The 57671-nt window shown below is 47.7% G+C and carries 45 protein-coding genes (1 of these 45 cut by a window edge); 10 read left to right on the top strand and 35 right to left on the bottom strand.

Annotated features, from left to right (window positions below):
• The 3 genes from ABD014_RS05860 to ABD014_RS05850 form a co-directional block, all read right to left on the bottom strand.
• Positions 1–1252, bottom strand: partial view of an extracellular solute-binding protein gene (locus ABD014_RS05860; RefSeq protein ID WP_343858661.1) — the 5' portion only. Its footprint begins 422 nt before the window's first position; only the first 1252 of its 1674 coding nucleotides appear in the window; its start codon is at positions 1250–1252; its stop codon lies beyond the left edge, outside the window.
• 115 nt (positions 1253–1367) lie between these two features.
• Positions 1368–2261, bottom strand: a complete 894-nt coding sequence (locus tag ABD014_RS05855; RefSeq protein ID WP_343858658.1) for a carbohydrate ABC transporter permease — start codon at positions 2259–2261, stop codon at positions 1368–1370.
• A 30-nt stretch (positions 2262–2291) separates the two neighbouring features.
• Positions 2292–3254, bottom strand: coding sequence for an ABC transporter permease (locus tag ABD014_RS05850; RefSeq protein ID WP_343858655.1), 963 nt, complete (start codon positions 3252–3254; stop codon positions 2292–2294).
• 370 nt (positions 3255–3624) lie between these two features.
• On the opposite strand from ABD014_RS05850, the gene ABD014_RS05845 reads away from it, so the two are divergent.
• Positions 3625–4992: an amino acid permease gene (locus tag ABD014_RS05845; protein ID WP_343858653.1), complete on the top strand. Its 1368-nt coding sequence runs from the start codon at positions 3625–3627 to the stop codon at positions 4990–4992.
• A 111-nt stretch (positions 4993–5103) separates the two neighbouring features.
• Positions 5104–7362 (top strand): alpha/beta hydrolase family protein, encoded by a 2259-nt coding sequence (locus ABD014_RS05840; protein ID WP_343858651.1) that lies wholly within the window; start codon positions 5104–5106, stop codon positions 7360–7362.
• A 135-nt stretch (positions 7363–7497) separates the two neighbouring features.
• Here ABD014_RS05840 and ABD014_RS05835 read toward each other — a convergent pair whose 3' ends face one another.
• Positions 7498–8049 carry a GbsR/MarR family transcriptional regulator gene (locus ABD014_RS05835; protein WP_343858648.1) on the bottom strand — a complete coding sequence of 184 codons (552 nt, stop codon included), beginning with the start codon at positions 8047–8049 and terminating at the stop codon, positions 7498–7500.
• 384 nt (positions 8050–8433) lie between these two features.
• Between ABD014_RS05835 and ABD014_RS05830 the strand changes: the two genes are divergently transcribed.
• The 4 genes from ABD014_RS05830 (at position 8434) to ABD014_RS05815 (ending at position 11957) form a co-directional block, all read left to right on the top strand.
• Positions 8434–9654: a quaternary amine ABC transporter ATP-binding protein gene (locus ABD014_RS05830; protein WP_343858645.1), complete on the top strand. Its 1221-nt coding sequence runs from the start codon at positions 8434–8436 to the stop codon at positions 9652–9654.
• Entirely contained in the window at positions 9647–10489 is an 843-nt protein-coding gene (locus ABD014_RS05825; protein ID WP_343858642.1) for an ABC transporter permease, read from the top strand. The genes ABD014_RS05830 and ABD014_RS05825 overlap by 8 nt, the downstream gene beginning before the upstream one ends.
• 2 nt (positions 10490–10491) lie before the next feature.
• Positions 10492–11409 (top strand): glycine betaine ABC transporter substrate-binding protein, encoded by a 918-nt coding sequence (locus ABD014_RS05820; protein WP_343858639.1) that lies wholly within the window; start codon positions 10492–10494, stop codon positions 11407–11409.
• Positions 11410–11729: 320 nt separating this feature from the next.
• Entirely contained in the window at positions 11730–11957 is a 228-nt protein-coding gene (locus ABD014_RS05815) for a hypothetical protein (protein ID WP_343859698.1), read from the top strand.
• Between the two features lie 194 nt (positions 11958–12151).
• Here ABD014_RS05815 and ABD014_RS05810 read toward each other — a convergent pair whose 3' ends face one another.
• Positions 12152–15460: an FtsX-like permease family protein gene (locus tag ABD014_RS05810; RefSeq protein WP_343858637.1), complete on the bottom strand. Its 3309-nt coding sequence runs from the start codon at positions 15458–15460 to the stop codon at positions 12152–12154.
• Positions 15461–15473: 13 nt separating this feature from the next.
• Positions 15474–16175, bottom strand: coding sequence for an ABC transporter ATP-binding protein (locus ABD014_RS05805; RefSeq protein WP_343858635.1), 702 nt, complete (start codon positions 16173–16175; stop codon positions 15474–15476).
• Between the two features lie 204 nt (positions 16176–16379).
• Here ABD014_RS05805 and ybaK point away from each other — a divergent pair, with 204 nt between their 5' ends.
• Positions 16380–16853 (top strand): Cys-tRNA(Pro) deacylase, encoded by a 474-nt coding sequence (ybaK, locus tag ABD014_RS05800; protein ID WP_343858632.1) that lies wholly within the window; start codon positions 16380–16382, stop codon positions 16851–16853.
• Between the two features lie 12 nt (positions 16854–16865).
• Here ybaK and ABD014_RS05795 read toward each other — a convergent pair whose 3' ends face one another.
• The 26 genes from ABD014_RS05795 to ABD014_RS05670 all read right to left on the bottom strand — a co-directional run bounded on the left by ABD014_RS05795 (position 16866) and on the right by ABD014_RS05670 (position 50740).
• Entirely contained in the window at positions 16866–17606 is a 741-nt protein-coding gene (locus ABD014_RS05795) for a F390 synthetase-related protein (protein WP_343859695.1), read from the bottom strand.
• A 12-nt stretch (positions 17607–17618) separates the two neighbouring features.
• Entirely contained in the window at positions 17619–18188 is a 570-nt protein-coding gene (locus tag ABD014_RS05790; protein WP_343858630.1) for a hypothetical protein, read from the bottom strand.
• Positions 18185–18679: an SDR family NAD(P)-dependent oxidoreductase gene (locus ABD014_RS05785; protein ID WP_343858628.1), complete on the bottom strand. Its 495-nt coding sequence runs from the start codon at positions 18677–18679 to the stop codon at positions 18185–18187. Before ABD014_RS05785 ends, ABD014_RS05790 begins: the two co-directional genes overlap by 4 nt.
• Positions 18680–19057 carry a hypothetical protein gene (locus ABD014_RS05780; protein ID WP_343858625.1) on the bottom strand — a complete coding sequence of 126 codons (378 nt, stop codon included), beginning with the start codon at positions 19055–19057 and terminating at the stop codon, positions 18680–18682. It lies immediately after the preceding gene.
• A gap of 197 nt (positions 19058–19254) precedes the next feature.
• Positions 19255–21282 carry a glycosyl hydrolase family 18 protein gene (locus ABD014_RS05775; protein ID WP_425542051.1) on the bottom strand — a complete coding sequence of 676 codons (2028 nt, stop codon included), beginning with the start codon at positions 21280–21282 and terminating at the stop codon, positions 19255–19257.
• Positions 21283–21896: 614 nt separating this feature from the next.
• Complete coding sequence (groL, locus tag ABD014_RS05770; RefSeq protein WP_343858620.1) at positions 21897–23525, bottom strand: chaperonin GroEL; 1629 nt, start codon at positions 23523–23525, stop codon at positions 21897–21899.
• Between the two features lie 58 nt (positions 23526–23583).
• Positions 23584–23865: a co-chaperone GroES gene (groES, locus tag ABD014_RS05765; protein WP_343858617.1), complete on the bottom strand. Its 282-nt coding sequence runs from the start codon at positions 23863–23865 to the stop codon at positions 23584–23586.
• A gap of 309 nt (positions 23866–24174) precedes the next feature.
• Positions 24175–25314, bottom strand: a complete 1140-nt coding sequence (locus ABD014_RS05760; protein ID WP_343858615.1) for a stalk domain-containing protein — start codon at positions 25312–25314, stop codon at positions 24175–24177.
• A gap of 153 nt (positions 25315–25467) precedes the next feature.
• Positions 25468–26868, bottom strand: coding sequence for a sensor histidine kinase (locus tag ABD014_RS05755; RefSeq protein ID WP_343858613.1), 1401 nt, complete (start codon positions 26866–26868; stop codon positions 25468–25470).
• Complete coding sequence (locus tag ABD014_RS05750; protein WP_343858611.1) at positions 26855–27553, bottom strand: response regulator transcription factor; 699 nt, start codon at positions 27551–27553, stop codon at positions 26855–26857. The genes ABD014_RS05755 and ABD014_RS05750 overlap by 14 nt, the downstream gene beginning before the upstream one ends.
• A 22-nt stretch (positions 27554–27575) precedes the next feature.
• A complete protein-coding gene (locus ABD014_RS05745; protein ID WP_343858609.1) occupies positions 27576–28907 on the bottom strand; it encodes a hypothetical protein in 1332 nt (443 codons plus the stop codon).
• A gap of 195 nt (positions 28908–29102) precedes the next feature.
• Positions 29103–29981 (bottom strand): L-serine ammonia-lyase, iron-sulfur-dependent, subunit alpha, encoded by an 879-nt coding sequence (sdaAA, locus tag ABD014_RS05740; RefSeq protein WP_343858607.1) that lies wholly within the window; start codon positions 29979–29981, stop codon positions 29103–29105.
• Positions 29982–30034: 53 nt separating this feature from the next.
• A complete protein-coding gene (gene sdaAB, locus ABD014_RS05735) occupies positions 30035–30697 on the bottom strand; it encodes an L-serine ammonia-lyase, iron-sulfur-dependent subunit beta (protein WP_343858604.1) in 663 nt (220 codons plus the stop codon).
• 176 nt (positions 30698–30873) lie between these two features.
• Entirely contained in the window at positions 30874–31830 is a 957-nt protein-coding gene (locus ABD014_RS05730; RefSeq protein WP_343858602.1) for a 3'-5' exoribonuclease YhaM family protein, read from the bottom strand.
• Positions 31831–32036: 206 nt separating this feature from the next.
• Positions 32037–36857 carry a WIAG-tail domain gene (locus ABD014_RS05725; protein ID WP_343858599.1) on the bottom strand — a complete coding sequence of 1607 codons (4821 nt, stop codon included), beginning with the start codon at positions 36855–36857 and terminating at the stop codon, positions 32037–32039.
• Positions 36858–37010: 153 nt separating this feature from the next.
• Positions 37011–39566, bottom strand: coding sequence for a DUF2339 domain-containing protein (locus ABD014_RS05720; protein WP_343858596.1), 2556 nt, complete (start codon positions 39564–39566; stop codon positions 37011–37013).
• 210 nt (positions 39567–39776) lie between these two features.
• Positions 39777–40238: a disulfide oxidoreductase gene (locus ABD014_RS05715; RefSeq protein WP_343858594.1), complete on the bottom strand. Its 462-nt coding sequence runs from the start codon at positions 40236–40238 to the stop codon at positions 39777–39779.
• Between the two features lie 44 nt (positions 40239–40282).
• Positions 40283–40993 carry a DsbA family protein gene (locus tag ABD014_RS05710; RefSeq protein WP_343858592.1) on the bottom strand — a complete coding sequence of 237 codons (711 nt, stop codon included), beginning with the start codon at positions 40991–40993 and terminating at the stop codon, positions 40283–40285.
• A 195-nt stretch (positions 40994–41188) separates the two neighbouring features.
• Positions 41189–42901, bottom strand: coding sequence for a phosphoenolpyruvate--protein phosphotransferase (gene ptsP, locus ABD014_RS05705; RefSeq protein ID WP_343858590.1), 1713 nt, complete (start codon positions 42899–42901; stop codon positions 41189–41191).
• Complete coding sequence (locus ABD014_RS05700; protein ID WP_343858588.1) at positions 42894–43169, bottom strand: HPr family phosphocarrier protein; 276 nt, start codon at positions 43167–43169, stop codon at positions 42894–42896. Before ABD014_RS05700 ends, ptsP begins: the two co-directional genes overlap by 8 nt.
• A 469-nt stretch (positions 43170–43638) precedes the next feature.
• Positions 43639–44487 carry a glucose PTS transporter transcription antiterminator GlcT gene (gene glcT / locus ABD014_RS05695; protein ID WP_343858586.1) on the bottom strand — a complete coding sequence of 283 codons (849 nt, stop codon included), beginning with the start codon at positions 44485–44487 and terminating at the stop codon, positions 43639–43641.
• Positions 44488–44707: 220 nt separating this feature from the next.
• The gene (floT, locus tag ABD014_RS05690) at positions 44708–46243 is read right to left on the bottom strand and encodes a flotillin lipid rafts scaffold protein FloT (RefSeq protein WP_343858584.1); all 1536 of its coding nucleotides are present in this window, start codon (positions 46241–46243) and stop codon (positions 44708–44710) included.
• On the bottom strand, positions 46244–46786 hold the full coding sequence (locus ABD014_RS05685; RefSeq protein WP_343858582.1) for an NfeD family membrane protein: 543 nt from the start codon (positions 46784–46786) through the stop codon (positions 46244–46246). It abuts the gene before it with no gap.
• A 190-nt stretch (positions 46787–46976) separates the two neighbouring features.
• A complete protein-coding gene (locus ABD014_RS05680) occupies positions 46977–48560 on the bottom strand; it encodes a UDP-glucose--hexose-1-phosphate uridylyltransferase (RefSeq protein ID WP_343858580.1) in 1584 nt (527 codons plus the stop codon).
• 13 nt (positions 48561–48573) lie between these two features.
• Entirely contained in the window at positions 48574–49560 is a 987-nt protein-coding gene (gene galE, locus ABD014_RS05675) for a UDP-glucose 4-epimerase GalE (RefSeq protein ID WP_343858577.1), read from the bottom strand.
• 1 nt (position 49561) lies between these two features.
• The gene (locus tag ABD014_RS05670) at positions 49562–50740 is read right to left on the bottom strand and encodes a galactokinase (protein WP_343858574.1); all 1179 of its coding nucleotides are present in this window, start codon (positions 50738–50740) and stop codon (positions 49562–49564) included.
• A gap of 161 nt (positions 50741–50901) precedes the next feature.
• Between ABD014_RS05670 and ABD014_RS05665 the strand changes: the two genes are divergently transcribed.
• Positions 50902–51756 carry an AraC family transcriptional regulator gene (locus ABD014_RS05665; protein WP_343858571.1) on the top strand — a complete coding sequence of 285 codons (855 nt, stop codon included), beginning with the start codon at positions 50902–50904 and terminating at the stop codon, positions 51754–51756.
• 156 nt (positions 51757–51912) lie between these two features.
• Here the strand turns inward: ABD014_RS05665 and ABD014_RS05660 are convergent, their stop codons facing one another.
• From ABD014_RS05660 to ABD014_RS05650, 3 genes are all read right to left on the bottom strand, one after another.
• The gene (locus ABD014_RS05660; protein WP_343858569.1) at positions 51913–52686 is read right to left on the bottom strand and encodes a protein-glutamine gamma-glutamyltransferase; all 774 of its coding nucleotides are present in this window, start codon (positions 52684–52686) and stop codon (positions 51913–51915) included.
• Positions 52687–52783: 97 nt separating this feature from the next.
• Positions 52784–53524 carry an NAD-dependent protein deacylase gene (locus ABD014_RS05655; protein ID WP_343859692.1) on the bottom strand — a complete coding sequence of 247 codons (741 nt, stop codon included), beginning with the start codon at positions 53522–53524 and terminating at the stop codon, positions 52784–52786.
• Between the two features lie 85 nt (positions 53525–53609).
• Complete coding sequence (locus ABD014_RS05650; RefSeq protein WP_343858567.1) at positions 53610–54371, bottom strand: HAD family hydrolase; 762 nt, start codon at positions 54369–54371, stop codon at positions 53610–53612.
• Positions 54372–54645: 274 nt separating this feature from the next.
• Between ABD014_RS05650 and ABD014_RS05645 the strand changes: the two genes are divergently transcribed.
• Together ABD014_RS05645 and ilvD are read left to right on the top strand one after the other, a co-directional pair.
• Complete coding sequence (locus ABD014_RS05645) at positions 54646–55704, top strand: acyltransferase family protein (RefSeq protein WP_343858565.1); 1059 nt, start codon at positions 54646–54648, stop codon at positions 55702–55704.
• Between the two features lie 256 nt (positions 55705–55960).
• Positions 55961–57646: a dihydroxy-acid dehydratase gene (gene ilvD / locus ABD014_RS05640; protein WP_343858563.1), complete on the top strand. Its 1686-nt coding sequence runs from the start codon at positions 55961–55963 to the stop codon at positions 57644–57646.
• The last annotated feature ends 25 nt before the right edge of the window (positions 57647–57671 follow it).

The raw sequence follows: 57671 nt of genomic DNA, 5'->3' as shown, positions 1-57671 counted from the left end.
TCTCAGTAAATTTAGGCGTAATTCCATCTTCCTCATATCCTTGCCAGTACTCACCCTCAAGACCCCAGAATTGAAGTGTTGTACCTTCAGGACCGGTCCACCAATCCAGGAATGCAAATACAGCTTCCGGATTTTTGGCGCTAGTCGTAATTACAGCAGCGTTCCAGCCTAATTTATTATAAGTCCCCGGATAAATCTTGTTCTTATCAAGCCCTTCTTTATAAATCGGCCATATCATGAAATAACCATCTTCTGGATCTTTCTTTCTCAGTTCTGCGTCAGCCGTCATTGCATATACAGTAGGGTTAGCTGCTGCATATACAGCTACACGGCCGTTAATCAATTTCTCATCCACCTGGTCACGTGTTTGAGTCATCGCGTCCTGTGTCATCAAGCCTTCGCGGAACAATTTTGCGGCAAACACTACAGATTCGCGGAACGGTTCATCCTTATAGATGGACTTCATCTTATCTCCGTCCGGTACAGCGAAGAATCTAGTAAAGGTAAAGTTGTCTTCCTTGAATGCAGAGTAAAGTTGATCCAGACCATGTCCTTCAGCAGCCAAGTCGGTTTCGAACGGAATTACTTTAGGGAACTTCTCCTTTACCTGCTTCAAGTAAGCGTACAAATCATCGGTAGTCTCCAGCTTAGGCTCGCCAAGCTCTTTATAGATCTTCTTATTCACTACCCAGCCTGCATTCCCGTTCGGGCGGTTTGTATACCAGTTCGGGAATTGATACAGCTTGCCGTCAGGGGAGCGGAGCATATTAAGAGCTACAGGGTCAAGCCATTTTTTCAGGTTAGGGTATTTATCGATATAATCATCCAGCGGTACGAGTAAGCCAGCTTCGCGCATACGCTCTACATCCGCACCACGTTCACCCCAGACAATGTCGGGAAGATCACCAGAAGCAATCATGGTGTTCAGCTTTTGTGGAGAGTTGCCTCCGTTAGGAATCTCGGTAACTGTTACTTTCTTGTTCTCTTGCACCCACTTGGTTGTAGGATCTTCGCCCCACTTCGGCATTGTGTACCAGTCATAATGACCGTAAAAGCTAATGTTCAGTGGTTCCTTGCCCAGTTCATAAAGAGCTGGTCCTTCGCTCTGAGCATTATTCTGCTCCTGTGTATTTCCCGCGTTAGAACTGTTAGGTTCTTGCGCGGTGTTGCCTTTGCCGGAACAACCTGCGAGCAACGCCACAATCATCAGCACCGACAAGACATTGACGATCAGCTTACTCCTTTTCTTCATACGCTGTTTCTTCCCCTTTCAAACACTAATTTTATTTATGTTTAAAGCATGCGCTCTAAACCCTGTCCAAGGCGATGCTAATTATAACATCTAAATTACTGTTGAAATCTTAAGACTACTCTTTCAGCGAACCTACCAGAACACCCTTCACGAAATACCTCTGGACGAACGGATATACACTGATGATTGGAAGAGTCGCAACTATCATTGTAGCCATTGACAACGATTTGCTAGTTACAGTCTTGGCCTTTTGCATATGGGCAAGTGAGGCGGCATCTAAACCCGCTGCTTGCTCACTGACGATATTAGATAGCAGAATTTGCCTTAGAATCGTCTGAATCGGATACAGCTTCTGATCCGAGATATAGATCCCGGCCAAGAACCATTCATTCCAGTGTGCGACAGCTGTGAACAGTGCCAGCGTCGCGATAACTGGGCCTGACAAAGGAAGTACAATGCGGAATAAGGTACCCCAGTTGCCGCAGCCGTCAATTTTGGCCGACTCCTCAAGACCGTTAGGCAGGCCGAGGAAGAAGGTTCGGAAGATGATCATATTCCAGACCCCGATCAAACCAGGAATGATAAATACCCAGAAAGAGTTCATTAAGCCAAGATTGCGAATCAGCATGAAAGAAGGAATCAATCCGCCCGAGAAGTACATCGTAATAATACACATAACCATATAGTATTTACGGCCCATCAGCTCGCGCTTCGACATACCGTAAGCGAATATTGCGGTGCATAGAATCGATAAGACAGTACCGACAATCGTACGTAGCACTGAGATTACAAACCCGCTCATCAACCGATCGTCTTTGAACACGACTTTATAGTTCTCAAGTGTGAATACTCTAGGCCAGATTGTAAGCCCGCCTTTGGAGGTATCCAGCCCCTGGTTGAACGAAATGGCCAGGGCATTCAAGAATGGATATAACGTAGTTATTGCTAACAAGATCAAAAATGTATAGATGCATATGACCATAATGCGGTCCCCAAGGCTATCGCGCATGTCCCAATTCCTCCTCTGATCGTGTGCCTATTACCATAAGCTGTTGCCGCTTCTTCTGGCCACGAAGTTCGCCATAGTGAGCAAGCCGACGCTGACCACTGCCTTAAATACGCCAACAGCAGTCGCATAAGAATAACGGTAATTGTCAATACCGACCCGTACGACATAAGTATCAAGCACATCAGATACATCGCGAAGTGCCGGATCAGCAGCCAGGATCAAAATATCTTCAAAACCTGCGCTAAGCAAACTGCCGATAGCCAGAATCATAAAGATCGAGATGACTGGCATTATCGAAGGAAGTGTGATCTTATAGATCTGCTTGAAACGGCTCGCACCATCGATGGATGCTGCTTCATAAGTGTGGGGATCTACCCCTGCAATCGCAGCCAGATATACAATGGAACCGAAGCCAATCTCTTTCCACACATTTGTCGTTACGAGAATTCCCCAGAAATATTCTGGCAAAGACAAGAAGGTAATCGGCTTGTCGATTAGATTCAGCTTCTCCAGCAGCATATTGATGCTGCCCCCATCCACCGCAAGCATGGAGCCAACCAAGCCGCCAAGAATTACCCAGGACATAAAGTGCGGTAAATAGGTGATCGTCTGCACGACTCGCTTGAATGCCATCTTTCTAACTTCGTTCAGTATCAGCGCCAGGAAGATCGGTGCCGGGAATCCTATTAAGAACTTCAGCAAGCTGATCACGATCGTATTGCGCATGACATTTCCAAATTCAGGTGAATTAAAGAAATAACTAAAATGCTTCATCCCTACCCAGGGGCTGCTTGAAAAGCTATGTCCGATCTTGTAATCCTGAAAAGCAATCATAATCCCATACATCGGAATATAACTAAAAATAAAAATTAAGATTAAAGCGGGTATGACCATAAGCTGCAAATCAAGCTGCTTGTAAAACCGGACAAGCCCCGCCTTAAACTTTCCTTTCGGTTCAGACTTGATCGTCTGATTCACGGAAAGCTGTGCCATGACTAGTTCCTCCCCAATATCTATTTCTCCGTCTACATTTCATTTTAGAGAATGGTGTAACCGTTTACTACCTGACCAATCAACGAAATGTGATACTTATCAACAAGAAAATAATAATTATCAATGGGCGAATTACAGATCCCCCTAGCATCTCGATCTGTGAGAAACATACGATAAAAAAATAGCCTGATCATCACACAGGTGATGAAAGGCTACCCATCTATAAATTTAATATAAGAGCGTGTAAATAGATGGAAAATGCCAAAAATATATGCTTTTACCGCGTGTTATATCACTTTCTACGGATCGCAATTTATTGTATGATGGGACTCGATATATTTTTTCATCACATCACCTGGGAGGACTCTCATTGAACAACACAAATAACGAAGAACCATCATCCTTGCAGAAGAAGCTGCTTCCGCGCCATATTAGCTTCATGGCCATGGGCGGTGTAATCGGCACGGGTATATTTAAAGGAAGCGCCGAGACGGTTGGCATCGCGGGTCCGGGGGTCATCTTCTCTTATATCTTCGCGGGGCTTCTGCTCCTCGTCGTGATGAGCGCGATCGCTGAAATGGCAACGATCTATAAAGGAAAAAATATGAAGGAATTTATCCGCGAAGCATTCGGAGAACGCTTCTCCTTTGTTATCGGCTGGTTATATTGCTTCATGTGGCTGTCGGTCTGCGTAATTGAGATCATCGCAGCCGGAAGCTTCCTGCAATACTGGATGCCGGAGGTTCCTCTCTGGCTGTTGAGCCTGGCCTGCGCAGCGTTCATTATCATCATTAATACGATGAGTGTTGGCGGCTATGGAGAATTCGAATTCTGGCTGGCTGGAATCAAGATTGCCATGATTATTGTCTTTATCGTGCTTGGAGCAGGCATTCTGTTCGGCATCCTCCCTGGCGCGAACTCGCCGATGCTGCATAATTTCACTGGTAATGGCGGCTTCTTCCCTAATGGCTGGACAGCCATCTTCTCTGCACTCCTGGTTGTCATGTTCTCTTACGGCGGTTCAGAACTGATCGGGTTAACGCTGTCGGAGACGCAGGATGCTGAGAAGGTATTGCCTCGTGTCGTAAAAAGCTTCATCTTAAGAGTGATTTTGTTCTACACACTGCCAATTCTTATTATTTGCGGATTAGTTCCGTGGAATAGTCTGAATGAGCATACCAGTCCATTCGTACAGGTACTGACTTCTGTTGGATTACAAGGTGCGGCCCACCTTATTAATTTCATTCTCATTACCGCAGTATTGTCCGCAGCAAATTCCGGAATTTACGGAGCAACGCGGATGCTACATTCGATGGCCAAGGATGGAGAAGCTCCTGCTGCACTTGGCCGCCTGTCCAAGAAAGGCGTTCCAATCAACAGTCTCAAGCTAAGCGCTATCGTATTAATTGCTGGTTCCATGATCGCCTATCTTACGCAGGAAGGGCTGTTTAGACTGTTGATGGCGGTACCAGGCTTTGTCGTGATTCTGGTATGGATCAGTATCTGTATGGCTCAGTTCAAGCTTAGAAGAACCTATCCGCATGAACCTGGCTTCAAGGTATGGGGATATCCTTATATCACTCTGATCACCATTTTCTGTCTGTCCTTGATCGCGCTCATGTTCATATTCGATGCCCAAAATCGTATCAGCATCGGGGTCTGCCTGGGAGTACTATTTATTCTGATTATCTATTCCCTCCTGAAGTTTAGGACGGGGAACAAGCGGACAAGCACCTAAGAAAGCGACAGTATCAGCCTCTTAAATAATGGAAGCATATTATATCTTTTCTCCTTTGGAACTCCCGGACTAAAAATGTTACAATAATGTCATCTAAGGACGGGAGAAAATATGGATTTACAAATACAAACTGAATTTTCTTTACGGAAACCGACGCTTCGTTCAAGAATGATGCGCCGCATCCGGCGGACGTATCAATATGACACTCGCTTCTGGAGAATAAGCATTGCCGGTCCTTGGGGAGCCGGCATGTTCGCTTTTGCTCTTGCTGCGCTCGGCCTGCCGACCGGACTCGGTCTGGGGCTGGATCTGCTATTGTTCCTCTTCACAGCAACAATAGGGATGTTCCTCGTCGCTCATACGATCGCTGTTCTGCTGGCCCTAATCGGATTGCCGGTGCCGCGTCTTTTTATCGGTACTGTGCTATTCGATTTTGGAACCGCCTACTTTATTTTCGATAATGAAGAGTCCTTCAAAATCTCTATCATTGTGGCCGTAATTCTCACGTTAGTCGGCGTCATCGCAGGGCTAACAACCGGACTACTCTTCAAGCTTTATAACAGTAGTTGGACAGGAAGACGTCTCAGAACAGGGATGAAAATAATCGGGGCACTCAGTATATGCATCGTAATTGGGTTGGTTGTTAGCGGAAGCACTAAATCGATCCAAAGCGTTGCCGATTCGGATCAGACCATAGACAATCCAGCGGAGCTTGGAACCTATGCGGTTACTACCTTTAATTATGGCAGTGGGAAGGATATTTGGCAGCCAGAGTTCGGCGCAAAGGCAGACTTGATCTCTCAATCCGTCGATGCCAGTGCCTACATTACGAATTGGTCCAAATATCGCACGATGTATCTCAGATATGACCAGAAGGCTCTGCCCTTGAATGGCCGCGTTTGGATGCCTGAAGGCAGTGGCGATGAGGCCTATCCGCTCATTCTAATCGTTCATGGCAACCATTTGATGGAGGATTATTCTGATGCCGGCTACGCCTATCTGGGTGAGCTACTTGCCAGTCGAGGTTTTATTGCGGTATCTGTCGATGAGAATTTTCTGAATTACTCAGCTTGGACGGGAATCCCTAACAATGATATGAAGGTAAGAGCCTGGGTGCTGCTGAAGCATCTGCAGCAGATCCATACCTTCGCTCAGTCTCCAGGCACGCCCTTCTTCGGCAAGGTTGATATGAACCGGATCGGCCTGATCGGCCATTCACGCGGTGGGCAAGCGATCGCGATGGCTGCGGATTATGCAAGTTGGTTCAAATCCGATGCTACTCTTGATAGCGTGAAGGAATTTAATATCAAGGCGTTGGCCGCTATTGCCCCAACCGATAAGAAGGTTGACGGTATTAATGCCAAATTGAAAGATATCAACTACTTGACCATTCAAGGGGCTAATGACGGCGATGTCAGTGATTTCGATGGAGATCGCCAATACAATCGTTCCTCCTTCACCAAGGGGACAGATTTCTTCAAAGCTTCTTTATATGTACAGGGAGCGAACCACAGCCAATTCAATACGGACTGGGGATTGCGGGATATCAGCTTCCCAACGGGAATCTTATTGAATAGGAATCAATTCCTAAGTGGTGTAAATCAGAGAATGATCGCTAAACTGTATATATCCGCCTTTATGGAGACATCGCTGCATGAGCAGACACGGTATGTGCCACTATTCCGCGATTATCGCGAAGCCCTTTCCTTGATGCCGGAGACGACCTATATCAATCAGTATGAAGATGGTCATTTCACGGTGTGGACACGGTTTGAGGAGGATTCGAACCGGCAGACCCTGCCGAAGAACGGAATTGCCGAAGGCAAGAATATCATATGGCGTGAAGCAGAGACGAAGAACCGCGGTAAATCTAATAAAGGCGATCACGCTCTAATCTTGGAGAGAACTCAGCCTAGCCAAGAGGAGTCTGTCTATAGTATGAGTTGGCCATATCGAGCACCGCAGCCGACCAGCGGATCGCCCGAGATGCTCTCCTTCGCACTGGCGGATCAGAGTAAGGAGTTAGATGAGATACAAGAGGAAGAGAATACCAAGATGGACCGTTTTGCTATTGAGATCGAGCTTACGGACAGGAACGGCATTAAATCGCGCTTGCCTCTATCTCAATTCCGGGAATTACCCGCATTATCAGAAGTGCAATTTACGCTCCATCCTTGGCTTGAGCTCCATATGTCTGACGGCAAATATAACAATCCGACCGAAGCGATATTTCAGACATATCAACTGCCGATGGCTGAGTTTGTAAGTGCCAATCCCGAGTTTGCTCCCGACCAAGGCATTAAGTCGCTCTCATTCATACTCATAGGTGACCGGGGCAAAATTATGCTCGACGATATCGGCATGTATTGATCATATGTAGTAACTCTATGTGGTTATAAATTTAGCCTCTGCCTGTGTGAAGAACGCTTATTCATCAAGCTTTCCACACAGGCGAGGCTATTTTAATGCGTCCTTCAGTCCCTATAAAATCGATAAGATCAAATTTTACTCCTCTTTAGGTACTAGATCGTAAATATCACCGTTCTCCATCGCATCAATCAGACGATCAAGCCAGCTATAGTATTTAGCTGCCTCATTCATCTTGTGAATATCCTCCTCAAGGACACTCCGTAATGCTGGATCTATATCCTCAGTTAAATACTTGTTCATTTCCTTGATGGAACGCTTAAGCACCAGAATGTTTCCCTCAACCGCCTTCCGCCATTTGATCGCGAAGAAGTCAGTAAACGTCTGATACCAGTCATACTCCACTTCATATAAATCTTTGCGAGATCCCTTCTCCCACACTTTATTAACCATCTTCATATCGAGCAAGGTTCTTACTCCTGTACTCATGCTCGTCTTGCTCATTTTCATTCCCATTCCCATCTCATCAAGGGTCATCGGTTTATCAGCAAAAAAGAGCAACCCATACAGATGTCCCGTTGATAACGGAATTCCATACAGATTCATATTCCTTCCTATCGCTTCAATAACCCGTTTACGTACGTTAAGTACCGCCGTTTGTTGTTCCGGGCTGAGCTGGTCCAAGCTCATGCTTGCAACCTCCTATCGTTCCGATCAAGCTATCTTGGTGTAATACAACTTACTGATTTTAAACATTTACTTAAATGATATTTTTATCTTAAGAAAAGGATGCCCAAAAGTAAAGAAGCGAATCATACCGCAATTTTGAGCATATGGGAGGATTCATAAGATTCTATTCGTTCAGTTTTTTCTGTACGTTCTATACGTACGGATATTATCTTTGATTAATTTCCTATCCTTTTGTTACACTATAGAACAGCTAAGCACGCCACATCGCAATGTTTTAACTTTATGTGCAAATAATATGTGCAAATAAATAGTTACGAATTACAGAAAGCTGCGAAGAACTCGTGAACCCAGCGAACTGTTATCGGAACTTGAAGAGGTGAGTATATGGAACAAAGTATTCTAGAAATTAGAAAGCTGAGCAAATTGTTCGGTCCTAATGCCGAACAAGGCGTTCGGCTGCTTGAGCAAGGTTATAACAAAGAGAAACTGGCCAAAGAAAAAGGAATCACTGTTGGGGTTAACCAAATGAGTCTTAGCGTCCATAAGGGAGAAATCTTCGTCATTATGGGCCTGTCCGGCAGCGGCAAGTCAACGCTCGTCCGGATGCTGAACCGACTCATAGAGCCTACATCAGGAGAAATCCTGCTGCATGGTCAAGATTTGCTGAAGATGAACAAGGCACAGCTGAGAGAAGTGCGGCGCAAGAAGATTACGATGGTCTTCCAGAAATTCGCGTTATTCCCACACCGCACAGTATTGCACAACGTGGAGTATGGCCTTGAGATCCAGAAGGTCAATAAGGAAGAGCGCAAGCAGAAAGCTCTGCAAGCTTTAGAGCTTGTGGGACTCAAAGGCTGGGAGGATAAATTGCCTGATCAGCTGAGCGGTGGTATGCAGCAGCGGGTCGGTCTGGCTAGAGCACTGGCCAATGATCCGGAAATCCTGCTTATGGATGAAGCGTTCAGCGCGCTCGACCCATTAATCCGCCGCGATATGCAGGATGAGTTGCTTGAGCTGCAGGAGAAGATGAAGAAGACGATCATCTTCATTACCCATGACCTGGACGAAGCGCTGCGGCTTGGCGATCGCATTGCCCTCATGAAGGATGGAGCGCTCGTACAGCTTGGGACGCCGGAAGAAATGCTGACACAGCCGGCCGACCGTTATGTTGAACGCTTTATTGAAGATGTGGATCTATCGAAGGTCATTACGGCTTCACGGGTTATGCGCCGTCCTGAGACAGTTACCCTTGATCGCGGTCCTCGGGTTGCGCTTCAGTTAATGCGTGAACGAGGAATTTCCAACCTGTTCGTCATCGATCGCGGCAAGCGACTGCTCGGCGTGATTACCGCCGAAGATGCCTCCAGGGCATTGAAGGCGGGACAAGGATTGCAGGACATTCTAATTACCGATGGTCCGCGGGTTTCGCCAGATACATTGCTTGGTGATCTGTTCGAGGTGACAAGCTCGGCCAAAGTGCCGCTTGCGGTCGTAGCGGACGACAATCGATTGCTTGGCGTTATCGTGCGCGGGGCCGTACTGGGAGCGCTGGCTGGTGAGCTTAGCGATGAAATTAGCGTCTTGGAGGTGAAGGACAATGGATAATATTCCAAAAATACCAATTGCGGATTGGATTGAAAGTATCGTCGATTGGATGGAGACGACGTTAGGTGGATTCTTCGACGGTCTAGCAACGGTCATCGAATGGTTCGTTAATCTCTTCTCTGGTCTGTTCCTTCTTCCGCATCCTCTGTTATTTATCGCTATTCTAAGCGTGCTTGCCTATCTCGTCGGTCGATGGCCGCTTACACTCTTTACAGCGATCGGATTCCTGTTCATTGATAATCTCGGCTATTGGACAGAGACGATGAATACGCTGGGCCTTGTTATTACTTCAGGATTGATCTCGATTCTAATCGGGATTCCGATCGGCATCTGGAGCGCCTACAGCAAGACGACACACCGGATCGTATTCCCGCTGCTGGACTTCATGCAGACGATGCCAGCATTCGTCTATTTGCTTCCGGCTGTTACCTTCTTCAGTCTAGGAGTCGTTCCTGGTGTAATTGCCTCGGTGATCTTCGCCATTCCGCCAACGATTCGCCTGACTACACTGGGAATCCAGCAAGTATCCGGAGAGCTCTCTGAGGCGGCAGATGCCTTCGGCTCGACTTCTTGGCAGAAGCTATTCAAGGTTGAGTTACCGCTTGCCATGCCGACAATGATGACCGGCGTCAATCAGACCATTATGCTCTCGCTCTCCATGGTCGTCATCGCTTCCATGATCGGCGCTCAAGGGATCGGCGCAACAGTCTACCGCGCTGTCACTCAATTGAAGATAGGTCAGGGCTTTGAGGCCGGGCTTGCTGTCGTCATCCTGGCGATCGTACTGGATCGGTTCACACAAGGCCTATTCAAAACTAGAAAAAGGGGAGAATAATTATGAAATTATCTAGAAAATTTTTGCTTATCGGTGGTCTTGCCGCTGTGCTCGCGCTGTCCGCTTGCGGTCAAGCTGCTAATAAGAACGGGAATAACAATACGTCTGGGAATGGTGAAGCAGCTTCCGTCGGGAAGAAAGTCAATTATCAAATTATCGGCATTGATCCCGGTGCAGGGATTATGAAAGCCACGGATGAAGCGATCAAGCAATATGATCTGAAGGATTGGAAGCTGGTCGAAGGATCAAGCGCGGCCATGACTGCGATGCTGGATAAGTCGATTAAGAAGAAGGAACCAATCATTATTACGGGTTGGACACCACACTGGATGTTCTCTAAGTATGATCTGAAATTCCTCGATGATCCGAAAAAAGTATACGGGGATGCGGAAGAAATTCATACCATCGCTCGCAAAGGCTTGAAGGAAAAGCAGCCGGTAGCCTATGAATTTCTTAACCGCTTTGAATGGACCTCAGATGAAATGGGCGAGATCATGTCTGCGATCCAGGATGGCAAAGACCCTGAAGCCGCAGCCAAGGAATGGGCAGACAGCCATGGCGACCGTGTTGATTCCTGGACAAAAGATCTGACTCCGGTAAATGGAGAACAGCTTAAGCTTAGCTATGTGGCCTGGGATTCTGAAATCGCCAGCACGAACCTGTTGAAATACGTACTTGAGAGCAAGCTTGGCTATAAAGTTACAGCACTTCAGGTTGAAGCTGGACCGATGTGGACTGGTGTGGCCAGTGGTGATGTAGATGCCATGGCAGCGGCATGGCTCCCATTAACTCACGCCGATTATTGGGCCAAGTATAAAGACCAGGTTGAAGATCTCGGCGCTAACATGACAGGAGTTCGTACCGGACTGGTCGTTCCCGCCTATGTGGATATCAAATCGATTGAAGATTTGAACAAATAATAAGGCAATCCCAAGTCTCCGATATATCTGAAGACAATCCCTAAAACAAGAGGAAACCATCCCAAACACGGGATGGTTTCTTTGTGTATTTATATATAATGAAGAAGAGGGAGTATCATTACTGTAACATGGCATCCTTAATAGAACCTTACTGCAACCTGAAAATTAAATTAAAATATTCAAATCATGGAAAATAACCTATGCATGAGGGTACTAGCCGTTACTGATAGCCATTCTTCTCATACTTTATTAAGAGGTGATTTAAAAGGCCTGATTAAGATTTTTGAACAGCCTTTTACAGAAGGAGGAGAAACTGATTGATGGAAGCCTATTACAACTGTATGCGCTGTAAGAACAAGCGTGTCCGTATCTTGACGGTAGACAGAAAGCATTATGTAGGAACGATTGTAGATGTAGATTACAATAACGTTTATCTACGTGTTGATAAGGGTTGCGAAGTGAGAACCTCCGCATTCTATCCTGGCGGTTATGGAGCCGATATTTTAACCTTGAGCCTGTTCACACTGCTTGCTATCGCTTTAATATAATCATCCGTATTCGCACTGAAGGCCCTGCTATTAGCAGGGCCTTCACACATATATCATTTATGGGGTACCTTTATGCTACCTCCCCAACCTTAGAATTGGCTTAAAAGAAAATGAGAATACGATAAAAGTTAAACAAGCTCCTCCCCTCTTCTGCCAAATCCGGCTAATACGAGGAAGGGAAGGAGCTTGATCAATTACTCGACGGATTTCAAAGCCTCAATCATATCGATATGCTTCAGCTTGTAATGCATCGTAACCATCACGATTCCTGAGAACAGCAGAGTCAGCGCTGCGGCATAGCCGTAGCTGAACCAATGTACCGCAGGGCTGAACATCATCACATCGACTTCTGCAGTCTTCAGTACGAAACGGTGCAGAACGATGCCAAGGAAATCCCCGGCTACAATTCCAAGTACCGTCAGGATCATATTCTCACGATAAATATACATCGTGACCTCTTGATCATAGAACCCCAGCACCTTAATCGTCGACAGCTCGCGAATCCGCTCGGACACGTTGATATTGGTCAGATTATAGAGCACAACGAAGGCCAATGCAGCGGCTGAGATAATTAATACAATGACGACCACATTCATACTGTCCATCGTATCCTTGAACGATCCACTTACTCCACTTGTGAAGCTGACCATAGCTACCCTCTCATTTGCCGTCAATTGTTCACCGAACTGATCCTCGAACGAGGGCTCATGGTTGCTGTAATTAATCAACTCGATATTCGACTCTGGCTGCTTGCCGAAGATGCTCTCATAATAACGCGGGGTCATGTAGGCATAATGCATAGTGTAGTTCTCGGTAATGCCCGCTACTTTCAATTCAAAGGTATCATTACTGTTGTTCTGAATAACCAACTTACTACCGATATGCAGATTGAATAACTTAGCCAGCTTCTCAGTAACAATCGCTCCGTCATCCGGTAAATCCAGGATCTGCTTCTGTCCTCGCTCCCTTAACACCACAAAATCAGAGAAATGCTCTGTAGATTCAGGAACGAATAGATGAATATCCTGACTATTGACTCCTTTGCGAACGGTCTGCATCACTTCCTGGGACACATTAAGCATGCCTGTGATTCCCGGGGTATCCTCGATAAGCTTATGATAGGATGCTTCCCCAGCAGGACTAGACTCATCTTTAAAAACGACTGCCGCATTATACTTCATGATCTTGCCATACTGCAGCGGAGCGATATCCCGGATAGAGTCTTTGAGTCCGAATCCGGTCAGGATAAGCGCTGTACAACCCGCCACGCCGCATACCGTCATGAACATCCGCTGTTTATAGCGGAAAAGATTCCGTGCCGTCACTTTGCCAGTGAAATTAAGCTGCCGCCATATTATCGGAATCCGCTCCAGGAAGATGCGCGATCCGCTCTTAGGAGCTTTCGGTCGCATCAGCACTGCAGCGCCGCTGCGCAGCTCCACGCGTGCCGCCGTGAAGGCCGTCACCGTCGTACATAACACAGCAACGATCAAGGACACCAGACTATAGCTGAGGTAGAAATTAAGCCGAACCTCCGGCAAATTGTACAACGAGCCGTATGCATTATAGATGATCGTTGGAAATAGTGTAAATCCCACTGCAAGACCGGCGCCTGTCGCCAATACACTTGCTAGCGTACCGTAGACGAGGAACTTCCTCATAATATCGCCATTGCTATAGCCTAACGCTTTTAACGTCCCGATCTGCAATCTCTGCTCCTCGACCATCCGCGTCATCGTCGTCAAACTGACCAAGGCGGCGATGAGGAAGAAAAATACCGGAAATGCCTTGGCAATCGAGGCCAGCCTCTCGGCATTATCCTCAAACTCGGTATAACCGGGATTTGAATCACGATCCCACACGTAGACCTTAGGTTGCTTCAGCTCATCCAGCTTCTGCTGTCCTTTGGTCAGATCGCGCTCACCATCTGCAATCTTTGCATCAGCGTCCTGCTTCTCCTCGCGGTAGGTGCGAAGGCCCTCCTCATAATCGCGGCGCCCTTGATCCAAATCCGCCTTCGCTTTAGCCAATTTGGCCTCTCCTTCTTGCTTGGCCTTGGCCAGTTCTTCCTTCCCTTGCTTCCAGTCCAGCTCTCCTTGAGCCAGCTTCTTCTCTGCAGCCTTCAGCTGTGCAGCCCCGGACTCGAGCTCCTTCGCCTTGGAATTCAGCTCCTTCTCAGCCGCTTCCAGCTGCCGTTCCGCCTGATTCAGGCCCTGCTCGAATGCGCCTACTGCTTGTTTCAATGCAGCGGCGTCCACCTCACCCGCCATATATCCAGCGACGGCCTGTCCTAGAGCGGGATCGGCCGCTTTGGTGCCAGCAACGAGTTGATCTCGCTGTGACTGCGGAATGCTGTCCGGAGGAATCGCAGCAATCGGCTGCAGTGATCCGGCAAGCTCTCGTCCTCCCGCCAGCTTCGGCTGGATCTCTTTCTTCTGGACATCCAATTGTTCCCGAGCTTCCTGTAGCTTCGCCTGTCCGGAACTTATTTTCTGCTTATTCTGGGCCAGCTGAGCCCGGCCTTGATCAAGCTCCCTAGCCGCTTTATCCAGTTTATCCTGGCCTTTGGCCAGCTCGGATTGCAGCTTGTCCATGCCTTCCTGATAGCTGACCTCGCCTTCATCCAGCTTAAGCTTGGCATCGCTAAGCTTCTTCTCGGCATCAGCAAGCTGCTGCTTGGCATCAGTGATTTTCTGCTTCGCCTCATCTAGCTTGGCCTGTCCTTCCTCACGCACCTCGCTAAGACGCTCCTCCGGCATCCCCGTCAACGCCTGCTCAACTGCCTTCGTATGCGCTTCGATCCGATCCGCATACTCATCAGAATAGGAGCGTAATCCTGCGCTATCCTTGAAGGTCATATAGGCTTCTGTATAAACAGACATATTGAAATCCTGTTCAGGAATCACACCGAATACATCGGTCGTTCCTTTGCCAATTTGGCTCGTCCCTCGTCCGATCGTATTAATGTACTGCGGACTTTGTACAAAGCCAACCACCTTGTAGCTCAGTGTATGAAATGTATCATTCAAATCAACTTCAGTATCAGGATTCGTAAAGGTAATTGTATCACCTAACTTGTAGTGCTTCGTCTTCCCGCTCTTATCGAGCGCAATTTCTCCCGAGGTCTCAGGCAATCTTCCTTGGGTGATCAGATAACGATTGATGGTATTATCTGGTTGATAAGAGCGAATATTTGCGATTAGGCCGCTATCGTCCAGGAATACATCCGAACTATAGCCAGGCTGTACTGTTTCCACGTCAGGTACTTTCTTTAGTGTATCGATATCGACTGACTTCAACCCATACGTCGTCTGGACTTTTACATCCATCAAATTTAATTGCTCATAATAATTCTCAGCGGTATCCAGCATATCTGGTCCAGTCGCCTTGATCCCTACAAAGAAGCCGACACCGAGCATGATGATCGCAAAGATCGACAGAAACCTTGCCTTTGTTCGCCATATTTCCCGGAAAATATCTTTCCATAGCGCTTTTTTCTGCATGCTGTACAGCTCCTTACCACTCAATATCGTCTACAGAGACCGGACTCGGGTTCGTGACCATTTTGCGTACTTTGGCATTGTTAATTTCAATGACCCGATTCGCCATTGGTGTGATCGCCGAATTATGCGTTATGACAATAACTGTTGTTCCCGTATTGCGGCAAGTATCCTGCAGCAGCTTCAGCACCTGCTTGCCTGTATTGTAATCGAGCGCACCCGTAGGCTCATCGCATAGAAGCAGTTTGGGCTGTTTCGCCAATGCCCGGGCAATCGCCACCCGCTGCTGCTCCCCACCGGAGAGCTGGGCCGGAAAGTTGTTCAGTCGTTCGCCAAGCCCGACATCACGCAGCACCTGCTCGGCATCAAGAGCCCGAGGGGAGATTTGCGCTGCTAGCTCTACATTCTCCTTTGTCGTTAAGTTCGGCACCAGATTATAAAATTGAAACACGAAGCCGACATCATTACGGCGATAGCCAGTAAGTTCTTTACGGTTAAACTTGGCAATATCTGTCCCGTCAACAAGCACCTGGCCTTCATCTGCCGTATCCATCCCGCCGAGAATATTCAGTACTGTTGATTTCCCGGCACCGCTGGGGCCAACAATAACCGCAAATTCACCCTTTTCGATCTCAAAATTGATGCCGTCATTGGCAACAATCGTTGTCTCGCCCATTTGGTAACGCTTGTACTCATCCTTGATCACTACGAATGCCATATGCCCACTCCCTTTATCATCCTAACGAAGCGATCGATAACGCCGATTCTCGTATATCTATCTCTAGATCCAGTGTATCATAATCGACTATGTGAATAAAAACTCATGAGGGAAGGACTACTTTTCACCCTTAGAGCTAGATTTGGTATGATAGTAGGACAGTATGCTCACAAATTAACGAAGACAAAATATATAGGGTGGTAAATGATGGAATTCAAGACGAATGTCATGAGAATCTTGGACAAGCTAAAGGTGGAATATCGAAGTTACAGCTACGCGGGTACGGATGCGGTCAGTGGTACCGAGGTGGCCGAGACTTTGGGGCAGAATCCGGATCATGTATTCAAGACCTTGGTCACCATCGGAAAGTCGAAGAAATACTACGTATTTATGATCCCGGTTGCCAAGGAGCTTGAATTGAAAAAAGCTGCGCATGCGGTTAAGGAGAAATCGATTGAGATGATCAAATCGAAGGATTTGCTGCCGATTACCGGATATATTCACGGAGGCTGTTCTCCGATCGGGATGAAGAAGAGCCTCACCACGACGATCGATGCATCAGCCGCCGCTTATCCGACGATTATTTTCAGTGCAGGCAAAATTGGCTATCAGGTCGAACTAAGCCTGGGTGATCTGCAAAAGGCCATTTCCTTCCAATTAGCACACATTTCACAATAAGTGCTTACAACCTTATAGGCGCTCGATTCTCTTAAGCTTCGTCACCCCCTGATGCGGTTCATATGGCTTAAAATAAATATTCGGAATGACGCCGCCATGCGAACGAATTGTTCTTGCCAATGATGCAGTAATAGCATCCTCTTGAATTGGAGCGTTCCCGTCTACCTGTATCTGCACCTCTAAATCATGGGACGGGTGCTGAAGCACCTTGTATTCGTCGATCCTGTCCGAGCTCGAGTAAATGCTCTGCCGAATAAAGCCCGGGAAAATAGATACCTTCTCCTCTCCACTAGATGATAGAAACTTAAATATATCATCACTACGCCCTTCAATTTGGGAGATGGCCGTTAGTGGTGATCCGCAAGGACATGGATCTTCCCGGAGCGTCAAAATATCATTAAGCCGATAATTAATATTCGGTTGAGAAGAACGGAACAGATCCGTTACAATCGGCATAAACTTCTTCCTGTCTGCTGTCACGTACTCCCTCTTGATATAGAGCAAATCCTCGTTCAAATGCAATGTCCCATGCTCGCATGTCGTTCCCAGAAGCCCTTCGGTGCATTGATAGACCTGATGGACAGTCTGTCTAAACTGTCGACCGATAAACTCCTCATCCAGCGGATCAAGCACTTCAGCAACACTAATGACTTTACGAGGAGCGATCGTCAGCTTCGACTCCGCCTGCTGCACAGCCAACATTCTTAACATCGAAGGCGGTGCAACGAGGATGGTCGGCTGCAACTGCTGCAGGTTATCTACATGCTACTGCAAGGAATGGAGCAAGTCATAAAAGTGAAACCTAATTTTTCCGGATTGAACGGAATTATATAAATTGCTATTAGCCCGTAAAAAGAAAGCGATTCGCTCTTTTGCCAACAACCCGTGCGGTAGTAACTTGGCTAGAATAATTCCCGCCCATTGGCTCTGTTCGTCATCGGACACGAGGAAGAGCCCGCGATTCCCTGAAGTTCCGGAGGACATCCCTATCGTCATAGTCCCCATTCGCGGCGAGAAGTCCCGCGTCTCTTCACTCGATAGCGCCAACTTGAACGCTTCCTCCTTCTGAATCCCGACGGTATTCAATGTATCAAAGTGATCCATCATCACTCTTTTATCAATCGGCGTCAGAGATGCAAGCAATTCTTTAGCGGAATAGCCATTTGTAGAAGGCAGTTGCAAATAGTATGAGTAAAAAAGAGAATAGTCGCTGATAAAGCGCAAATGCCTTTTCAACTGACGCTCTTGCCATTCCATTAATGCCCGCTCGTCGCGAAAGCGACGAAAATACTTTGTTCTCATATACCATTGCAGTACACGCAGTTTGTTGGTCATTTGGCTATCCTCCCTTTTAAGAAGCGATAGACATATCCTTCAATCCAGCTCCAGGCCATCCACCGTTTTCCGATAGCTAGAGCCTTGGCCCCCTTGCCGACGGGATAGCGAAATTTCGGTCTCGCCTTTTGGGCAATTTGCGCGACTAATCTGGCAACTTCCCGGGGATCAGCCCCGTTATCTCTAGATTTCATCGCTTCTTTTACTAAATTTTCCTGAAAAGCATTCTCGATCTGCTGCTCTGCAACTTTCTCCAGTCCTCGCTCCCAAATCTTTGTCTGATAGGCAGCTGGCTGAACGAGTGACACCCATATCCCCTCATTTAGCAGCTCCAGCCGCAGACTTTCACCCCAGCCCTCCAGTGCAAATTTCGAAGACGCATATGCAGACATCCCTGGAAAACCAAAAAATCCGCTCACACTGCTGATTGCAATCATTTTGCCGCTTCCATCTCTCGGTATGAATGGCAGCAAAGTCTTCGTCGCCCGCAATCATTTGCACACAATATCAAAAGCCGTAACAAAGCTTAGGCAGGTTGAATTAATATCAAATGCCGGGATCGGCCTAGAAGGTGCTAGTTTTTGATGGATCAGGGACGCTGTACATGGAATCGGCTGTTCCATCGTACCGCTTGCGCAAACAATCGCATCGATCTCATCCAGCTCCAATGAAGCATCGCTTAGAGCTTGCAGGGCTGCCTTCGCTCCCATAGATGAAGCATGTTCTCCCTTCGCGTAATAGCGTGTTTTGACACCCGACTTTTTCTCCGCCCATCCCCTCGGCAACTGCAGCACCTGATCCAGCTCAGCCGAATCTACTTTATGCTCAGGGATATATTTACCTGTACCCATGATTTTTACTTTGTGCATTAGATGTCCTCTCTAGAAATAAATCAAAGTTATGTATAATTACGTATGTTACCAAACTTTCCAAGTTGAATCATGGTTAAGAAGTCCCTGATGTATCGACAAAAGCCCCAAATATTCGACCGAAGACAGAATAACACAAATAGAGCTTTCCCTAGAAAGCAGAGATTCTACTTCTGGAGAAAGCCCTATCTTATCTATTAATGAGGTAAGTCATTGGATACGACGGACTGCAAAGTGCGGTTTCTATCCGCATTTAATTCCCAGAACATCGCGCCGCGTAATCCTTTGGTTTTGATAAACTCATTTTTCAAATGGATGGATTGCTCGTCATCATACGTAATGAAGATTTTCGTAGAAGGATTGTAGAGGAATGGAGTCTGCGTCACACTGTTCCAATGGCGGGTATAACCTTGGCCAGCCACGGTATATTTACCCGTAGAATCAGCGGATAACAGGCCCGTGTTTTGCATGAAGGCGAAGTCATATGTCGAGCCGTCGGAACCGCCTGTCGCTTCACCGTTACAGCTTTGATACAATCCGTTGTTATTGGGACCCGCGTTACATCCCTTCCAGCCGTATCCATAGAACGGTTCACCTATGGTTAGTTTATTGGCAGAGATGCCCTTGTTCAAATAGTTAGTTACCGTGGAATTAATGTTGAATTGACTGTTGCCATTCGTGTTGGCCGGGTCATTGTACAATGGCGATACGATACCGCTTGTAGCGTCCCATGGACCATAGTAGTCATAGGTCATGATGTTGATCCAGTCCAAATACTGTGCGGCGTTAGACAGCCAGTTGTTGGTGCCGCCTGCATCGGCAAGGAAGCTGGAGTTTGCGCTGGAAGCGATCGTAATATAATAGTGCTTACCATCTTGCTGCCCGGCTGTATCCAGGGCCTGACGTAGCGTCTGCAGCAGCAGAACATAGTTCGCTTTGTCAGCTGTACGTTGGCATGTTTGACCTGATGCGCAAGGTACGCCAATGCTGTTCGGATATTCCCAATCGATGTCGATTCCATCGAATTGATACTGACGCAGGAAGTTCACGGCAGAAGTAGCGAAGTTGCCTCTGGTTACCGGGTCATTCGCCGTGTTGGAGAATTGATTGGACCAGGTCCAACCGCCGACAGAGGCGAACAATTTAAGATTGGGATTGGTGTTTTTAAGCTGTCTTATGGTAACTAATTGGTTGTATCCGCCATCGGCCGTACCGTCGGTAAATGGATCTCCAAGCACGATAGAACCGTTCGGTGCATTATTGGCAGTGCCATTGCTGTTTTGACAGGTCCATGTGTTGGGATTAGGGTTATCAGGGCTTTGGGAAGGATTTCCATGCTTTCCGTTCCAGCAAATATCCAGGAAAGCATAGTTGATAACAGTTACTTTTGTGGGGTCAATATTGGAAGGGGTAAAGGAAGGTGTATCGTAAGCAGCCCAGCTTGGGAAGTAACCAATGATCTCATATTGGGTTGAGTTTTGAGAAAGGGTGGTAACGGTGAGCGCATTACTAGCAGGGGAAACATTACCTGCTGCATCCTTTGCTTTCACTGTAAAAGTGTAAGAAGTGTTCGCAGTTAAGCCTGTTACCGTGTAGGAAGTTGTATTCGAGGAGCCTGCCAGCGTCGTGCCATTATAAATATCGTAGCCTGTGACGCCGATGTTGTCTGTCGAGGCGGTCCAGCTTAGGGATACCGAGCTTGTAGTTACTGTAGGTGCTGTTAGGTTATTAGGTGCTGTTGGCGGCTCCGTGTCTACAACAGGCGCTCCTGTCGTGACGTTGACTGGTGCGCTGGCTGCAGATAAATTGCCGGCAGCATCTTTCGCTGTGACAGTGAACGTGTAGGCAGTACTAGCGCTTAGTCCCGTGACTGTGTAGGAAGTCGTTGCTGAAGAACCGGCAAGCGCAGAACCGTTGTACACATTGTAACCCGAAACACCCACATTATCTGTTGAAGCCGTCCATGTTAATGTAACCGAGCTGCTGGTCACGTTACTGGCTGATACATTGGTAGGTGCTGTCGGCGGCTCCGTATCAGCAGGGGCTGATTGTTTGCTCCAAAGTGCAGGAACGTTTGGTGGTTCCCATCCAACGAGAGAGGTATGTCCTTGTACACATTGGTAAATATCTGTTCCATAGGTGACGATATCACCTGTTTTATAAGTAGTATTAGGTTCCCAGGGTGCAGCACCTAGGGCGGTTAATGGTACGGCTGTGAATACCATGATGATGACAAGAAGCAAGATCGCACTAACTTTTTTGACTTTTCTCAATTCTGATCACACTCCGCTTATATTAGTTGAAGGTTCGTCAAACCTGAGGAGTACGTGACATCTCTCCTTTCATTTACAAATCTATGTAATCGCATTCCAAATTACCAGAATGATAGAAGAACGCCCGATGGTGTAGAATGCGAATTTACAAGCTACTTGGGGATTTTGGAGTGTATCAATACCTATGAATCCATGTATGTAAGAAGCGAGGTAGAAACTCATTTACACGCTTCTCACTGGCACAGTTGATATCTGATCAACGCGAACGAATTGGATAAAACTCGAATGGAGTTTGGGATTGCTTAGCGGAAGGAATTCAAAACTGAGTCAAATCGGGGAAATCAAAATTAAGGATAATTCAGATTAAACGTTGTATCACGAAACTAAATATATGCACATGGGGAAGAGAGTATGAACCTCATGGATAAAACAGTATGCAAAGAAGCCCCCCACAAGTCCCGTGAACTTTATGAGGAGCCTCTTATTCAACCAATGCAAGTAAATCGTGAAGCATCAAGGGTTTCCTATTCAGGAAACCCTTGATGCTTCAGGCTTCGTCGGCCTTATTACATCATGCCGCCCATTCCACCCATGCCGCCCATGTCTGGAGCAGCTGGTGCAGCTGGTTCCGGCTTATCAGCGACTACCGCTTCAGTAGTCAGGAACAGGCCTGCTACGGATGCCGCATATTGCAGAGCGGAACGTGTTACCTTCGCAGGGTCAACGATACCTGCATCGAACATGTTCACCCATTCGCCAGTAGCTGCGTTGTAGCCTACGCCGACTTCTTCCTTCTTCAGGCGTTCTACGATAACGGAGCCTTCTTCACCCGCATTCGCCGCGATCGTGCGAACTGGCTCTTCCAGTGCGCGAAGCACGATGCTTGCGCCTGTCTTCTCGTCGCCGCTCAGGTCAAGTGCTGCGACTGCGTTATATACGTTCACGAGCGCTACGCCACCACCCGATACGATCCCTTCTTCAACCGCTGCGCGTGTTGCGTTCAGGGCATCTTCGATGCGAAGCTTGCGTTCTTTCAATTCCGTTTCTGTTGCTGCGCCAACTTTGATCACCGCTACGCCGCCAGCCAGTTTAGCCAGACGCTCTTGCAGTTTCTCCTTGTCGAACTCGGAAGTCGTCTCTTCCAGTTGCGCACGGATTTGGTTCACGCGAGCATCGATATCGGCTTTGTCGCCGCTGCCGTCCACGATCGTTGTGTTCTCTTTCGTAACGATAACTTGGCGTGCATTACCAAGCTGATCGATGGTTGTACTCTTCAGATCCAGGCCGAGCTTCTCCGTGATCACTTGGCCACCAGTCAGAGCGGCGATATCCTGCAGCATTGCTTCACGACGGTCGCCGAAGCCAGGGGCCTTAACAGCTACCGCGTTGAACGTGCCACGCAGTTTGTTCACGATCAGCATCGCTTGTGCTTCGCCTTCGAGATCTTCAGCGATAACAAGCAGTGGTCTGGATTGTTGTACGATCTTCTCAAGCAACGGCAAGATTTCTTGCGTGCTGCTGATCTTCTTGTCGGTGATCAAGATGTATGGATTATCGAGAACTGCTTCCATTTTATCAGTATCTGTGATCATGTATGGAGATACATAGCCACGGTCGAATTGCATACCTTCGACCACTTCAAGCTCCGTCAAGAAGCCGCGGGATTCTTCAACCGTGATAACACCGTCTTTGCCCACTTTCTCCATCGCTTCTGCGATTTGTTCGCCGATTTCTTCGTCTGCTGCAGAGATCGCAGCTACTTGAGCGATCGATTGCTTGCCTTCGATCGACTTGGAGATCTTTTGCAGCTCTTCAACCGCTACTTTCACGGCTTTGTCGATCCCTTTGCGAAGACCGATTGGGCTAGCGCCTGCCGTTACGTTCTTCAAGCCTTCACGAATCAACGCTTGTGCAAGTACAGTTGCTGTCGTCGTACCGTCACCAGCGACATCATTTGTCTTCGTCGCTACTTCTTTTACGAGCTGAGCACCCATGTTCTCAAATGCATCTTCCAGCTCGATCTCCTTCGCGATTGTTACACCGTCATTGGTGATCAACGGGCTGCCGAATTTCTTCTCCAATACAACGTTGCGGCCCTTTGGTCCAAGTGTTACTTTTACTGCATCAGCCAAAGTATCTACACCACGAAGCATTGCGCGACGTGCTTCTTCACTAAATTTAATTACTTTTGCCATCGTTACGATTCCTCCTTAAGTATATTAGAGCGTGACCGAATTGACCGAGAAAGGCCTATTAACCGACAATCGCGTGGATGTCGCTTTCCTTCATGATCAAATACTCTTTGCCTTCATATTTCACTTCAGTACCCGCATATTTGGAGTACAACACGCGGTCGCCTTCCTTCACTTCCAGAGGAACACGAACGCCATCCTTCAATGCGCCGCTACCTACGGCTACAACTTTGCCTTCTTGCGGCTTTTCCTTGGCTGTATCTGGAAGCACGATGCCGAAAGCCGTCGTTTCTTCTTGTTCGATTGGTTCTACCAATACACGTTCACCTAATGGTCTAATCATGAGAAATAGCCTCCTTATTAATATGTTGTAATGAAATCATAGACATATTCTTCTATGTATTAGCACTCGACATATTCAAGTGCTAATAACCAATATTATGATACTCAAATTAGGGACAAATTTCAAGTTCCTGATTGTATTTTTTATCAGACCAACCGCTCATTCAGAAGATATCTCATTTGATGCAAAGACTACTAGAAATAAATCCAACAAATAAGAAAAGAGCAATCTCAATATATATTTTTATTTGAGACTGCTCTATATTTTCATTTCTAACCTTGCCTGGATATGTTTATCAATCTGATTTAATTATTTATGCGTTACGTTAATCGCTCCATTCTCTGCCACTTCGATAGTACCTTGAAGTACTTTGCTTATGAATTCCACAGGAACATACATATTCTTGTTATGCAGCTCTGGAGCCGCACCAAGGGAGAACGGGGCTACCTTGTTGAAGAAATATTGATCTTTACCGAGCTCAAATGATGTAAATACGGCATTTTTGGTCAGGTCTGCTCTTTTCTCTTTTGCATTCCAGGTTAGCTTGAAGCCAAGGCCCTCAGCTGTGGAACGCAATGGAATCATAACCTGCCCTTTTTTGTTAGTATAATAATCGCTCTTGTTGATGACAACACTTGCCTTTGCAGCTTCATTATCTCCACCTTTGGCGGTAAGGGCGATACTGAATTCCGGTGTTCCTGCAGCACCTGGTGCGATCGAGTATTTAGGGAATACGATCACTGCTTTGCCGTCTTTCACATAGAAATCTTCCTCTTGCCCGGCATCGATTCCTTTGAACTCATCGGAGAAGTAATTCTCTGGCTGCTTCGCCATTTGCTCACGGATTTGCTTGTCCAATACATTCTTATAATTCGCTCCGAACAATTCTTCCAAGGTAACGCGTTCAGCCTCGGCTTTATTCCATACATTATAGAAATATTGAACTGGTGCCGAAGTTCCGCCGCTGAAGCCCTCTTGAGTAACTACGAATGAGAGCAATTGCTGCGGATTAGCAGCAGCAGAGCCGTCTGACTTCACTTCATAGTCGATATACAATTCATACGGACGGAATTCATATTTATTCTCTTTCGCTTCCTTGGCTCCTTCCGCAGCCAGCTTCTCCCACTCTTGAATCGCTTTATCCGCATTGCGTTCAATAATATCATTCATTTCCAGGCCATATTGTGTATCCTTCAAGCCCTCAACGACTGGAATTTTCACCTGAGCCTTCAAGTAAGGGCTATTCGAAGTGAGAGTCTTCGTCTTAATAGTAAACTTCTGTTCCTGCCCGTTCGAGATTGCCGCCTCAACCACGCTCTTGGCGGAAGGTGCAACTCCTTGAGCCGCTTGCACCGGATGTGCCAGCTGGGTAACACCCGCACCGCTGATCAGCAAGCCACCAGCCACTCCCAAAGCAATCATCGATTTTTTAGTCATCCATGTTTTCATTTCCATCGCCCTTTCAGTCATGAGTAAGTTAACTCTAGATTTTGAAGTTAGCCTGAATTTGCTAGTAACACCCTACCACTAAACTGGGCTAATCTTCCTGTGAATCTATCGTAACAGGGCTGACAGAAGAGTTCGTTACAAATTAACAACAGCTTACATCAGAACCGACGAATCCAAAGGCAAAATGATGGTAACCGTAGTACCCTTATGTAATTCGCTGTCCATACTCATGCTCCCCCCGTGCAGTTCAACGATCTCCTTAGACAGAGCGAGTCCAATTCCGCTGCCGGACTGCTTGCTCTTACCTTTGAAAAATTTTGTCATCATCTTCTCCAAATCAGCTGGAGCAATTCCCTCGCCCTCATCGACCACTTCAAGCTGCAGCTCCTGCTCAAGCCGCTCCGCTCTAAGCAATACCTCTCCACCTTCATGTGAAAATTTGATCGCATTGTCGAGCAGATTAATAAGCACCTGCTTCATCCGATTGCGATCTGCGGTAATGTATCCGGCATTAGTGTCATACTCCGTCCGCAGTGTAACCCCCTTCAGATCAAGATGGGCCGAGAATTGCACCTTCAATTCACTAAGCAATTCCCCTACATTCCACCGCGTCGGGTGCATCTCCAGATGCTTCGCCTGGAGCTTGGAGAAGTCCAATAAATCATTGACCATGCCATTCAATCGCTTCGCTTCATCTCGAATCGTCTGCAACCCATCGAGCAGTTCTTCCTTATCCTCCATATCTCCCGTCAGCAGCGTCTCCGACCAGCCTTGAATAGAAGTCAATGGTGTCCGTAATTCATGAGACACCGTGGAAATGAACTCATGCTTCAGCTTGTCCGTCTTTAAAATCTCTTCGGCCATCACATTCATCGTTTGTCCAAGCACAGCAATCTCATCGTGCTGCCGATTCTCGGATCGGACATGGAAATCCCCTTTGATATACGCGTTGGCTACGCGGCGAAGCTCGAACAGAGGCCCAACCATTCTACTGGACAGAAATAGACTGACAATGAAGGAGGCTGCAATAATACCTAGACTAAGTGCCAGTGTGGCAAGAACGATCTCTTTATACAGCTTGTCAATCGCCGACAGGGATGTGACGAACCTGACGACGCCGACAACACTATCCTCACGGTATAGCGCGTAGCTATAAGCCATCAGATGCTCTCCGCCTTGCTCCAATCTACCAGTCCATGACCCTTCTCCGGCCTGGATAGCCCCGGCAATATCAGGAGAGGACAATCTCCCCTCCTGTTCAAAGCCATTGGCGTTCATCAATACTTTTCCAGACAGATCAAGCACCTGAATATTCATATAGTCAGCTGTAGGAAGCTGTTGAAAGATTTCCGTTGCCTTCTCACGAAGCGTCTCATTATTAATGAATTTATTGTAATACGCAGACAGAATGTCAACCCGTTCCGCGAACGCCTCCTTCGCCCCCTGGTAATAATACCGATGAACACCATACAGGAAGAGCGTTGAGAACAAGGTTGTAACGAGCATGATAATAAAGAAATGGCTTAATAATAACTTGCTCTTAATGCTCTTCATGCTGCGAACTCCACTTGTAACCATGTCCCCAAACCGTATGAATCCAGCCTGGATGGGAAGGATCATCTTCGATCTTGTTGCGAAGACGCCGCATATGTACGTCTACCGTCTTCACTTCTCCTGTATAATCCTGTCCCCATACCGCGTTGAGGATATCATCCCTGCTGAGGCTGGCATCCGTATTCTCCAGGAACATTTTCATTAACGCATATTCGGTTGGTGTCAGATCCACCTCTACCTCATTCTTCCATACCTTTCGTTCTTTGGACGATAACGTAAAGATGCCCGACTGAAGCTGTCCCCCCATTTCATACGCTACAGGATGCAATCTTCGATAGAGCGCATTAATCCGGGCCATCAGTTCCGTTGGACTGAAAGGCTTGCATATATAATCATCGGCCCCCATCTCAAGTGCCGCCACCAAGTCTTCCTCCTGTGTTAGAGCAGTGAGCATAATAATGCCCATTTTAGGAAAAGAGCGTCTAAGCATTCTACATACATCAAGCCCGCTAATCGCGGGCAATTGAATGTCAAGCAGAGCTATGTCAATGTCCTTTTCTCTCTCTACAGCTTCCATCGCCTCCTCGCCGGTTTCCGCCTCAACGACGACGATTTCCCTCCGTTTCAAGTTGATGCGCACAAAATTACGGATCGGGCGCTCGTCCTCCACAATCATTACTTTCATCTGTACAACCTCCAACAGTGCCTCAAAATTTCGTATCCTTAAAACCGCTGACCAGTTCCTTCACCGAAATAGCCAACGATTGAATCGCACTCGGATATTCATTCAAACTCTCCGGGAATATCCCAACAATCCACTTGTCTTTGCCTTCGCGCAAGGAGACAAATTGATAACCTGCTTTCTTCCATTTTTCAATTTCTTGACTCTTGCCGGACATGGGCACCATTTTGATCTCCAGGAGCGATATCTCAGGGTTTCGCAGGGGTCTGAACGAGATGCCCTCCTTATTGTCGCCGATGTACTGCAGTGTTACCTGATCGGTCCAACGCACTGGCAGATCGAAGCGATAATTGTTCTCAAAGCTATAGAAGCTGTCCATCACGGGCTTCAGCTTGCCTTGTGGCGTCCACTGTATCCACTCATGAATGAACGGCATATCCGAGTAAGGGATATCCTCTGTTCCCGGAGGCTCCTTCATCCGGTCAATCTCCAGAATTCCGTCTCCGTTGACATCTTCGCTCAAGGTCGTCTGTGCATTGGAAAATTCCGGGTTGAGCGGATCGACATTAAGTACATCCTTTAACTTACCTTGCTCCTTAATCAGCATCGAAGTATAAGAAGAGTGAGCGCCGATATCGGCCACGATGACGATTCCCTGCCGTTCTTCATTTACTTTGCCGGTAACAACCTGGGCATAGCCGTTAATGGCGCCGTCTAGATCAACCGCCGTTTGCTTGACCATCTGGCCATCATGAAAATCATATAACGCCGCTTCTGCCACCATTTTCTCAGAGTCCCAGGACAGGTTGAATAGCTCCGGTTTATTGTTGCTATCAAGATCTGTAACAAGGATCTTCGTATACAGCATATCTCCGTCCAGTTCGAGCTTGTCCTCATGATTCACCGAATGGATTTGCAGCTCATTGCGTCCGCGTACTCCACCTTTCCATCCGGTGATAATCTCCTTGCGCCCGTCCCCATCCAGATCTGCGATCTGAAAGAAATCGATACCGCGGCTCGGGACCGTCACTTGATCCAACCGTTCCCATTTGCCGTTATCCTCCCTTAATACGATATACCCATACTCAAATTCATCGGATTCATTCGTAAAGAAGGCAATAACCTGCCGATTGCCGTCTCCTATAATATCCTTAATAAATATGGCGGTCGCCCCGTATGGCCCGTTATCCGGGATCACCAGCTTGGAATGGGGCGGTAGTTGCTGCAATACTTCCTGCCTAATATTAGACTGCTGCTGAGACTCGATAGGAGGCTGAAGTAGTTGAAAAGGCGTACTGCTAAGGCTGCAGCCACTAAGGAATAAGACTATTCCGCTTAATATCAACACACTGATCATTCGATGTATTCTCATGTCATCACCATTCAATTCTAAATTCATAAAGCTGACTATCTCTAATCATAAAGAATGACAAGATGAAGAGGTTACAGAACCATTACGCCAACAATGATCAAAGGCTATCACACAAGGTCAGATGACCTTAGGATAGCCTACGGCAACGGTTCTCATCATAGAATCACCCTTGACGGGTTTTTAATTCCGCTCACCCTTTAATATCTCTGTCTTCAGCCGTCGTCCTGTAGGGGTGTCGGCAAGTCCGCCTTGTGCGGTCTCTCGCAGTGCAACCGGCATCACTTGACCAATCCGATACATCGCTTCTATCACTTCATCGCAAGGAATCGCACTCGCAATACCAGCCAGCGACATATCCGCAGCTACCATGGCAATCGCTGCTCCCATCGCATTCCGCTTCACACACGGAACTTCAACCAGACCAGCAACCGGATCACATACTAGACCCAGCAAGTTTTTGAGTGCTATGGCCATCGCTGTAGCAGATTGCTGAGGTGTCCCTCCGGCCAGGGCCACGATCGAAGCTGCCGCCATCCCCGTTGCAGAGCCCACTTCGGCCTGACAGCCTCCAGCGGCGCCGCTAATCGAGGCATTGTTGGCAACAACCATCCCGAATGCCCCGGATGTGAACAAAAAATCAATCATCTGATCCCGGGTCGGATGAAGCTTATCCACCAGCGCGAATAATACACCCGGGATCACCCCCGAAGCGCCAGCCGTCGGCGTGGCACAAATCAGTCCCATCGCCGCGTTCACTTCATTGGTAGCGACCGCTTTGCTAACAGCATCAAGCACTGTAAAGCCGCTTAATCCTTGACCACTAGCAATATATTGTTGCATTTTTACCGCATCACCCCCGGTCAGTCCCGAATGCGACTTCACCCCGCTGAGTCCTCTTTCTACAGCCTTCTCCATTACTTCAAGATTGCGCGACATTTGCCCTCGGATCTGTTCCCGGCTCTTTCCGCTAACTTCCATCTCCTGGCGGATCATGATCTCTGCAATGGAGCATGATTTCTCTTCTGCTAGTGCGATTAACTCAGCCACATTAGAAAACATTGAAGTTCTGCCTCCTTTACATGTAATTTGTGTTCAAAAAGTGGGGGGCTCTGCTAATCCTCCATGGATAGAACCCGGTCAACACCCTCTAGCTTCCTAATAGTATCGATCACTTCGCTACCGATCATCTCATCCGTCTCGATAACCATCAGAGCCATCTTGCCCTTTTCCTTGCGAGACACCTTCATATTCCCGATGTTGACATGATTTCCACTCAATATATGGGTCACTCTGGCGATAACGCCATAGCGATCATGATTAATAATTAGAATAGCCGGACTTTCGCCAGACAGGCCCAATTGGAATCCATTCAGCTCACGCAGCTCAACCTTGCCGCCGCCGATAGAAATCCCTACCAGATCAATCTCCTCGCTCCCGCTCTGCATGGTGATGCGGACCGTATTCGGATGCTCCGGAATCGCCTCTTCTGTTCTAATGATAATCTCTATTCCCGCTTCCTCTGCATATTTCGCAGACTGAGGAAGACGTGGATCATCCGTATCATACCCTAATAATCCGGCAATTAATGCCACATCAGTGGCATGTCCCTTATAAGTGTCAGCAAAAGAACCGTACAGCGACAATACTACACGCTTCGGCTCCTCGCCAAATATACTGCGCGCCAGCCTGCCAATCTTCGCCGCCCCTGCTGTATGAGAGCTAGAGGGACCGACCATAACCGGACCGATTACATCAAACACGCTACGGTATTTCATTATCATTCTCCCTTGTAAGTAAATCATGAAATATCTCGAGCAAAAAGAATCACTAATCCATAATATGCGCTTCACAGAGACGATGCAATAAGATTGGCCATACCTGGCGACAGCACAAAGGCCGCCCCTCAGCCAAGCTTGACCGCGAGACAGCCTGTGTATCTAGTTATTGCTTATTATACCCGCAAACGATAAATTCCCTTGTTCTCGAGACCACGAATGAGTGGGGTCCAATCCTCATCCTCTGCGGTTGTGTTCAATGCATCTTCCACCATCTGCAGCTTCGCATCAAGCGCATCGATATGGTGCAGAGCCACCGCTTCCGCTGTCTGCGGCTGTACTGGGCTTCCCCACTCGCCTAAATTATGATGCGAGAGCACCAGATGCTGCAATCCCATCACCTTATGTGAATCAAGATCAATATCAAGCCGGATCGCCGCCTCTGTAATCCAATTGGACGCCATCGAGATATGACCCAGCAGCTTGCCAGGCGTACTGTATTCGGACACAATGCCGAGCTGCGCTACCATCTCTTCCGGTTTGGCGATATCGTGCAAAATAATTCCCGCCCGAAGCATATCCGGATTCAAAAATGGGCGCTGCCCGCATAGAAACTCACCAAGCTCCAGCATCCTGACCATGTGATAGGCAAGGCCGGCAAAATAGGCATGATGATGCGTCTTCGCAGCCGGATAATGCATCAGCTTCTCTTCCACTTTATCAACACAATACGTTACGATGCTGCGGATCTCCGCATCCGATATAGTAGCGATCGTCGCCTGGATCGTATGGATCAAGTCTACTGCCCGGATTGGCGCGGAACGGACGAAGTCCACGAGCTTCACTCCATCTTCTTCTTTGACCGGGCGCATCTGGATGATCTTCATTTGCAGCCGCTCCCGATAAGTCTGTACAACACCACGTACCTTTACGAGTCCCATTGGGAAGAAGGTCTCTTTATCAACCTCTGAAGCATCCCATAATTTAGCCGAGATTTCTCCACTGGAATCGCTCAGCACGATATCCAAATAATTTTTGGGAGGCGTACTATTCGTTAATTTAACTTCTACTTCCTTCAGCAAATAATAACCAATGAATTCCTCTTGATTTACAAATTCTTTAATTAATGTCATGATTTCTCCCCCACAAAATAATCATATCTCCATTATACTATGGGTCCAAGCTAAAGCAGAAAAAACAATTTAGGGATAGTTCATAAATTACGCTTTAGGTGCTGAATATCAAAATTTTTGAACATCATTTTAATGAAACAGTTCAAAAAGGCCGGCAGCCCCGGATCTATCCGGTTCGGCTGTCGGCCATACCTGCAACTATTCCACTATTTGATTGTGGACTCATCCTTGCTTCCGATTGCAATCCAGGTAATAAAGCCGTAATTGATCGGACTATCCTTCAATCTTGATATCTCAACAGTAGCCATATCCTGGGACCGATCCTTCAAACTAACATAGTACGCTGGATGATTAGTCATGGCCACAAGCACATAATGCGCATGATCAAAAGGCTCATCGAAATGAATCGTAATCTCAGTCGACTTCTCATAACCTTGCAGCAAGAACGCTGACATGCCGAACTGCTGTATAGCCTGTTGGCCGCTGATTGCCTGAACCGGATTGATCCTTAAATGCTCGGAGCCAATAGAATTCGGCGACAGATGATGAGAGGTTATTGATCCATTAGCCAGATGCCGGGATTGCACAGAATCATCCACCAGATGATACCCGAACACTGATCCCTCTTGAATATGTTCCGAGCTGACCGACCATTTCGACAGATGATTGGATTCTACTGCTCCATCGGCTAAATGATCCGACTGGACGGATTCATTGACTAGATGGTAGCCAAATACCGATCCCTCCTGAATATGCTCAGAGCCGACCGATTGATGACTCAGTACGTCGGAATCCACCGTATTATCCAGCAGATGCTCTCGGGAGATCGAGCCCGCCTTGATATCTTCTCCTCTGATTCCGCCCTCCGGCAGCAGGCCTTGTTCTCTAATCTCCTTTGCCAAATGCTCAGAGCTGATCACGTCAGGAGCAATATGATGCGAAGCAATCGCACTCTGCTCAATATGGGTGCTATCGATGCAATTCTCTGCTAGGTGCCGCGAGCTGACCGAATTCTCCGCCAGATGGTGCGCCTGAACCGATTCAACAGTCAGATGCAGGCTGGAGATCGAATTGGCCTGCAAATGCACGGCTCCCACAGAGTGACTCTTGAGCACATCCCCATCGACGGCATTTTGCTCTAGATGAACACGACTAATTGAGCCGGGCCGTAGATCTTTGCCGCTAATTCCGTTCTTCGGAAGTAGACCCTCTTGCTGAAGCTCGGGAGATAGATGAGCGTGATTTACAGAGCCTTCACGAAGATGCCGTGAATAAACAGCCCCTTCATGGATATGGGAGTCATGCACACTGCCTTCCGTCAAATGCTGTGCTTTGATAATATTCGAAGATAGGTGCTGAATCTGCACAGATTCATCCGCCAGATGATACCCGGACACCGAGCCTTCCTGAATATGTTCCGAACTAACCGACCATTTCGACAGATGATTGGATTCTACTGCTCCATCAGCCAAATGATGGGACTGCACAGATTCATTGACTAGATGATTTCCAGATACTGACTCTTCCTGAATATGCTCGGAGCCAACGGAATGCTTCGACAGATGATTAGATTCTACCGCATCATCAGCCAAATGACGGGACTGTACGGATGCATCGACCAGATGGTGGCCGAATACCGATCCCTCCTGAATATGCTCAGAACCGACCGATTGCTGACTCAGTACGTCAGAATCCACCGTATTATCCAGCAGATGCTCTCGGGAGACCGAGCCCATCTGGATATCCTCTCCTCTGATCCCATGTTCAGGCAATAGGCCTTGTTCTCTAAGCTCCTTTGCCAAATGCCCACGGCTGATCACATTGGGAACAATATGATGAGAAGCAATCGCCTTCTGCTTAATATGGGTGCCACCGATGCAATTCTCTGTAATATTCCGCGAACTGATCGAATTCTCCGCCAGATGCTGCGCCTGTACCGACTCATCCGTCAGATGCAGACTGAAGATCGAATTGGCCTGCAAATGCACGGCTCCCACAGAGTGACTCTGGAGCACATCTGCATCGACGGCATTTTGCTCTAGATGAACGCGGCTAATCGAGCCTGGCCGTAGGTCTTTACTGCCGAGTCCTTCCTTAGGAAGCAGACCCTCCTGCTGAAGCTCAGGAGATAGATGAACGTGATTTACGGAGCCTTCACGAAGATGCCGTGAATCAACAGCCCCTTCATGAATATGGGAGTCATGCACACTGCCTTCCTTAAGATGCTGTGCTCCGATAATATTCGAAGACAAATGCTGAATCTGCACTGCTTCATCCGCCAGATGATAGCTTTGCACCGATTTCAGCTGCAAGTGCAGCGAACCGACCGATTCGTTCTGCAGCGCTTCATCATCAACAGCACCTTTTTGCAGGTGTATCCGACTGATTGAGCCGGATTGTAGACTTTTTCCGCCAATCCCCCCTTCGGGCAGGATGCCTTCTCGCACAATCTCCTCATCCATCAGTACCTTCGAAATCACGCCAGGCTGAATATGTTCAGCCGTAACCGACCCTCTCGCAAGCAATTCGCTGTCAATAGTTCCAGGGAGTATATGACGGGACTGTACAGCCCCGTCGGCCAGATGATCGCTCTGTACCGAAGAGGCAACGATATGCTGACTTTGGACGCTATGTGCCTGCAGATGACCTACACCTACCGAGCCAAGCTGCAGAACCTCTGCATCGACCGCTCCCTTTTGCAAATGAGCGCGACGAATGGATGAAGGCTGAACGTCCATTCCGCTAATTCCTGCTTCCGGCAGCAGTCCTCCCTCCTGCAATTCAAGGGACAGATGCTTTAAATTCACTGCCTGAGGAGTGAGGTGATGCGATTCGATTACACCTTCCCCAATATGTGCTCCCTTAATGCTGGCTTCTGCCAGATGGCGCGACTGAACCGTTTGATCCGCTATTTTGTCGGAAGTGACTGCTTGATTTTGCAATGCTTGCCCGGGTACCGATTCGGTTGTAAAGTGATCCTCCGTGAGTACATTGGTCTGTAAGTGACTGGCATCAACCGCAGCCTTCGCTAAATGCTGGGACTTTACGGCACCCTCAGCCAAATCCTCGGACAGTACCGCCCCCTCTGCCAAATGCCAGGATTGAATCATACCTGGGGCGATTTTAGAGGAGACCACACTGCCTTCGGCCAGTTTACTGCTTGTAATCGACAGATCTGTAATCTTGTCGCTGCTCACGCTCTCTGGAGATAGCTTCAAGGCCGTCACAGCATGGTCCTGCAAATGATAAGAGAAGATGGCTCCCTTCTGCAAATGGTCCCCATGAATCGAATCATTCTGCAACTTGTCGCTACTCACACTGTTCTGAGCCAGATGCTGCTGCTGAATCGAGCCGGAGACAATATGACTTGACTGCACTTGATTGTCCCCAATAATTTTGCTAGTGACAGCTCCCCTCACGATTTTACTCTCTGTCACACTGCCTTCGGCCAGCTTCTCCGATACAATGCTACCAGGCTGGAGATGTCTCTCTTCGATGGCTTCCTCTGAAATATGCTCACCAGTAATCGTCTCGATGTCGATCTTGTCACCGGTAACTGCGGAGCCGGCGATATGCCATTCCTGAATTGCATTAGGGGAGATGTGATCGCGATGTACTGCCCCCTGCTGTATATGTGCAGCATTAATTGTATTAGTCGCAATTTGCGGCCCTTGCACAGATCCTTTGGCCAAATGCCTTGTCAGTACGGATTCATCCGCCAGCTTATGCGGCAATATACTCTGGTCGGCAATCTTCGAAGAAGTAACCGCCTGCTCGACGATCTGTGAAGTTCCGACAGACTGATCGGCTAGTTTGGTTGAGGTGACACTGCGATCCGCCAAATGCCTGCCCTTGATTTCACTGCTTCCAATCTGTTCTTCTCTAACGCTTCCAGCTTGTAGATGGGTACTATCAATAGCGCCTGGAGTAATATGCATCGCTTTTACGATTTTCTCGCCAAGATGATGCGCATCCACGCTTCCCTTCTCAAGCTGCTCAGCCCCTACGCTGGAATGGGCCAGATGCTCTTTGGTGATCAATCCGGGCGCGAGATTATTAATGGTAATTGCATTCTCAGCTAGATGACGGCTCTCAATCACACCGTCCTGCAGCTTGGCTCCCGTTACCGACCCGTCCCTCAACTTCGCAGAGGTAACAGCACCTTCGCTCAATTTGGAAGTATCAATCGCTGTATTGGCGATATGATAGGAATGAATACTTCCACTGCGCAGCTTCTCTGAAGTTACCGCTTGATCCTGAATCAGATCCGTTGTTACGATCCATTCCCGCAAATGGCGGCTCTCAATGGAGCCGTCAGCAAGCTTCTCTCCACCAATCACACCATCAGCGAACTTATCGGCGGTAATACTACCCTCCTCTAGCTTACTTCCGCTGATCGATCGTTCACGAATCTTACGTCCTTCAATGGCTCCATCCACCAAATGATCGGCTGTGATGGAGCCGGGAGCGATCTTGGAGGCATTTACTGCCGATTCGGCAATCTTAATATTGCTTACCGCATAATCAGCAATCCATGCAGTGCCGATCGCCCCATGCCTGATCTTGGTCGAGTCGATGGTAAACGGTGCAATTTTATCACCTGTTACAGATGAACTCGACAGATCGTCAGTATAAATAATTCCTTTCTCGAGCTGTGAGGCTCTTTTTTCCTGAAGAGCTTCCTTTACCATCTGTTCATGCCGGACAGGCTGCCCAGATTCATTCTGCGCCACTCTCTCCTTAGCGCTAAGATCCTTGGCCTCCTTCGGTTTTGAACCCTGCTCAGACCCCTCATTGGATAGAGAACCCTGTGTACGCTTCTGTTCCACATATTCGTCAACCTCAACCATAGCAAGAGACTGATGTAGTTTGACCTCCTGGTCCTCCTGCTGGCTCTCGGTATTGAAAGAACTCAGCAGCTTCAGTTCATTCATATCCGGGTTATCCACGAAGTATAGCGAGTTTTTTGACCTGCCGTTTTTCGTGGTTTTCGTTCGCTTTTTCAGAGCCGTCCTCCCCTTTGCCAAAAGATAAATCTCCTTAGGCATCATATGCGGACAGTTAGGCTCCTGTCACAGCAACTCCGCGACTTATCCGACTTTCCAGCATTATTTTTCTCATTCCTTCAAGTATAACGAAGACACCCTGCCGCATTCGCAGCAGGGCTAATTCATTGTACGCTATAAATTTCTACCTTGAGAATTCGATTCTTCCGGCTTGTGTACCGCATTCAGCATATTCGACACTCTCTGATAGAGATATGAAATGCCAAGCAGCAGCAGACCGAAGCTGAAGTAAGCGATAATTTTACTGCCGGTCGTCATCAGCGACAGGTCAAAGAGCAGCATTTTCCCTGTAGACAGCAACGTCAGGCCAAGCCCCATCCGGCGGATGAAGATATATCTCCTGCGGAATCCGTAAGCGATATACGCGATCGCCAGCAGAAGGTAGATCAAGCTGAACAGCCAACTTACATCCCCAAGCCTGAATTGGATCCCTAAAAAGGCTGTAGTAATACCAAAAATATAAACCCCGAGACATACCGGAATCCATTCCAGCCCCCCGGCTTGGCGGCCAATGATCCGTAGCAGCAAATCCCGCCCGCTAAAAAAGACAAATACGTTGAATGCGATTAATATGACCAGCGCCAAATAATTCTCAAACGTATTGTATTCCCCGTTCGTATTCAGCGCGGGCATCCCCAGCGTAACTCCCAGGCATAGAACATATCCAATAATATACAAAATAAGGCTATAATACTTCATTACCCTGTCATACAATATCTTTGCCTTGTTCAATCCATATGCCAGAACGAACGTAATTGCAGCAAAGAGCAACCATTGATAGAAGCTATATAGTATTGCGTCTGCAGGCATTAGTGCCTTGTAGATCCGGTTAATTTCATACAGCAGGTAGAACCAAGTATTGATAGATGATATATACTTTAAGACCGATAGTAACGAATGATCTGACTGTTTATAACGCTTGATCTCCTGTTCATTCTGGAGACGGAAGCCATAGAAGCAAGCCAGACTAAGCAAGCCGATGGAGATAAAGCTATACTTCCAGGCGAAATCGACTTCGGGATCGATGAACAAGCCTCCTAGCAAATCGACCATGACAAAAGCTACCATTGTCAACGTCAGAATTCCCCAACCGATCCTCTCTACAAACTTCGACCGTTGCAAATGCCCCAGAACGGAGAAGACGATCCCCTCTATTAACCACCCTAGCGACATGTAGTTAATTCCGAACTGGAAAGGGATAACGAGTAGGGAGAAGGTAAGGGATGTGCCGTAGAACAACAGCCGCGTCTCGATTTCTTTGTCCAGATACTTGCGATTAAAACGTCCAAGTCCGTAATAGACGATGCAGAAAATGAGTGCAAGCAGCCCGCGCAGCTGATTCCAGCCCGCCTTATCGAATAAGCTGTACAGTATACTGCAGCTGATAATCGTATTTAAGGCTAGCAGAGAGAAGTCAAGCCAATTCAGCTTGGATTGATAACGAAACGGCACCCACAGTGTAATGCTGAGATACATTAAGAATGTAATCAGTGCATAGATGATAGCGATCGCGGTTAAATCTGATAGATTGACAAGGATGATCATCGATAGGGTATTCAACCCAAAGCTTATATAATGCACGACAGGCCAACGCTTCCGGAAAGAAATAAGCAAAATTAGTGCATTCAACAGGAATAAATATCCCATCGCCACATATACAGCGTTACCGGCCAATCCATATACCTCTAGATAGGAGAAGAACGGAAGATAGCCTCCTACCAGTGCAAATGAACAGATCGTCTTGGATTGATAGCGAAGTGACATTAATGCAGCTGCTGCGGTTATGATAACACAGAGCGCCAGCCCCAGCGTTAAATTGATTATCTCAAGTAGGAAATAGCTATAAAAAACGGAGCCATATAGGACCGAAATCCCGCCCCCCAACAGCCCAAGTGCGAAAATTTGCTTATTCTTTCGGAACAGCCATTCCCCGCTGGCCAGCATCAGTAAACCCAATGCAAAGAAAACAGCTCCTTTGGTATATGCATTGAACCAGCTATATGTATACTTGAATGCCGCTCCCATTCCAATGATGAGCAGCAGAATGCCCAGCTTGTTAATCCAGTTCAAGCCAATCTTCATCTCGATCTGATTCTGCTTCACGCGACGTTGAATCGTATGTTCGTCCACCCCTTCGGCCTCCAGGCTCTCATAACCGTCTAAGGCCTCTCTATGGATTCGCCGCTCCTCCTCATATAAGTACTGGCGGTGAAGTTGGACCCGTTGATTAATCTCTCCTTGCAAATCGGCCAGCTTGGCGGTGATTGCCTGCTGATCACCCTGCAAATACCGCTCCGCCTTTTCATATAATTGCTGGATTCTCTGCCTGCTGGAATATTCAAGTGCTTGAAGTCGGTTCATATGCTGATGGGACGCAGAGGTGAAGTAAGTATTCAGCTTCTCCTGAGATACTCTGATGAAGGTGAGCTTCTCATCGAGAATCTGCTCGGCCAGAGCCTGGCGGAGTCCGCCGTTCTCCTTCTCCAGCAGCCGCAGTCTGCTCTCTAATGCCGCAACCCGCTGCTTATATTCCTCATAATCTCGCTTAAGCACTTCATTTTCCTGTACCAGATCACTCGCTGAATATTCTTTGAGAAGTACCTCATATTCTTCGGCAATGATGTTCTGTTGTTCTCGAAGTTTATTCAATCGGTCTTTGAATTCCTCCATTACTTCCTCCTTTTGTTTCTCATTCAGGTTCATTCTATATATTACTATATGCCCCCACAAATTTCCTTTTGATTTTAGCTTTTTAAGATGCAATTGTGTCAAATACAATATGACGAAAAAAAGGACAGATTTACGCAAAAGAGGGAGAGTAACGGCTCTCCCCCATAAACTATAAATGCTGACCTCTCACTTATTTAGTGAAGGATTAAATTATAAGTGCTCCGTCTCTTGAATATCTGTCGTTACTTGCATCGGCTCGTTCGTATTGCGAGCTGCGAACAGGAATACGATGATGAGAATAAAGGCGATCAGACACATCAGAGGTATCGTCAGGAATCCGAACCAGTTCAGGTAGTCAAAATCACACGGGATGCCTACCTTGCAAGGCAATGCCTTGGCTAAGGCCGGAATCTTCTGCTCTGCATAATGGTATACCGAGATAGATCCGCCGATAAAGCTAAGCGGGAGGATATAAGGGATCACATTTCGGTCATTGCGATACGCAGCAATTCCAAGCAGAACAACCTGTGGGTACATGAATATGCGCTGGAACCAGCATAGCCTGCACGGCTCATAATGCAATACTTCACTTAAATACAAACTTCCGGCTGTGGCCACCATAGATACGATCCAAGCAAAATAAATACCATAATTTCTGAACAAAGAACGCACTGTTCTCGCTCCTCCCTTATATAACGGATACAGTCTACAACAGGTTATTTCCCTAGTGCCGCCTTAATCTGTTGCTCGAACTCGGTATAATCATCGTAATGACCAAGATACTCCACACCATTAATATAATAGGTTGGTGTACCTGAGACACCTATCTTGCTGGCTTTACTCTGATGTTCGTTCACTTCTTGGATATAGGTCTGATTCTCGATATCTTTCCGCAGCAAATCAAAATCGATGGACAGATTCGCCTGCTTCGCTAAATCTACCAAATAATCGGGAGTCGCCCATGCGAGATTCTCATCCGGCTGATTGTTGTATAAGGCATCAAAATAAGTCCAATAAGCATCGCTATTCTGGTGGAATACCGATTGCGCCGCTAACGCAGCTGTCGTTGAGTCCGGGGCGATGAATGGAAGGTTCATGAAATAAAAGGCCACCTTGCCCGAATCTATATAATCGCTGACCAGGTTCGGTTTAATCTTATCATTCGCAATTTTACAAGCCGGACACTTGAAATCCCCGAATTCAACAATCTTGATCGGAGCGTCAGCTTGTCCTATCCTTGGAAGCTTCTCATAATCAAAAGATGCGGCCGTTGCTTGAGGCCTGATCGATAGCACGATCACAATCAGAACCAGCAAAAGGCCTACGGTCGAGAACCAGATAATCCGTCTTGTCTGCTGCTTCTTCTTGGCTTTCTCTGCGGTGGCATTACGCTGCGCCATCGTGCTTTTTTGTTTTTTCGGTGGCATTCTATCCCTTCTTTCTACCAAAATTTAATAGTTTATTATAGAATATATTAAATTCTCACAATCCTGCAACCATTCTAGTTACAAAAACCTCTTTCGTCAAGTGATTCACTCCCAATGAATAATAGTTCGCATTAAAAATGGCGACCTGTAGGTCGCCATGAATCATTGCTATTATAATCAGTTCGTACTATTCCTTTATTCGCCGATAGAGTGAACCAGTTCAACCACTTGCTGCGCGGTTTGCATACCAATCGCCTTGGCCGCAAGCTGCCCCATCTCCGCCTTCGAGAGACGGGTAATCTGTGAACGAGCCGGAAGAATGGATGTCGCGCTCATACTGAACTCATCCAGTCCAAGTCCGAGCAGGAGTGGAATCGCCGTTGCATCACCGGCCATCTCGCCGCACATGCCTACCCAGCATCCTTCCTGATGCGCTGCATCGATAACCATCTTCACCAGGCGCAGAATCGCCGGGTTGTATGGCTGATACAAGTAGGACACACGTTCATTCATCCGGTCTGCGGCCATCGTATATTGAATCAGATCATTGGTTCCAATACTGAAGAAATCGACCTCTTTGGCAAATTGATCTGCGAGTACTGCCGTCGATGGAATCTCTACCATGATTCCTAGCTGAACCGAATCTGAGACCTGAACCCCTTCCGAAGTCAGCTTCTGCTTCTCATCCAGGAGCAAGGCTTTGGCCTGACGGAACTCATCGAGCGTAGCGATCATCGGGAACATAATTCTCAAATTGCCATACACGCTTGCCCGCAGCAACGCGCGCAATTGTGTGCGGAATATATCCTGGCGCTCCAGACATAGTCTAACTGCACGGAATCCAAGGAAAGGATTCATCTCCTTAGGCAGATCAAGATAAGGCAGTTCCTTATCGCCACCGATATCCAGCGTTCTAACCACTACTGGCTTGCCTTCCATCCGTTCAAGAACAGTCTTGTAGGCGTTGAATTGGACATCTTCCGACGGCAGCTCTGAGCGTCCCATGTAGAGGAACTCCGTACGGTACAAGCCGACGGCTTCTCCACCGTTCTCCAGCACACCCGTAACATCATTCGGAGTACCTATATTGGCACCAAGTTCAACATGAACTCCGTCCTTGGACTGGGTAGGAACCTCTTTAAGCTTCTTCCATTCCTCAATCTGGCGGAGATATTGGTCACGTTTAAGCTGGTACTGCTCCAGCACCTCTGCAGACGGATTGACAATGACTTTACCGTCCAGACCGTCAACGATGACGGTATCGCCGCTCTGAATCTTGGCCATAACCTCTTGTGTTCCGACTACGGCCGGAATTTCCAGAGAACGGGCCATAATTGCCGAATGAGAAGTTCTTCCTCCGATGTTGGTTGTGAACCCTTTTACATATTGCCGGTTCAACTGCGCTGTATCAGATGGGGTCAAATCCTCAGCGATTACGATAACTTCCTCGCTAATGTCAGCTGGATTGGTATAATTCAATCCAAGCAGATGAGTAAGTACCCGCTTAGTCACATCTCTCATATCTGCAGCGCGTTCTCTTAAGTAAGCACTCTTCATATTCTCGAACATCGAGATGAACTGCTTAGCTACTTCATCCAGCGCGTATTGAGCCGTCACCTTCTCAGAAGTAATCTTATCGCGAACGGCATCAAGCAGCTCAGGGTCATTCAGAATCAACAAGTGCGATTCGAAAATCTCTGCCTTCTTAGCACCAAGCTGTTCCTCCGTCCTCTGTTTGATTCCTTCGAGCTCCTGCTGCGATTTAGCCAGAGCATCGTCTAATCGCTTCAGTTCCGAATCGGAATCAGCTACATTCTCTTGATGGACTGTGTAATCAGGATGCTCCAGCCGGAAGGCAGATGCAATCGCCACTCCCGCAGATGCGGCAATTCCTTTAATTTCAAGCATGGACTTCGCCTAACCCTTCGTTAATCATCACTTCCGTAAGCGCCTGAATAGCCTCTTCCGCTTGATCACCCTCAACGATTAACTTCAGGTCATCCCCCTTCTCCAACCCAAGGGACAGAACCCCAAGAATCGACTTCAAAGTTACCTTTTTGCCGTTTGCCTCAGCATAAGCCTCGGAACCTTTAAATTTATTTGCCGTATTTACCAACGCGGTAGCCGGGCGGGCATGAATTCCATCCTCATCTGTAATTCTAAAATTTTTCTCCATGTTTATCTCATCTCGCTTTCCACAATTTTATGTCTTCTAGTCTCTCTCCCTTTATAATACGGGAATTCGACATTATTTGCCAAATTGTACCTCACATTGCAATTGCATCATATGAGAATAATTTCACCAAATTCTGTACTTTTATCAAATTCCAATTGAATTTACTACCGAATTTACTACCACATAAGGGAGCGTTCCGGCGACCCCTTAAGCTTCGAGCAACATCCCCCCCCTGTCATAATATCTCTGACAGTAACAAATCGTTCAAAATGCAAAAAAGACATGAGCAATAAAGTCCCCCGTTGCAATCGCCTATTCCTGAGGATATTATACCCCTACAAATAGCGTTGCAATCAAAACACTTTAATCAACTCATGCCTGATCGAATCAGTCACACATTGTGATAATAAATTTTCTGTTGTATTACTTGTTAAAAGTATAACAAACCTGCATAACGAGTGCAAGTTCCCTAGCTTTCACTTTGAGAGGTAGCAATGCGCTGCAAATGCATAGTCAAATAACTGAGTTCTGCATGACAGATCGGCTTATGCAACCGCTGCTCCATGATATCGGTCAACTTACCAGCCAGGGTGTACAGACTTGGGTATTCCTGCTGCAATAACACATCCAGTCGTTCGATTTCTCCAACTCTTTCGCCTCTACGCACTCGCTCAATGGCAAATCTCAAATGGGTAAGGAGTCTGGAATAATCCAGAGAATGACGTGAAATGGAAATCTGTAACTCCTCTTCAATCACGGTTACTAAATCAGCAATCAATTGCGCATGTCCCCGAACCTCGCTAATATGCCGGTTAGTAATTGCGCTGTTGATGTGAAGCGCAACAAAACCAATCTCGTCATCGCCGAGGTCCACCCCCAATTTCTTATGAATCAGGTCGATCGCATACTCAGCCAATTCAAACTCGAGGGGGTATATCTCTTTTGTCTCATATAGAAAAGGATTATGGAAGGCAAGATCCTGTTCAGCACGCTTAATAGCGAATGCGAGGTGATCGGTTAGCGCAATATGTATATGTTCATTGAGCTCCGATTGCGTTTTCCGGGAAATATACGAGATAATTTCGCCAATGACTTCGATCAAATGTTCATCTACCTGCGGCACGAGCTGCTTGTACTGCTCCTGCTCCATCTGATTCGTAAGAATGAACATTTTCTCAATCGCTTCGAGAGGAATGGTATCCCCAGTCTTGCGATTGAAACCGATGCCTTTGCCGATGACGACAACTTCACCATGCTCAGGATGCCCGGCAATAATGACGTTGTTATTCAACACCTTGGCCACTCGTAGGATCTTCACATTTGCACCCCATTTAATTGATATTCAGTTGTCCGGAACGCTTACACCCATTATAACTGACCAAATAAAGCGTTGCCAGTAATTCTGGACAAAAGGTTGCTATATCCACAAATTACTCATTATTTTGCTCTAATATAGGAAATAGTAAGTACTTAAATTAAACAAAAGACGTCTCACATAAAGGTGAGACGTCCATATATATTATTCAATGATAAACGAATTATTCCTGCGGCGTTTGGATCGGATTTACGTTAGGGGCTGGCTTGGATACAGCTGGAGCTGGAGCTGGATTAACCATCTTCCGCTGTGTAAGCCCCTTGATCAATTGCTCCACTTCAATTCCAGAAATATTTTTAATCATTTCCGGAGCCGTAGCCATCAGCTCAGTCACATAATTGCTAACACGGGCTGCTCCTTCTCCCTTACCGGTATCCACAACCGTAAGCTTCTCGATCGAAGCGATCGGTGCTGCGATTTTCTCGGCCAATTCAGGCAGCATCTTGGCGATAATATCGAGTACGGCGGCTTCGCCGAACTTCTGGAACGCATCGGCCAGCTTCTCCTTAGCTTCAGCCTCAGCCAAACCGCGAAGACGAATGATCTCGGCATCCGCTGTACCTTTGGCACGCTCTGCATCTGCGACCGCCAGACCTTCCAGACGCTTCTGCTCCGCTTCGGCGCGTGCTTGCGCTTCAATGGAATACTGTAATGCATCAGCCTCGCGCATTTTACGCGCCTTATCGGCTTCCGCAGCCTGTTCCACAGCATAACGGTCCGCATCAGCCTTCTTCTTCACTTCCGCATCATACTGCTTCTGCCGTACCGTGATTTCCTTATCCTGCAGATCGATTTCCCGCTCTTTACGGACCAATTCAACCTTCATTTGTTCCTCAACCATAGTCTGTTTGGCCCGCGCTTCCTGAATTTCATACGCCTGGTCCGCCTCGGCCTTGGCCGTATCCTGCTCCTTCTTAAAGGCTGCGACCTTCAGTTCCTTCTCCTTGGTCGCTTCTGCAATATTAGTATCGCGCAACAGCTCGGCCTTCTGTCCGGATTCCTCAGCGAGCGCCTTCTGGACCCTTGCGTCCCGAAGCGCCTCTGCCTCAGCGATATCGGCATCACGTTTTACAGCGGCGATCCGCGGCTTACCAAGCGCTTCTAGATAACCATGCTTGTCGCGCACATCCTTGATTGTAAACGATACAATCTGTAGACCCATCTTCTTCAGATCCCGGGCGGCTACTCCCTGTACTTCCTGGGCGAACTTATCACGGTTGCGGTATACCTCCTCAACCGTCATTCCGCCGAGAATCGATCGCAAATGCCCTTCCAGCACTTCCTGAGCTTCGCCCTTCAGCGACTCAATGGGCTTGCCCATGAATTGCTCTGCAGCCGTAGCTACGTCCTCGACCGAGCTGCCCACTTTGATGATGGCGACACCGTCGGCGGATACCGGAACCCCCTGCTCTGTATACACCTCTGGCGTCATCACATCCAGCTTATGTGATAGCAATGACATGAACTCAGCCTTCTGGAAGATTGGCCAGATAAATGCGCCGCCCCCACGAACGATCTTAATCTTGCGACCAGATTCATCGTCTGCCACGTTCTTACTTCCAAGGAAGGAACCCGTTACAAGCATCGCTTCATCCGGGCTAACCGTCTTATAGCGAGCCCAGAATGCAATACCTAGAATAAGAATAACAGCGATTATAACAGATGGAATTAGCAAATAATCTGGAAACCCTTCGATCATTTAGATCATCTCCTCTTCTTTCCTATTGTCATACAATTCGGATACGAGGGCGACTCCCTCCTTCATATCCACAACCACAACTTCTGTACCGGCGGAAATATTCCTCTTATCCCAACTCGCTGCGATATGTAGCGTATTCCCTGCCACCTGCTTAACCATGATCTCACCGAAGCCTTCAGCGGCGATCGGTATGGTAACTTCCCCTAGTTTGCCGGGTAGATCGGCCTCCGAGAATCCGATTGAATTCTCACTGTTATCCATGGGCTTAACGTAAAGGAAATACACGATGACCGAGAGGAGAAGGGCGATCAGGATCGAGAAAATAATAATCGCTGCATTCCCCAGGCTGGTATATTGACTTAACAAAATACCGCTTCCCCCGAAGGTCGTAATCGCTGAAGCACTAATGATCGGTTTGAAAAAGTCAATGGAGATCAAATCGAAAATTCCATCGATCCAGCTTCCGATTATATCTCCCAGGAGCGTACTCGCCAGAGCAAAAAATGCTCCGCCGATAAAGCAGCCCCAAAATAATCCATCCATCCCTTCTCCTCCTTGAACCAAAATAACTGACCCATATCATGATATGTAATATTTACTACGTATTATCCTTTATTTGGTTGCAACACCCCATTCTCCAAATATTGCATCCAATTCCATTATACTTGTAACTAAATAAAAAAACAGGGCCAAGCCCCTATAACCTAGTGCTTAGCCCTGTTCATCTCTATGATTATTCACTTAACAGTTCATATCCAGCGCTGGTCACGAAGCGACGGAATGCTTCCCGTCCCTCATCAGTGACCTTGAACACGCCAGCATGCCCGAGAATCTCGGCAAACTTGCGGCCGACCTCATTACGAAGCAGCGCTTCCGCATCTTCTTTGGCCATCGCCTGCCCGTGGTCTGCAACCAATTGCTTCACCCATGCAGCATGCACGGCCAATTTGGAATCGGGATTGGAGGTAACATCATCATACAAGGTCATATCTCCGCTCAGAATACCAGCGATGTCAGCTAGTTCTTCCTTGAGACGACCTGGCAGAATCGCCAGTCCCATGACTTCAATCAGACCGATATTCTCCTTCTTGATATGATGCATCTCCCGGTGCGGGTGGAAGATTCCTTCCGGATGCTGCTCATTCGTCCGGTTGTTGCGCAGCACAATATCCATCTCGAAGCTGCCGTCCGTCCCGCGGCGAACGATCGGAGTCACTGTATTATGCGGCACCTTCTCACCACCGTCTGTACTGTAAGCAAATACATCAACTGTCGGATCGCTATATGCCTTCCACTGTTCATATATATCATCCGCTGCTTCCAGCAATATATCGGGATCCTGGCTGTTTAAGCGCAGTACCGTCATTGGCCACTGGACAATTCCAGCTGTAACACCCGGATAAGATAAATGTTGGAACTTCGCTACAATCGGCGATTTCTCCAATGGGAAGGTATGTCTTCCCCCTTGAAAATGATCATGCGTCAGAATTGACCCGCCCACAATCGGCAAATCGGCATTCGATCCGATAAAATAGTGCGGGAACTGCGCCGTAAATGCTAATAGCCGTTTAAAGGTATCCTTCGTCAGCTTCATCGGCACATGATCATGATGGAATACGATGCAATGTTCGTTGTAATACACGTACGGCGAATACTGGAATAACCAAGGCTCACCATTCAACTCCAGCGGAATAACGCGGAGATTTTGGCGCGCTGGATGGTTGATCCGTCCAGCATATCCTACATTCTCCCGGCATAGCTGGCATTTCGGATAGACTGGAGGCGGTAGTAGCTTCGCCATCGCGATCTCCTTCGGATTTTTCTCCGGCTTGGACAGATTGATTGTTATCTCCATCGATCCATAATCGGTAGGCTGGTCCCAATATATATTCTGTGCAACCCGATCCATACGAATATAATTGCTTACCACAGATAACTTATAAAATTGATCCGTCGCCGCCTGAATGCCATGGTTCGCCTCCGTCTTGCGGAAGGCTGAGATCGTCTCTGACGGGCGAGGCATGAGCAGCCCCATAATCCGCGCGTCAAGCAAATCGCGATAAGTCACTGTATTCTCAGGGATCAGTCCGATTTCAAAGCCATAATTGATCAATACCTCAAGCGGCTGCTCTGGACTCGCCAGCGTCTCTTCTACAAGTTCCCCAGCATAAGGCTCATCGAAGGAGAACAGTTCCAGTAGACGATTGCGAGAATACTCCAGATCCCACCAATCGATTAGCCCTTGTTCCAGTGCATAGTGAAGCAGTCTTTCGATAGCTGCCTGCGCATCCTGCCTGTTCTTGTCTTCAGCTTTCACTTCTGCCCACTCCTTAGTCGTTATAGCCTTCCGGATGATTGCAGTGCCATCCCCAGGCACTGCCGATAATGTCTTGCAGATTGTCGCGTGATGGCTTCCAGCCGAGCACGCTTCTTGCTTTGTCAGAGGAAGCGACCAATACAGCTGGGTCTCCAGCCCGGCGAGGGGTAACCTGTACCGGGAAGTCACGACCGGTTACTTCGCGCACAGCCTCGATCATCTCTTTGACCGAGAATCCTTGGCCGCTGCCAAGATTGAACACATCACTGTTTCCGCCGCCCAGCAAATACTCTACAGCGCGCAGATGGGCATCCGCCAAATCGCTCACATGAATATAGTCGCGTATGCATGTACCATCAGGTGTGTTGTAATCATCACCAAAGATTTTGATCGAATCACGTTGTCCAAGCGCTGCCTGAAGAATAAGCGGAACAAGATGCGTCTCGGGATCATGGTCCTCGCCGATCTTACCGCTAACATGAGCCCCGGCCGCATTGAAGTAGCGAAGCGCAACATATTTGATGTCCAGCACCTGGTCGAACCAGGCCATCATCCGCTCCATCGTCAGCTTCGTCTCCCCATAGACATTTGTCGGATGGGTAGGGTCACTCTCTTCGATCGGCACTTTCTCCGGTTCGCCATAGGTTGCCGCCGTAGAGGAGAAGACGATTTTACGTACATTTGCCTTATCCATGGCCTCCAACAGGCACAGTGTGCCATAGACGTTATTGTCAAAATATTTTACGGGATCCTTCATACTCTCCCCAACCAGAGAATTAGCGGCAAAATGGATGACTGCCTCGATCTCATTCTCAGTGAACAATCTCTTCAGCAGCTCCTTATCGCGCAGATCTCCTTCGTACAGCTTCCCGCCCAGCAGCGCATCCTTATGCCCTGTCTGCAGATTGTCGATAACGACAACCTCCTTGCCTTGCTCTAGCAGCTCCGCAACTGTATGGGAACCGATATATCCTGCTCCACCCGTGACCAAGATCGCCATTTTAATACTCCTCCTTCATTTCATGAACTCCGTTGCCTACGCCACATACATAGAATTCGCCCTTGAAGCCCGTTCTCTTCTCGTACGCTTCACCTACAGTAGATAAGAATTGGTCAATTGCGGCCTCATGTACGAGTGATACGGTACAGCCGCCAAATCCGGCACCAGTCATCCGTGAGCCCAGCGTGCCCTCGATCTTCCGTGCCTCTTCGACCATAACATCAAGCTCCATGCAGCTGACTTCGTACAGATCGCGCAGTGAATCATGGGAAGCGTTCATCAATTGCCCGAAACGAACCAAATCGTTAGCACGCAGCGCCAAGGCCGATTGAAGCACTCTATCATTCTCTTCAATGACATGAGTGGTCCGTCTTAGCAGCACTTCATCTGTGAACTTGCCTTTCAACTGTGCAAATTGCTCCAGGGACAGATGAGCCAAATACTCCAGACTAGGTACATTCTGCTGCAAAATCTTCAAAGCCGCATCACATTGCTCGCGGCGCTCATTATATTTGGAATCAACCAAACCTCTGCGCTTATTCGTATTGCTGATCACGAGCTTATAGTTACCCGTCACGAATGGCACAAGTTGATATTCCAGTGTATCGCACATCAGCAGAATCGCATGATCCTTTGCCCCGTTCGCAACAGCAAACTGATCCATAATTCCGCTGTTCACGCCAACGAATAGGTTCTCAGCCCGTTGCGATAGCTTAGCAATTTCTACCTTATCGGTAGGTTGATTCTCCATCATCAGCAGTCCGTATGCGGTAACAACTTCAATAGAGGCGGAAGATGAGAGACCTGCTCCATTTGGGATCTCGCCATGGAACAGAATATCGTAGCCATTGCTGAGCTGTACGCCAAGCTTGCCAAGCTCCACAATCACTCCGATCGGATAGTCGACCCACTCGCCAATCTTGCCACTGCCAAGCTGATCCACATCGAAATCGCCCTGATAAGGTAGATTCGTGGACGAGAACATCATTTTTCGATCTGTACGCTTGCGAATTGCCATCGTTGTTCCAAATTCCAGCGCAGCCGGCAGCACATATCCGCCATTGTAATCGATGTGCTCACCGATCAGGTTTACGCGTCCCGGTGCATTGAATACGGATATCGCTGCACCGTCCTCACCGTATCGTGATATTAACAATCGTTCCATCTCTTGTCGTTTCATCGTTATGGACACCTCATTATTCATGATTGATTGTTTCAAGCTTCCTTGAACCCAGTATAAGAAAAATCGAATATAATCGTAATGCATGTATGCGAGTTTTATATGGATAAATGTGACCTCAGAGAGTAGAATATAGACAGGATAATAGAGGAGGTCGCCTCATGCTTCAGGAAACCTATAGTGCCGCTGCTAATCCGGAAGTATTCGAGACTAGCGATCTGCACGTCTTGTTCGCAGGCGAGAGTCAGACCTCGGCTGATCATAGGCTAGGCCCGAAGGTATATGACTATTTCCTACTGCATTTTGTCGAGCAGGGAAAAGGAAGCTTCCAGACTGAATTTGCCTATTACTCCCTCAGCGCTGGCGACTGCTTCTTGATTCAGCCTGACCAACTCGTAAGCTATGCCTCGGATAAGCTTGAGCCCTGGCGATACCGCTGGATTGCCTTCGCTGGGGATAAGGCAGCTGAGCTTGTCCAGCGTGCGGGGTTTACACCGCAACTAGCTGCGTTCAGCTCCGGATCAGCCAGCGCCATTCCTGAAATACTCGAATCCGTGCTTCAAGTCTTCCGCACACGGAAGCCTAGCTCACATCTGGCTTCATTAGGCTATCTACACCTGATTATGGCCGAAGCTGAGGAGAAACTTGTTCGCGAGTCTGCATTGCCGACTGGAGAATCGGGGGTGCAGCGCACCGTCAAGCAAATGATCCATTATATGAGCAGTCAATACGCCCATCCCATATCCATTGAACAAATGTGCTCCAGCCTTGGGTACAATCGGGCCTATCTGTCACGTATATTTAAGAGGACGACGGGTCTGACTCCAGTCACTTACTTACTCAAACTGCGGATAGACAAATCCCGTCAGTTACTGCGCGAGCGGCCGGAGCTATCCATCGAGCAAATCTCCGCGTCTGTCGGATTAACCGATGCCTTGTATTTCTCTCGCCAGTTCCGTAGATTCCACGGTGAATCGCCAAGCGAGTACCGTAGAAATGCCCCCGGACAGAGCTAACACGCGCTCCTACTTCATAAAGAAGCCGCGATCAGGACGGTATAAGGATGAACCGCTCCGTAATTCAAAAAAGACACCCTCATAGCCTGACATCGCAGTTGAGGGTGTCCCCAATAATTCCCACTACCAACAGGATAGCTGATGTTCATCACGATATCAAACGAGCAAATAGACACTCGCACCAATTCTCGCCACACCGTTACTCAGCCTCTGTGTGTAAGCAAAATCCAAGGATTCTACATCGTCCATCATGTACGCAGACGTCGTACTCCCCGGCTTCCTTTGTAAATTTAAGGAGCGAATAATATGATCCGCAGTTACGATGCCGATGCCATGGCCGTAATAGAGTCCATCTGGCAGCACGATCCCATTCTCCCCCTGCCATTCCGGCGTAGAAGGATCAAAATCGGGATTTTTGAAATAGACTACATCCCCTGGATATGCCTCCGCCCCGCTGACCGAATTAATGCGCAGATCGCTATCATACTTCCAATCATACAGCACCAGGTTAGCGAAGTAAGTATTGAACGCCTGATCCCCAATCACATCCATGACCCCTCGATACAAGACGATGACCATCGCTGTAGCACATTCGAAGTCATACTTGCGGCCATTACGGAAAATATCGCGGATCGCCTCCGCTGGGGTGACATCGCTGCGCTGTTGAAATCCCCCGTTGCTAAGCCGAACCCAGTAGTCCTGATTACAGCGCGAGTTCTCAAAAGTAGCAAAGCCCACACCGCTGTCATATAGTGCCCTGGCTGCTTCTACTATTTTCCCTCTGGCTGTTAATTCAAACTTCAAATCGGCAATAGTATCATAGCGATATTGTACTGCACTCTCCTGCTTCATCCGCAAAATTTGCTGCTCAAGCCCCGTCAGATTCATCTGCCCAATCTGCTCCGATTCCCCCGGCGGAAGAACTATCATTATACCCACCTCACATCGTAGAATTTTCCATCTTATTAGGATATTGTACGCTGCGCGGTAAGATAAGTGCCTATATTTAGGGTAGTCACGATTCTCCTTATGACAGCAACCGGCTTACCTCTTCCATCACCGCACCGATCGGATCTGTAATTAATAGATCTGCATGTTGGTCATATGCCGTTGGCGAAGCATTCAGCAGCACCGTCCGATCTCCATTGAAATAAGTCACAAGATGCGCTGCCGGTTGAACCGTTAAGGACGTCCCTCCAATCAACAGCATATCTGCCGAAGCGATCGCTTGGATACTCTCTGACAGCACTTGGTTATCGAGATTCTCTCCATAGAGCACGACATCAGGCTTGACGACCCCTCCACAGTTGTGACAGACCGGTACAATAGAGGCGCTCTGCATCACCTCATCCAGGCTATGAAACTGGCGGCAATCCATACAATAATTGCGATGGATCGAGCCATGAAGCTCAAGTACGCTCCGACTGCCGGCCATCTGATGCAATCCGTCGATATTTTGTGTAATAATATGTGTCAGCTTACCCGCCTGTTCCAACTTAGCGAGGCAGAGATGCGCCGGATTAGGACGGGCCTCGGAGTGAATCATTTTCGACTTATAGAAATCATAGAACACCTCAGGATGGCGGTTGAAGAAAGGACGACTCAAAATTTCCTCAGGTGCATAGGGCGAAGCCGTCTCCGTCTGATAAATTCCCGCTGCCGAACGAAAATCAGGAATTCCACTCTCAGTTGAGATACCCGCCCCACCGAAGAAGACGATCCTCTGGCTCTTCTGCGCCCAGGCGGCTAACTGTTCTATTTTCGTCATATCCATCGTTATATGTCCCCTTTTTTTTAATCTTATTGCGAATGTTCAAAAAGACCGGTTTTCAGCATCGATGCCTCAGACTTTACTAAACCGACAACTCATGATACCCGCGAATAATCAAGTTCGCATCGAGCAGATACTGCTGGCCGTCTCCGTCTGGAGCAATGCCGATCGTACACAAAGCCCCAGCCTGCTTTCCCATCACCATATCTCCATTGCTATCTCCAATGACGATGCATTGCTTTGGCGTAAGGCCCATTTCCTGCATGGCCAGTAGCGCCATCTCCGGATCCGGCTTTCCCTTGGATACCCGGTCTCTTCCGACAATGACTGGAAAATAGTGACTTAGATCCATCCAATCTAGATGCTTCTTGGTTTCTTTCACCGTGTCCGAAGTCACCACTGCCAGCTTCATCCCCGATTTATGACAATCCTGCAGGAACCCCGTCAGTCCCGGAAGTGGCACAGCCCTCCTGTCCTGCTCCAGCTTCTGCATCGCCGACTTGTTATAGCGCCTGACCAGCACTGTGGCTTCATTCCAAGGAATTCCAGCAGTATACAGATGCCAGGCCAGCAGCGCCGTAACCTCTTCCTCCGTCCCCATCGCAATTGGCCCGGCCTTATCATACCCAGTGATCTTTCCCGTTTGGTCGCTGAACAACCCAAGTGATTCCTTTCTATGACCAATCGGTTCTTTACCTAGAGCAGTCAAATGATCATCGAGCAATCCTATAAGCACAGTTGCCCAAGCTCCCCACATTGGCATAAAATCCAGCAACGTACCGTCCTTATCAAACAATATCCCTCTGCACGGAATCTCTTGACCATGCACAGTAACTTTCGGCATCGATTCACTTCCCTTATTTATTTTTCACGACCAGATATCTTCTTCTATTGTACCTTGAAGTACGAATCCAGACAAAAATGGCTCGTCAGCAGTTGTCAACAGTTCGACACATTCATTCTGTCTGATAGCGTTTTCTATTGTGATTATTATCACAAGGTAAATACTGCAAAAATAGTACCTTATATCTGAACGAAGATTCCTCAAAATTTTCATTAATTTATTTTAAAACTTGCCGACAACGATGCGGAAGCAGCCGGATAAGGAGAGATTCATCATGGCCAATCATTCAATTAGTTTGCGGGGAGAGACCTTTTTTCTGAATCTGCGCTTTCTGCTCATCGTATGTGTATTTATTGGCAATGCCATTGAACCGTTAATTTCGAGGCTCGAGGGTATGGAAGCTTTATATATGTGGATTTTTACTTTTCATATGCCCTTATTCGTATTCGTCACCGGTTATTTCGCGAAGAGTAATTTATTTGAAGGGGCTGGACGCAAGGTGCTGCTGCAAATCGCGATGCAGTATGTTATCTTTCAAACCATCTATCTAGCGATGGACGCGTTATTATTCCATGTTCATAACATACATTATTCCTACTTCGCCCCTTATTTGCTGCTCTGGTTCCTGGCCAGTCATTTCTGCTGGCGTCTGCTGTTGATCATGCTGCATAAGCTGACACCACTTCAACAGATTATTACTGCGGTTCTGCTCGGAGTACTGGTCGGCTATCTACCTGTTGACGGAGTTTGGCTCAGTATTTCGCGGACACTCGTATTTTTCCCTTTCTTCATTATTGGTTATCATTTCTCTTACGCTCGGTTAAAGCTCTTGTTCACACACAAGGTAAAAATGTTCGCCTTAAGCGCATCTGCCCTGCTGTTCCTCTGGATCGCCATGGGTGGATTGAATATATCTCCAGGCTGGCTCTATGGTAATATGACCTATGGCCAATTAGGACAGATCGCATGGTACACTGGAGTATTCCGTATGTTGCTGTATGTACTGCAAGCACTGGCCGCAGCTAGCTTTCTTGCTTTCGTGCCTTGGAAAGAGAGCAGCATCACTGATATGGGACGCAGAACGTTATATGTATTCCTGCTGCACGGTTTTATTATCCGGCTCGCTGCCCTGTCCCCTATCTATAGCTGGATTCATAGCGACGCAGCATCATTGGTACTTATTGCAGCTTCCGTTGCCTTGACCCTACTGCTCTGTCAGCCATTCGTCCGCAGACTGGCATCGCCGCTGATCGAGCCATCTGTACAATGGATCGTTGACCTGGAGCGCCGGGCCACACACTCGTTCGGCACAAGAGCAGCCATCAAGCATTAAGACAAGTTTTAGAAAAGCCTGCGAACGCGCGCAGGCTTTTTTCCGTCCATTCGAACCTATCTCTAGATTCAGTTTTATATTCCCATGAGTCTTTTTTGGCTCAAACTTCTACTCAATTCGACGTTTTATCTAGATATTTTACTGTTTTTGTTTGCTAGAAAAAGCAGAATACATATGATAGACTGTAAAGAAAACCTTTAGCGGTGTAAAGTTCCAAAATCTAATAAATTCTTATATCATGGGGGGATCGTCTATTATGACAGCCAAGAAAATGCGTTCAGACATGATCAAAAAAGGCTTCGACCGTGCGCCGCACCGCAGCTTGCTCCGCGCCGCCGGCGTCAAGGAAGAAGACTTCAACAAACCGTTTATCGCCGTATGTAATTCCTACATTGATATTGTCCCTGGACATGTTCACTTGCAGGAATTCGGTAAAATCGTCAAAGAGGCGATCCGTGAAGCTGGTGGCGTTCCGTTCGAATTCAATACAATCGGCGTGGATGACGGCATTGCTATGGGGCACATTGGAATGCGCTACTCTCTGCCAAGCCGCGAAATTATCGCCGACTCATTAGAGACCGTTGTATCTGCTCACTGGTTCGATGGGATGGTCTGTATCCCGAACTGTGACAAGATCACACCTGGTATGATGATGGGTGCGCTTCGCGTCAATATCCCGACCATCTTCGTTAGCGGCGGCCCGATGAAGGCCGGCGTAGACAGCAAAGGACGCAAGCTATCGCTGACCTCCGTATTTGAAGGAGTTGGTGCGCATCAAGCAGGCCAAATCAATGATTCGGATCTGCTCGAGCTTGAACAGTTCGGTTGTCCAACCTGCGGCTCCTGTTCTGGAATGTTTACCGCCAATTCCATGAACTGCCTGGCCGAAGCGCTGGGACTCGCACTGCCAGGTAACGGTACAATTCTGGCCGTATCTGATGAGCGCCGCGATTTCGTAAGAAAATCCGCGAAGCAACTGATGGAATTGATCAAGCTTGATCTCAAGCCTCGCGATATCGTGACCAAGGAATCGATCGATAATGCTTTTGCTCTGGATATGGCGATGGGTGGCTCTACCAATACCGTATTGCATACCCTTGCCCTGGCGCAAGAAGCTGGAATCGATTATCCACTGGAACGGATCAATGAAGTAGCTAACCGCGTCCCTCATATTTCCAAGCTGGCACCGGCGACAGATATCTTCATCGAGGATGTTGACCGGGCGGGTGGCGTTAGCGCTGTTATCCATGAGCTGCTGAAGAAGCCAGGGGCTATCTTCGGAGACCAGATAACAGTTACCGGCAAGACGCTCGCCGAGAACGTAGCTGGCTGTGAGATTAAGGATACAACCGTCATCCATCCGATCGATAATCCATACTCCGAAAAAGGCGGGCTAGCCATTCTGTACGGCAACCTGGCTCCGGAAGGCTCCGTCATCAAGGTTGGTGCTGTTGATCCATCTGTAGGCGGATATCATAAAGGTCCAGCCATCTGCTTCGACTCCCAGGAGGAGGCGTTGGAAGGAATCGCTAACGGCAAAGTTAAAGAGGGCTGTGTCGTCGTTATTCGTTATGAAGGACCGAAGGGTGGCCCGGGGATGCCAGAAATGCTCGCTCCTACCTCACAAATTGTAGGTATGGGACTTGGCGCCAAGGTCGGCCTGATTACGGATGGCCGCTTCTCAGGCGCTTCGCGCGGAATCAGCATCGGTCATATTTCTCCGGAAGCTGCGGAAGGCGGTCCGATCGCATTCGTTGAAGATGGCGATATCATCGAGCTCGACTTGAACAACCGCAAAATCGAGCTGCTGGTCGATGAAGAAGTGCTGGCTAGCCGCCGCGCAAACTGGAAGGGCTTCGAGCCGAAGGTGAAAACCGGCTATCTGGCTCGTTACTCCAAGCTGGTTACTAACGCTAGCTCGGGCGGAGTTATGAAGATCTAATCGAAGCACATTATACTTTTCCTTT

The organism is Paenibacillus motobuensis (genome assembly GCF_039521865.1).
Taxonomy (GTDB): Bacteria; Bacillota; Bacilli; order Paenibacillales; family Paenibacillaceae; genus Fontibacillus; species Fontibacillus motobuensis.
Note: the sequence above shows the minus strand (reverse complement) of the source record. Positions and strands in the feature narration are given on the sequence as shown.

Coding starts and splice junctions, on each gene's coding strand:
- ABD014_RS05855 (WP_343858658.1), bottom strand. CDS start 2,261: ATGCGCGATAGCCTTGGGGACCGCATTATGGTCATATGCATCTATACA.
- ABD014_RS05850 (WP_343858655.1), bottom strand. CDS start 3,254: ATGGCACAGCTTTCCGTGAATCAGACGATCAAGTCTGAACCGAAAGGA.
- ABD014_RS05840 (WP_343858651.1), top strand. CDS start 5,104: ATGGATTTACAAATACAAACTGAATTTTCTTTACGGAAACCGACGCTT.
- ABD014_RS05835 (WP_343858648.1), bottom strand. CDS start 8,049: ATGAGCTTGGACCAGCTCAGCCCGGAACAACAAACGGCGGTACTTAAC.
- ABD014_RS05830 (WP_343858645.1), top strand. CDS start 8,434: ATGGAACAAAGTATTCTAGAAATTAGAAAGCTGAGCAAATTGTTCGGT.
- ABD014_RS05825 (WP_343858642.1), top strand. CDS start 9,647: ATGGATAATATTCCAAAAATACCAATTGCGGATTGGATTGAAAGTATC.
- ABD014_RS05820 (WP_343858639.1), top strand. CDS start 10,492: ATGAAATTATCTAGAAAATTTTTGCTTATCGGTGGTCTTGCCGCTGTG.
- ABD014_RS05815 (WP_343859698.1), top strand. CDS start 11,730: ATGGAAGCCTATTACAACTGTATGCGCTGTAAGAACAAGCGTGTCCGT.
- ABD014_RS05810 (WP_343858637.1), bottom strand. CDS start 15,460: ATGCAGAAAAAAGCGCTATGGAAAGATATTTTCCGGGAAATATGGCGA.
- ABD014_RS05805 (WP_343858635.1), bottom strand. CDS start 16,175: ATGGCATTCGTAGTGATCAAGGATGAGTACAAGCGTTACCAAATGGGC.
- ybaK (WP_343858632.1), top strand. CDS start 16,380: ATGATGGAATTCAAGACGAATGTCATGAGAATCTTGGACAAGCTAAAG.
- ABD014_RS05790 (WP_343858630.1), bottom strand. CDS start 18,188: ATGACCAACAAACTGCGTGTACTGCAATGGTATATGAGAACAAAGTAT.
- ABD014_RS05780 (WP_343858625.1), bottom strand. CDS start 19,057: ATGCACAAAGTAAAAATCATGGGTACAGGTAAATATATCCCTGAGCAT.
- ABD014_RS05775 (WP_425542051.1), bottom strand. CDS start 21,282: ATGGTATTCACAGCCGTACCATTAACCGCCCTAGGTGCTGCACCCTGG.
- groL (WP_343858620.1), bottom strand. CDS start 23,525: ATGGCAAAAGTAATTAAATTTAGTGAAGAAGCACGTCGCGCAATGCTT.
- groES (WP_343858617.1), bottom strand. CDS start 23,865: ATGATTAGACCATTAGGTGAACGTGTATTGGTAGAACCAATCGAACAA.
- ABD014_RS05760 (WP_343858615.1), bottom strand. CDS start 25,314: ATGAAAACATGGATGACTAAAAAATCGATGATTGCTTTGGGAGTGGCT.
- ABD014_RS05755 (WP_343858613.1), bottom strand. CDS start 26,868: ATGAAGAGCATTAAGAGCAAGTTATTATTAAGCCATTTCTTTATTATC.
- ABD014_RS05750 (WP_343858611.1), bottom strand. CDS start 27,553: ATGAAAGTAATGATTGTGGAGGACGAGCGCCCGATCCGTAATTTTGTG.
- ABD014_RS05745 (WP_343858609.1), bottom strand. CDS start 28,907: ATGATCAGTGTGTTGATATTAAGCGGAATAGTCTTATTCCTTAGTGGC.
- sdaAA (WP_343858607.1), bottom strand. CDS start 29,981: ATGTTTTCTAATGTGGCTGAGTTAATCGCACTAGCAGAAGAGAAATCA.
- sdaAB (WP_343858604.1), bottom strand. CDS start 30,697: ATGAAATACCGTAGCGTGTTTGATGTAATCGGTCCGGTTATGGTCGGT.
- ABD014_RS05730 (WP_343858602.1), bottom strand. CDS start 31,830: ATGACATTAATTAAAGAATTTGTAAATCAAGAGGAATTCATTGGTTAT.
- ABD014_RS05720 (WP_343858596.1), bottom strand. CDS start 39,566: ATGGAGGAATTCAAAGACCGATTGAATAAACTTCGAGAACAACAGAAC.
- ABD014_RS05710 (WP_343858592.1), bottom strand. CDS start 40,993: ATGCCACCGAAAAAACAAAAAAGCACGATGGCGCAGCGTAATGCCACC.
- ptsP (WP_343858590.1), bottom strand. CDS start 42,901: ATGCTTGAAATTAAAGGAATTGCCGCATCTGCGGGAGTGGCGATTGCA.
- ABD014_RS05700 (WP_343858588.1), bottom strand. CDS start 43,169: ATGGAGAAAAATTTTAGAATTACAGATGAGGATGGAATTCATGCCCGC.
- floT (WP_343858584.1), bottom strand. CDS start 46,243: ATGATCGAAGGGTTTCCAGATTATTTGCTAATTCCATCTGTTATAATC.
- ABD014_RS05685 (WP_343858582.1), bottom strand. CDS start 46,786: ATGGATGGATTATTTTGGGGCTGCTTTATCGGCGGAGCATTTTTTGCT.
- galE (WP_343858577.1), bottom strand. CDS start 49,560: ATGGCGATCTTGGTCACGGGTGGAGCAGGATATATCGGTTCCCATACA.
- ABD014_RS05670 (WP_343858574.1), bottom strand. CDS start 50,740: ATGAAACGACAAGAGATGGAACGATTGTTAATATCACGATACGGTGAG.
- ABD014_RS05665 (WP_343858571.1), top strand. CDS start 50,902: ATGCTTCAGGAAACCTATAGTGCCGCTGCTAATCCGGAAGTATTCGAG.
- ABD014_RS05660 (WP_343858569.1), bottom strand. CDS start 52,686: ATGATAGTTCTTCCGCCGGGGGAATCGGAGCAGATTGGGCAGATGAAT.
- ABD014_RS05655 (WP_343859692.1), bottom strand. CDS start 53,524: ATGACGAAAATAGAACAGTTAGCCGCCTGGGCGCAGAAGAGCCAGAGG.
- ABD014_RS05650 (WP_343858567.1), bottom strand. CDS start 54,371: ATGCCGAAAGTTACTGTGCATGGTCAAGAGATTCCGTGCAGAGGGATA.
- ABD014_RS05645 (WP_343858565.1), top strand. CDS start 54,646: ATGGCCAATCATTCAATTAGTTTGCGGGGAGAGACCTTTTTTCTGAAT.
- ilvD (WP_343858563.1), top strand. CDS start 55,961: ATGACAGCCAAGAAAATGCGTTCAGACATGATCAAAAAAGGCTTCGAC.